The sequence below is a fragment of the Mesobacillus subterraneus genome, from assembly GCF_003937825.1.
GTDB classification, from domain to species: Bacteria; Bacillota; Bacilli; order Bacillales; family Cytobacillaceae; genus Mesobacillus; species Mesobacillus subterraneus.
In genome coordinates this window covers 1-57671 of record NZ_RSFW01000021.1, presented here as the reverse complement: position 1 = coordinate 57671, position 57671 = coordinate 1, and the positions used below count along the sequence as shown (strand labels likewise).

Annotated in this window: 57 protein-coding genes, 2 pseudogenes and 4 riboswitches (1 of these 63 running past the window's edge); of the genes and pseudogenes, 47 read left to right on the top strand and 12 right to left on the bottom strand. The window is 45.0% G+C overall.

Features of this window, described 5'->3' with window-relative positions; translation table 11 throughout:
* The 5 genes and pseudogenes from EJA10_RS18640 to EJA10_RS18620 form a co-directional block, all read left to right on the top strand.
* On the top strand, nucleotides 1-154 hold the 3' end of the coding sequence (locus tag EJA10_RS18640; protein ID WP_125481540.1) for a sulfurtransferase TusA family protein. The gene continues 425 nt to the left of window position 1, outside the view; the window shows 154 of its 579 coding nt (coding positions 426-579); its start codon lies off the left edge, out of view; it ends in the stop codon at nucleotides 152-154.
* 41 nt (nucleotides 155-195) lie between these two features.
* A pseudogene (locus EJA10_RS18635) lies at nucleotides 196-1317 on the top strand (MBL fold metallo-hydrolase).
* A gap of 84 nt (nucleotides 1318-1401) precedes the next feature.
* On the top strand, nucleotides 1402-1629 hold the full coding sequence (locus EJA10_RS18630) for a sulfurtransferase TusA family protein (RefSeq protein ID WP_125481539.1): 228 nt from the start codon (nucleotides 1402-1404) through the stop codon (nucleotides 1627-1629).
* A gap of 111 nt (nucleotides 1630-1740) precedes the next feature.
* Entirely contained in the window at nucleotides 1741-2517 is a 777-nt protein-coding gene (locus EJA10_RS18625; protein WP_125481538.1) for a sulfite exporter TauE/SafE family protein, read from the top strand.
* 203 nt (nucleotides 2518-2720) lie between these two features.
* A complete protein-coding gene (locus tag EJA10_RS18620; RefSeq protein ID WP_125481537.1) occupies nucleotides 2721-4544 on the top strand; it encodes a M6 family metalloprotease domain-containing protein in 1824 nt (607 codons plus the stop codon).
* A gap of 100 nt (nucleotides 4545-4644) precedes the next feature.
* Here EJA10_RS18620 and EJA10_RS18615 read toward each other — a convergent pair whose 3' ends face one another.
* Entirely contained in the window at nucleotides 4645-4947 is a 303-nt protein-coding gene (locus EJA10_RS18615; RefSeq protein WP_125481536.1) for a hypothetical protein, read from the bottom strand.
* Between the two features lie 282 nt (nucleotides 4948-5229).
* On the bottom strand, nucleotides 5230-6108 hold the full coding sequence (locus EJA10_RS18610) for a diacylglycerol/lipid kinase family protein (protein ID WP_125481535.1): 879 nt from the start codon (nucleotides 6106-6108) through the stop codon (nucleotides 5230-5232).
* A gap of 253 nt (nucleotides 6109-6361) precedes the next feature.
* Nucleotides 6362-6503: riboswitch (cyclic di-AMP (ydaO/yuaA leader) on the top strand.
* A 181-nt stretch (nucleotides 6504-6684) separates the two neighbouring features.
* On the opposite strand from EJA10_RS18610, the gene EJA10_RS18605 reads away from it, so the two are divergent.
* The 11 genes from EJA10_RS18605 (at nucleotide 6685) to EJA10_RS18555 (ending at nucleotide 17597) form a co-directional block, all read left to right on the top strand.
* Nucleotides 6685-8025: a TrkH family potassium uptake protein gene (locus EJA10_RS18605; RefSeq protein ID WP_125481534.1), complete on the top strand. Its 1341-nt coding sequence runs from the start codon at nucleotides 6685-6687 to the stop codon at nucleotides 8023-8025.
* 12 nt (nucleotides 8026-8037) lie between these two features.
* On the top strand, nucleotides 8038-8694 hold the full coding sequence (locus EJA10_RS18600; protein ID WP_125481533.1) for a potassium channel family protein: 657 nt from the start codon (nucleotides 8038-8040) through the stop codon (nucleotides 8692-8694).
* 160 nt (nucleotides 8695-8854) lie between these two features.
* Nucleotides 8855-9835: a BMP family lipoprotein gene (locus EJA10_RS18595; protein WP_125481532.1), complete on the top strand. Its 981-nt coding sequence runs from the start codon at nucleotides 8855-8857 to the stop codon at nucleotides 9833-9835.
* A 23-nt stretch (nucleotides 9836-9858) separates the two neighbouring features.
* Nucleotides 9859-11514 (top strand): methyl-accepting chemotaxis protein, encoded by a 1656-nt coding sequence (locus EJA10_RS18590; protein WP_125481531.1) that lies wholly within the window; start codon nucleotides 9859-9861, stop codon nucleotides 11512-11514.
* A 269-nt stretch (nucleotides 11515-11783) separates the two neighbouring features.
* On the top strand, nucleotides 11784-12353 hold the full coding sequence (locus EJA10_RS18585; protein ID WP_125481530.1) for a chromate transporter: 570 nt from the start codon (nucleotides 11784-11786) through the stop codon (nucleotides 12351-12353).
* Entirely contained in the window at nucleotides 12350-12880 is a 531-nt protein-coding gene (locus EJA10_RS18580; protein WP_125481529.1) for a chromate transporter, read from the top strand. Before EJA10_RS18585 ends, EJA10_RS18580 begins: the two co-directional genes overlap by 4 nt.
* Nucleotides 12881-13031: 151 nt before the next feature.
* A riboswitch (SAM riboswitch) is annotated at nucleotides 13032-13136 on the top strand.
* Between the two features lie 80 nt (nucleotides 13137-13216).
* Nucleotides 13217-14230 (top strand): methionine ABC transporter ATP-binding protein, encoded by a 1014-nt coding sequence (locus EJA10_RS18575; protein WP_125481528.1) that lies wholly within the window; start codon nucleotides 13217-13219, stop codon nucleotides 14228-14230.
* Complete coding sequence (locus EJA10_RS18570) at nucleotides 14220-14885, top strand: methionine ABC transporter permease (protein ID WP_125481527.1); 666 nt, start codon at nucleotides 14220-14222, stop codon at nucleotides 14883-14885. The genes EJA10_RS18575 and EJA10_RS18570 overlap by 11 nt, the downstream gene beginning before the upstream one ends.
* A 19-nt stretch (nucleotides 14886-14904) precedes the next feature.
* Nucleotides 14905-15732 carry a MetQ/NlpA family ABC transporter substrate-binding protein gene (locus EJA10_RS18565; protein WP_125481526.1) on the top strand — a complete coding sequence of 276 codons (828 nt, stop codon included), beginning with the start codon at nucleotides 14905-14907 and terminating at the stop codon, nucleotides 15730-15732.
* A gap of 122 nt (nucleotides 15733-15854) precedes the next feature.
* Nucleotides 15855-17114 carry a DUF445 domain-containing protein gene (locus EJA10_RS18560; RefSeq protein ID WP_125481525.1) on the top strand — a complete coding sequence of 420 codons (1260 nt, stop codon included), beginning with the start codon at nucleotides 15855-15857 and terminating at the stop codon, nucleotides 17112-17114.
* A 102-nt stretch (nucleotides 17115-17216) separates the two neighbouring features.
* Nucleotides 17217-17597: a hypothetical protein gene (locus tag EJA10_RS18555; RefSeq protein WP_125481524.1), complete on the top strand. Its 381-nt coding sequence runs from the start codon at nucleotides 17217-17219 to the stop codon at nucleotides 17595-17597.
* Between the two features lie 128 nt (nucleotides 17598-17725).
* Here the strand turns inward: EJA10_RS18555 and EJA10_RS18550 are convergent, their stop codons facing one another.
* Nucleotides 17726-18229: a DoxX family protein gene (locus EJA10_RS18550; RefSeq protein WP_125481523.1), complete on the bottom strand. Its 504-nt coding sequence runs from the start codon at nucleotides 18227-18229 to the stop codon at nucleotides 17726-17728.
* Between the two features lie 228 nt (nucleotides 18230-18457).
* A complete protein-coding gene (locus EJA10_RS18545) occupies nucleotides 18458-18973 on the bottom strand; it encodes a DoxX family protein (RefSeq protein WP_125481522.1) in 516 nt (171 codons plus the stop codon).
* A gap of 207 nt (nucleotides 18974-19180) precedes the next feature.
* Here EJA10_RS18545 and EJA10_RS18540 point away from each other — a divergent pair, with 207 nt between their 5' ends.
* Both EJA10_RS18540 and EJA10_RS18535 read left to right on the top strand, forming a co-directional pair.
* A complete protein-coding gene (locus tag EJA10_RS18540; protein ID WP_125481521.1) occupies nucleotides 19181-20359 on the top strand; it encodes an MFS transporter in 1179 nt (392 codons plus the stop codon).
* Nucleotides 20360-20555: 196 nt separating this feature from the next.
* On the top strand, nucleotides 20556-21941 hold the full coding sequence (locus tag EJA10_RS18535) for an MBL fold metallo-hydrolase (protein ID WP_125481520.1): 1386 nt from the start codon (nucleotides 20556-20558) through the stop codon (nucleotides 21939-21941).
* A 565-nt stretch (nucleotides 21942-22506) separates the two neighbouring features.
* Here EJA10_RS18535 and EJA10_RS18530 read toward each other — a convergent pair.
* The gene (locus tag EJA10_RS18530; protein WP_125481519.1) at nucleotides 22507-22794 is read right to left on the bottom strand and encodes a hypothetical protein; all 288 of its coding nucleotides are present in this window, start codon (nucleotides 22792-22794) and stop codon (nucleotides 22507-22509) included.
* Between the two features lie 943 nt (nucleotides 22795-23737).
* Between EJA10_RS18530 and EJA10_RS18525 the strand changes: the two genes are divergently transcribed.
* From EJA10_RS18525 to EJA10_RS18515, 3 genes are all read left to right on the top strand, one after another.
* The gene (locus EJA10_RS18525; RefSeq protein ID WP_125481518.1) at nucleotides 23738-24436 is read left to right on the top strand and encodes a response regulator transcription factor; all 699 of its coding nucleotides are present in this window, start codon (nucleotides 23738-23740) and stop codon (nucleotides 24434-24436) included.
* Nucleotides 24426-25832, top strand: coding sequence for a sensor histidine kinase (locus EJA10_RS18520; RefSeq protein WP_125481567.1), 1407 nt, complete (start codon nucleotides 24426-24428; stop codon nucleotides 25830-25832). Before EJA10_RS18525 ends, EJA10_RS18520 begins: the two co-directional genes overlap by 11 nt.
* 74 nt (nucleotides 25833-25906) lie before the next feature.
* Entirely contained in the window at nucleotides 25907-26890 is a 984-nt protein-coding gene (locus EJA10_RS18515) for a Gfo/Idh/MocA family protein (RefSeq protein WP_125481517.1), read from the top strand.
* 155 nt (nucleotides 26891-27045) lie between these two features.
* Here the strand turns inward: EJA10_RS18515 and EJA10_RS18510 are convergent, their stop codons facing one another.
* Nucleotides 27046-28092: a lactonase family protein gene (locus tag EJA10_RS18510; protein WP_125481566.1), complete on the bottom strand. Its 1047-nt coding sequence runs from the start codon at nucleotides 28090-28092 to the stop codon at nucleotides 27046-27048.
* A gap of 215 nt (nucleotides 28093-28307) precedes the next feature.
* On the opposite strand from EJA10_RS18510, the gene nadE reads away from it, so the two are divergent.
* Nucleotides 28308-29129 (top strand): ammonia-dependent NAD(+) synthetase, encoded by an 822-nt coding sequence (nadE, locus tag EJA10_RS18505; RefSeq protein WP_125481516.1) that lies wholly within the window; start codon nucleotides 28308-28310, stop codon nucleotides 29127-29129.
* 51 nt (nucleotides 29130-29180) lie between these two features.
* Here the strand turns inward: nadE and EJA10_RS18500 are convergent, their stop codons facing one another.
* Entirely contained in the window at nucleotides 29181-29525 is a 345-nt protein-coding gene (locus EJA10_RS18500; protein WP_125481515.1) for a hypothetical protein, read from the bottom strand.
* 231 nt (nucleotides 29526-29756) lie between these two features.
* Nucleotides 29757-29841: riboswitch (cyclic di-GMP riboswitch) on the top strand.
* A gap of 299 nt (nucleotides 29842-30140) precedes the next feature.
* Between EJA10_RS18500 and EJA10_RS18495 the strand changes: the two genes are divergently transcribed.
* Nucleotides 30141-30365, top strand: coding sequence for a hypothetical protein (locus EJA10_RS18495; protein WP_125481514.1), 225 nt, complete (start codon nucleotides 30141-30143; stop codon nucleotides 30363-30365).
* Between the two features lie 204 nt (nucleotides 30366-30569).
* The gene (locus tag EJA10_RS18490) at nucleotides 30570-30902 is read left to right on the top strand and encodes a nucleoside triphosphate pyrophosphohydrolase (RefSeq protein WP_125481513.1); all 333 of its coding nucleotides are present in this window, start codon (nucleotides 30570-30572) and stop codon (nucleotides 30900-30902) included.
* A gap of 46 nt (nucleotides 30903-30948) precedes the next feature.
* Here the strand turns inward: EJA10_RS18490 and EJA10_RS18485 are convergent, their stop codons facing one another.
* Nucleotides 30949-31464 carry a DoxX family protein gene (locus EJA10_RS18485; RefSeq protein ID WP_125481512.1) on the bottom strand — a complete coding sequence of 172 codons (516 nt, stop codon included), beginning with the start codon at nucleotides 31462-31464 and terminating at the stop codon, nucleotides 30949-30951.
* Between the two features lie 252 nt (nucleotides 31465-31716).
* Between EJA10_RS18485 and EJA10_RS18480 the strand changes: the two genes are divergently transcribed.
* The 6 genes and pseudogenes from EJA10_RS18480 to EJA10_RS18455 all read left to right on the top strand — a co-directional run bounded on the left by EJA10_RS18480 (nucleotide 31717) and on the right by EJA10_RS18455 (nucleotide 38398).
* Nucleotides 31717-32172 carry a DinB family protein gene (locus tag EJA10_RS18480; RefSeq protein ID WP_125481511.1) on the top strand — a complete coding sequence of 152 codons (456 nt, stop codon included), beginning with the start codon at nucleotides 31717-31719 and terminating at the stop codon, nucleotides 32170-32172.
* A gap of 89 nt (nucleotides 32173-32261) precedes the next feature.
* Nucleotides 32262-32489, top strand: a complete 228-nt coding sequence (locus EJA10_RS18475) for a hypothetical protein (RefSeq protein ID WP_125481510.1) — start codon at nucleotides 32262-32264, stop codon at nucleotides 32487-32489.
* Nucleotides 32490-32501: 12 nt separating this feature from the next.
* On the top strand, nucleotides 32502-32897 hold the full coding sequence (locus tag EJA10_RS18470; RefSeq protein WP_125481509.1) for an HIT family protein: 396 nt from the start codon (nucleotides 32502-32504) through the stop codon (nucleotides 32895-32897).
* A gap of 231 nt (nucleotides 32898-33128) precedes the next feature.
* Nucleotides 33129-34824, top strand: a pseudogene (locus EJA10_RS18465) (serine hydrolase domain-containing protein).
* A gap of 54 nt (nucleotides 34825-34878) precedes the next feature.
* Complete coding sequence (locus EJA10_RS18460; protein ID WP_125481508.1) at nucleotides 34879-36996, top strand: glycoside hydrolase family 3 protein; 2118 nt, start codon at nucleotides 34879-34881, stop codon at nucleotides 36994-36996.
* 139 nt (nucleotides 36997-37135) lie between these two features.
* On the top strand, nucleotides 37136-38398 hold the full coding sequence (locus EJA10_RS18455) for an exo-beta-N-acetylmuramidase NamZ family protein (protein ID WP_211340603.1): 1263 nt from the start codon (nucleotides 37136-37138) through the stop codon (nucleotides 38396-38398).
* Nucleotides 38399-38473: 75 nt separating this feature from the next.
* Here EJA10_RS18455 and EJA10_RS18450 read toward each other — a convergent pair whose 3' ends face one another.
* Nucleotides 38474-38686 carry a methionine aminopeptidase gene (locus EJA10_RS18450; protein WP_125481507.1) on the bottom strand — a complete coding sequence of 71 codons (213 nt, stop codon included), beginning with the start codon at nucleotides 38684-38686 and terminating at the stop codon, nucleotides 38474-38476.
* Nucleotides 38687-38891: 205 nt separating this feature from the next.
* Here EJA10_RS18450 and EJA10_RS18445 point away from each other — a divergent pair, with 205 nt between their 5' ends.
* Complete coding sequence (locus EJA10_RS18445; protein WP_125481506.1) at nucleotides 38892-39332, top strand: Dps family protein; 441 nt, start codon at nucleotides 38892-38894, stop codon at nucleotides 39330-39332.
* Between the two features lie 66 nt (nucleotides 39333-39398).
* Here the strand turns inward: EJA10_RS18445 and EJA10_RS18440 are convergent, their stop codons facing one another.
* Entirely contained in the window at nucleotides 39399-39707 is a 309-nt protein-coding gene (locus EJA10_RS18440; RefSeq protein ID WP_125481505.1) for a winged helix-turn-helix transcriptional regulator, read from the bottom strand.
* A gap of 187 nt (nucleotides 39708-39894) precedes the next feature.
* On the opposite strand from EJA10_RS18440, the gene EJA10_RS18435 reads away from it, so the two are divergent.
* From EJA10_RS18435 to EJA10_RS18420, 4 genes are all read left to right on the top strand, one after another.
* Nucleotides 39895-40302, top strand: a complete 408-nt coding sequence (locus EJA10_RS18435) for a DoxX family protein (RefSeq protein ID WP_125481504.1) — start codon at nucleotides 39895-39897, stop codon at nucleotides 40300-40302.
* A gap of 13 nt (nucleotides 40303-40315) precedes the next feature.
* Nucleotides 40316-41170, top strand: a complete 855-nt coding sequence (locus EJA10_RS18430) for a VOC family protein (protein ID WP_125481503.1) — start codon at nucleotides 40316-40318, stop codon at nucleotides 41168-41170.
* 19 nt (nucleotides 41171-41189) lie between these two features.
* Nucleotides 41190-41783, top strand: coding sequence for an NADPH-dependent FMN reductase (locus EJA10_RS18425; RefSeq protein WP_125481502.1), 594 nt, complete (start codon nucleotides 41190-41192; stop codon nucleotides 41781-41783).
* Nucleotides 41784-41908: 125 nt separating this feature from the next.
* On the top strand, nucleotides 41909-42544 hold the full coding sequence (locus EJA10_RS18420) for an FMN-dependent NADH-azoreductase (RefSeq protein WP_125481501.1): 636 nt from the start codon (nucleotides 41909-41911) through the stop codon (nucleotides 42542-42544).
* A gap of 758 nt (nucleotides 42545-43302) precedes the next feature.
* Here the strand turns inward: EJA10_RS18420 and katA are convergent.
* Nucleotides 43303-44763 carry a catalase KatA gene (gene katA / locus EJA10_RS18415; protein ID WP_125481564.1) on the bottom strand — a complete coding sequence of 487 codons (1461 nt, stop codon included), beginning with the start codon at nucleotides 44761-44763 and terminating at the stop codon, nucleotides 43303-43305.
* Nucleotides 44764-45160: 397 nt separating this feature from the next.
* On the opposite strand from katA, the gene EJA10_RS18410 reads away from it, so the two are divergent.
* Nucleotides 45161-45748, top strand: coding sequence for a cell wall hydrolase (locus EJA10_RS18410; protein ID WP_125481563.1), 588 nt, complete (start codon nucleotides 45161-45163; stop codon nucleotides 45746-45748).
* 268 nt (nucleotides 45749-46016) lie between these two features.
* Nucleotides 46017-46154, top strand: a complete 138-nt coding sequence (locus tag EJA10_RS23515; protein ID WP_170169187.1) for a hypothetical protein — start codon at nucleotides 46017-46019, stop codon at nucleotides 46152-46154.
* Here EJA10_RS23515 and dacB read toward each other — a convergent pair.
* A complete protein-coding gene (gene dacB / locus EJA10_RS18405; RefSeq protein WP_125481500.1) occupies nucleotides 46129-47625 on the bottom strand; it encodes a D-alanyl-D-alanine carboxypeptidase/D-alanyl-D-alanine endopeptidase in 1497 nt (498 codons plus the stop codon). The genes EJA10_RS23515 and dacB overlap by 26 nt on opposite strands.
* Nucleotides 47626-47801: 176 nt before the next feature.
* Here dacB and EJA10_RS18400 point away from each other — a divergent pair, with 176 nt between their 5' ends.
* The 10 genes from EJA10_RS18400 to EJA10_RS18355 all read left to right on the top strand — a co-directional run bounded on the left by EJA10_RS18400 (nucleotide 47802) and on the right by EJA10_RS18355 (nucleotide 57203).
* On the top strand, nucleotides 47802-48002 hold the full coding sequence (locus tag EJA10_RS18400; protein WP_125481499.1) for a hypothetical protein: 201 nt from the start codon (nucleotides 47802-47804) through the stop codon (nucleotides 48000-48002).
* Between the two features lie 141 nt (nucleotides 48003-48143).
* The gene (locus EJA10_RS18395) at nucleotides 48144-48476 is read left to right on the top strand and encodes a metal-sensitive transcriptional regulator (RefSeq protein ID WP_125481562.1); all 333 of its coding nucleotides are present in this window, start codon (nucleotides 48144-48146) and stop codon (nucleotides 48474-48476) included.
* Between the two features lie 56 nt (nucleotides 48477-48532).
* A riboswitch (FMN riboswitch) is annotated at nucleotides 48533-48676 on the top strand.
* Nucleotides 48677-48818: 142 nt separating this feature from the next.
* On the top strand, nucleotides 48819-49901 hold the full coding sequence (gene ribD / locus EJA10_RS18390) for a bifunctional diaminohydroxyphosphoribosylaminopyrimidine deaminase/5-amino-6-(5-phosphoribosylamino)uracil reductase RibD (RefSeq protein ID WP_125481498.1): 1083 nt from the start codon (nucleotides 48819-48821) through the stop codon (nucleotides 49899-49901).
* A 10-nt stretch (nucleotides 49902-49911) separates the two neighbouring features.
* Complete coding sequence (ribE, locus tag EJA10_RS18385) at nucleotides 49912-50565, top strand: riboflavin synthase (RefSeq protein WP_125481497.1); 654 nt, start codon at nucleotides 49912-49914, stop codon at nucleotides 50563-50565.
* Nucleotides 50566-50576: 11 nt separating this feature from the next.
* Nucleotides 50577-51770: a bifunctional 3,4-dihydroxy-2-butanone-4-phosphate synthase/GTP cyclohydrolase II gene (locus tag EJA10_RS18380; protein WP_125481496.1), complete on the top strand. Its 1194-nt coding sequence runs from the start codon at nucleotides 50577-50579 to the stop codon at nucleotides 51768-51770.
* A gap of 13 nt (nucleotides 51771-51783) precedes the next feature.
* Nucleotides 51784-52254, top strand: coding sequence for a 6,7-dimethyl-8-ribityllumazine synthase (gene ribH, locus EJA10_RS18375; RefSeq protein WP_125481495.1), 471 nt, complete (start codon nucleotides 51784-51786; stop codon nucleotides 52252-52254).
* A gap of 174 nt (nucleotides 52255-52428) precedes the next feature.
* Complete coding sequence (locus tag EJA10_RS18370) at nucleotides 52429-53634, top strand: S1C family serine protease (protein ID WP_125481494.1); 1206 nt, start codon at nucleotides 52429-52431, stop codon at nucleotides 53632-53634.
* Between the two features lie 11 nt (nucleotides 53635-53645).
* Nucleotides 53646-54524, top strand: coding sequence for a peptidylprolyl isomerase (locus tag EJA10_RS18365; protein ID WP_246017858.1), 879 nt, complete (start codon nucleotides 53646-53648; stop codon nucleotides 54522-54524).
* A gap of 369 nt (nucleotides 54525-54893) precedes the next feature.
* A complete protein-coding gene (gene zupT / locus EJA10_RS18360) occupies nucleotides 54894-55703 on the top strand; it encodes a zinc transporter ZupT (protein ID WP_125481493.1) in 810 nt (269 codons plus the stop codon).
* A 258-nt stretch (nucleotides 55704-55961) separates the two neighbouring features.
* On the top strand, nucleotides 55962-57203 hold the full coding sequence (locus tag EJA10_RS18355; protein ID WP_125481492.1) for a S8 family peptidase: 1242 nt from the start codon (nucleotides 55962-55964) through the stop codon (nucleotides 57201-57203).
* Nucleotides 57204-57671 lie beyond the last annotated feature (468 nt).

The following is a 57671-nucleotide window of genomic DNA, read 5'->3' as shown; positions in this document are numbered from 1 at the left end:
CGATAAGTCTAAAACGATCCTTGTTGTCTGCCGTACAGGCAACAGAAGTGACATGGCTTCACAAACACTTTCAAGCAATGGCTTCGAAAATGTCTGGAACGTCGTACCAGGCATGTCTCAGTGGAATGGACCAACTGATTCAAAAGTAAAATAAAAATTTTAGATAAAAATATACCTATGGAGGTAAATCTCAAAATGAAAGCTATGACGTCTAAAGAAGTAACAAAAAAAGTGTTCAATAAAGAAGCATTATTTATCCTTGATGTCCGTAATGAGACTGACTTCAATGATTGGAAAATCGAAGGCGAAAACTTCGAATACTTGAATGTTCCTTACTTCGATCTACTTGATGGTGTAGAAGAAATTCTTGATCAGGTACCAACTGACAAAGAAGTCCTTGTGGTATGAGCAAAAGAAGGCTCTTCTGTTATGGTTGCCGAAATGCTTGAGGAAGCAGGCCGTGAAGTATCTTACCTTCAAGGCGGAATGAAAGCATGGAGCGAGCACTTGGAGCCAGTTAAGGTTGGCGATCTTAAAGATGGCGGAGCAATGTACCAATTTGTCCGCATCGGCAAAGGCTGCCTTTCTTACGCAGTTGTTTCCAACGGTGAAGCAGCATTGATTGACGCTACAAGAATGACAGACGTTTATCTGGATTTTGCTAAAGAGCTTGGCGTTGAAATTAAGCATGTATTTGATACGCATCTGCACGCAGACCACATTTCAGGCGGCAGAAAAATTGCTGAAGCAACTGGTGCTGCTTACTGGCTGCCTCCAAAAGACGCTGATGAAGTTACATTCAACTACCAGCCTCTTGAAGATGGCAATAATGTGAAAATTGGCGAAACAAACATTGACATCAATGCACTCTATACGCCAGGCCACACAATCGGATCGACTTCATTTGTAGTAGATGGAAAATATCTTCTATCCGGGGATATACTATTCATTGATTCAATTGGACGTCCTGACCTTGCCGGTAAAGCTGAAGACTGGGTAGCAGACCTGAGAAATTCACTTTACACGCGTTACAAACAACTTTCTGATGAGCTAGTTGTTCTTCCTGCACACTTCATGATCATTGAAGAGTTGAATGAAGATGGAAGCGTATCTGAAAAATTAGGTACACTGTTCGCTAAGAACCATGGTTTGAACATCGAAGACGAAGCTGAGTTCCGCAGAATGGTAACAGAGAACCTGCCGCCACAGCCAAATGCTTACCAGGAAATCCGCGAAACAAACATGGGTAAAATCAGCCCAGATGAAGAAAAGCAAAGAGAAATGGAAATTGGACCTAACCGCTGTGCGGTAAGATAAATCTTTCCAGGGGACTTTGCTCCCCGGAAGGCATTTGAGGCATATGAAAAATAAACTTTTTATACAACCAAGGAGGATTTTAACATGAACGTAGCAAAAGTATTAGACGCAAAGGGACTTGCTTGTCCAATGCCAATCGTAAAAACTAAGAAGGCGATCACTGACCTTCAATCTGGAGACGTACTAGAAATTCATACAACTGATAAAGGCGCTGTAAAAGATCTTGCAGCTTGGGCTGATTCCACTGGAAACGAACTTCTGAAGCATGAAGAAGAAAACGGTGTGTTCAAGTTCTGGATGAAGAAGGCGTAATTGAACGAAGGGGGAGCTTGTCTCCCTTTTCTTTTGGTTTTAAAAAGCTTGTTCGGCGAAAAATGCTCTTTGCCGAAAAAAAGCCATTATAGGGATTAAGGAGGAAGCCTGATGGATTTTACTTATTTAGTCGTCATCTTTTTAATTGGTTTTATCGGTTCTTATATATCCGGGATGGTTGGAATTGGCGGTTCAATCATTAAATACCCAATGCTTTTATATATTCCGCCATTGTTTGGGATTGCTGCTTTCAGCGCCCATGAAGTATCAGGTATCAGTGCGGTCCAGGTATTCTTCGCTACGATCGGTGGTGTCTGGGCTTATCGTAAGGGTGGATACTTGAATAAGACATTGATTATTTACATGGGTTCCAGTATCCTGATTGGATCCTTGATCGGAAGCTACGGCTCAAGATTCATGTCTGAGGGCGGAATCAACCTTGTCTACGGTATTCTGGCATTGATTGCTGCAGTCATGATGTTCGTGCCGAAGAAAAATATAGATGATATCCCGCTTGATCAGGTAACATTCAATAAATGGCTTGCCGCATTTTTCGCATTCATCGTCGGTATCGGTGCAGGTATCGTAGGTGCAGCTGGCGCATTCTTGCTGGTTCCGATCATGCTTGTCGTGTTGAAGATCCCTACACGAATGACCATTGCAACATCACTGGCGATTACGTTCATTTCTTCGATTGGATCAACAGTAGGTAAGCTTGCCACTGGCCAGGTAGCATTCTGGCCTGCTCTGATCATGGTCGTAGCGAGTTTGATTGCTTCACCACTGGGAGCCAACGCTGGTAAAAAAGTGAATACCAAAATACTTCAATACATCCTGGCAGGCTTGATTCTTGCTACGGCTATTAAAATTTGGATGGATATACTATAAAAAACTGAGGAGGCTTCGCTTAGGCGGAGTCTTTTTTTTGGGGATTATTATTCCGATATGCCAAATTATTACATAATATCCTGATATTTAAGCCTTTTGTCATAGTGGTAAAACTATCAAACGATACTTTCTCCCTATTTAGAATATACTGAAAATTATATATTATTTAGTAAATAGAAATATTCTAATAGGGAGTGAATGAATTGCTAAAAGTCCTTTCAACTTCAGCTTTGTCTCTTGCTTTAGCGGGCAGTGCCGTTTTCGCAGGAGTCAGTGCAAGTGATCAGACTGCAAAGACACACAGTAAATATGAATTAAGCCTGGCGCACCATGTAGGTGCTGCTCCTGAGCTTGTGGATAGAGCAAAGGAATTAGGTATTGATATATCAAAGGTGGATCCAGCTGAAAAGCTTGCGCAGAATGGGACAAAATTCCACCAGCCTGGCGATAATCATGTCACTTACAAGGAAGCAACAGGAGATGTTCCTGTACTCGTATTATTGGCTAAATATCCAGAAGGCGATGAGCCTATCGGGGACATGCCTGGACAAGTACCTGCCAAATATTATGAGGACTTGATTTTTGGCACTGAGTACAACCCATATGAGCTGGAGCAGTTCAAGAAATTTGATGGTCCAAATGTACCGAAGAATCGTACGATGCAAAATGCTTACAAAGAATCAAGTTACGGAGCAATTAACCTCGTTCGCAAGGAAAATACTGAATTCGTTTGGGTGGAAATGCCACATGGAGCTTCCTACTATTTGGATCAGGAAGGTAAGTACGCGGAAAGTGGAAAATATGTTCTTGGCAATGAAAACGGTGATGCCCATACAGGTGAATTCATCCGTGATTTGTTAAAAGCAGCAGATGACCAGGTTGACTTCTCTCAATACGCTGAAAATGGTGAAGTTCCTAATATCTTCGTTGTCCATGAAGGAACAGGGGCTGAGTTCAGCCGTGACCCGGCACAATTCTGGTCACACAAATGGAGCTTGCTAAGCGCGCTATATTATGGCAAGTACTATGAAACTGGCAAGCCAGCGGATGTTCATGCCGGCATGAAACAATCCGAGTGGATTGCAAAAACAGTCAAGGAAGATATGACGTATGATGGCGTAGTCGTAAACAACTATAACATCCAGCCTGGTATCGGCGGAAACGTTGCAGGTTTTGATGCAGCTACAAATACGTACAGCGATGAAAAGAAAACAGGTCCATTCCCTGCACAGACTGGTGTGTATGCGCATGAATTTGGACATGCTCTGGGACTTCCGGATTTCTATGACACGGTTTATACATCAGAGGGTGTTGGTAACTATTCCATGATGGCAGGCGGATCCTGGATGCGTTATCCAGATGCAGCAGCATATGGCGGAAACTCTCCTACACACTTTGATCCTTTCTCAAAGATTTTCTTAGGCTGGGTGAATCCAATTGAAGTAAAACCAGGCGAAGTACAAGAAATTACATTGCCACCAATCAATAAAGCAACTGCTGACAATGGTATCGTGAAGATGGAAGTTCCAGGATCAAATGGAACTGAATACTTCCTGTTCGAAAATATCCAGCAGGATGGGTTCAACCAGGGCATGATCCGTCAAGGTGAAAACGCGAAAGGTCTGGTTGCATGGCATGTTGATGAAAATGTCATCAATCTTTATCAGACTGCTGGCTTCCGTCCGAATAACGTAGAAAACTGGATGAATAAGCGCTTCCAGTACAATCAGTCCCAGACTGCAAGCAATGGTGAAGTTGTCACGCATTACGGTCTGTCCGTCCTTCAGGCAGATGGTTTGTATGATCTTGAAAAGAACGTGAACCGCGGTGACGCTGGTGACTTCTTCAAGACTGGCAGCAAAATCACTCCTGTTTCCGGAAATGTACACACTGGCTCTTACTACTTCTGGAAGGGCTACAGCGATACTCCAGCTGATTCTGGAATCCATGTGACAAACATCAAAGAGAATAAAGACGGTTCAATCACCGCTAAATTCTTCTATAACTTTAATTCAAGCAAAAAATAACATGGGAAAAAACCTGAGCGGACTCAATCCTGCTCAGGTTTTTTACGTTAAGCTGTTTTCGTATTGATTGCTGCTTTTCGTATAACCTAAGTAATTCCATTCACTTTCTACCGGTCTCTATCGGATTTTGTCCGAAGTCATGCCACCTTCGGACATTTTCACTGCTGCTCCACCGGATTTTGTCCGAAGTCATGTCCCCTTCACGGACATTTTCACGGCTTCTCCACCGGATTTTGTCCGAAGTCATGCCGTCTTCGAACATTTTCACAGCTGCTCCACCGGATTTTGTCCGAAGGTATGCCCCCTTCGGACATTTTCGCTGCTGCTCCACCGGATTTTGTCCGAAGTCATGCCCCCTTCGGACATTTTCACTGCGTCTCCACCGGATTTTGTCCGAAGTCATGCCCCCTTCGGACATTTTCGCTGCTGCTCTACCGGATTTTGTCCGAAGTCCTGCCAACTTCGGACATTTTCACGGCTTCTCCGCCGGATTTTGTCCGAAGTCCTGCTACCTTCGAACATTTTCACGGCTTCTCCACCGGATTTTGTCCGAAGGTATGCCGACTTCGGACATTTTCACGGCTTCTCCACCGGATTTGTCTCCGAATTCTTTTTTTTAGAAAAAAAGAAATCCCCCAATCCCAGCAGGATCGAAGGCAACAAAGTTCAATAAAAGAGCCTTGCGTTATGATACGAACACATTTAAATGGCCATGAAGGACCTTTGCCTGGAAGGGCAGCGGATCGCCTTCCTCACCGTCAATATTCACGACATGCGGCTTGGAGGAAGACACATTCAGGTAGCTGGTACGGATATATTCGACGTCTTCGCTTTCCTCCAGTTCTCCTTTTAGTAGTGAAGGAATGAGTGTTGCCAGTTTTGGGAACGACAATTTTTTAACAATAAATACATGGAGTTTCCCATCGTTCACATTAGCTTCTGGTGCCAGCGCTTCAAAGCCTCCGACGGAATTCGTGAGGGCCGCGAGCAATATAAAAGCATTGCCTTCCCATTTGCCTCTTTCATGTTCAACCGATATTTCGATAGCTTCCCCGCTTAAGACCGATTTAGCACCTTCCATAAAATATGCCAGTGAGCCAAACCTTGTTTTTTGCTCTGGCGTCACTTTATAGGATGCTTCCGCAATGGAGCCGACCGCTAACACATTCATGAAGTAGAAGTTATCCACTTTCCCGATATCAACAGGGCGGAGATGCTGCTCCGCCAGGATGGAAATCGCCTCAAATGGTTCGAGAGGGATGTTGAGTGCCCTTGCGAAATCATTGATCGTCCCCAACGGAACAATGGCAAGGGCGGGGCGATGTGCCTGTTCAGCAAGTCCGTTGATGACTTCATTGACAGTGCCATCGCCTCCCATTGAGATGACGGCATCATAAAGAGCCACACAGGCCTCCGTAGCAAACGCAGCGGCGTCGCCTTCTTTCTCTGTTTTCTTTATATCGATTTCTTCATATGTTTTTTGCAATGCTTCTTCTATTTTTTCTATATAGTCGTTCGCCTTTTCCTTACCTGACGAGGGATTAAGTATGATCATAGCTTTCATCCGCTGCAACCTCCATCTAACTTTATACCAACCCTATTATTTACCTTAAAAAGCTTTTCCATAAACCGGGGGCGTTTGCATAGATAGGTGAGAAAAATGAAGAAATACAGTGATTCTGTGAGATATCAATTGATTTCTTATTGTAATTAAGCAAAATTGGGGAAAAGGGCAATTTTTCGTGCCCTTTTCATGCTTTACAACCCGAACAGGTGAGGAGTATGATTACATCAGTTTCAAAATAAATGAGTTTCATATTTCTAAATCGCTTAATCCTACCAGGAGCGGGGGAACCATGATTGTGGATCGTATCCACTTGGGGTGAGGCCTTTCAAAGGCGGGGCTATTCTCAGTCCTAATCCGACAGCTAACTCCGTAAGCGTTGCAGAAGAGGAAGATGGAGCTTGTGCGACAAGTCTGTTCAAAGTCCACAAGGCTAATATCTATAAGCCTCTGGGGGCTTTTTTGTTTTGCAGAATTTTAAATATGTCGACTATTTTAAAATCCGGTAAAAACAAGTCCCTGCAAAGAAATAGTAAACGCATAATTTCCTCATACTAAGGAAAGAAGGAAACCATCATGCGCAGGAGAATGCTTTCAAAGCTGGATCCGCCGAAGGTTCTTGTACTGGGTTTTGGCATCATCATTCTAATGGGGACAATGCTCCTTGCTCTGCCATCAGCTACAACCGATGGCAAGGGCCTGTCCCTTCTGGACGCTTTTTTCACCGCGACCTCGGCAACTTGTGTCACAGGTCTTGTAGTTGTGGACACCGGTGACACTTTTACCACATTCGGTGAGTTGGTCATTCTGTCAATGATTCAGATTGGCGGACTCGGGTTCATGAGCTTCGCGACCTTGCTGGCGTTTATTCTCGGGAAAAGGATTTCCTTAAAGGAACGGCTGGTCATCCAGGAGTCATTGAATCATGGAACTGTGGATGGGATTGTCAGGCTCGTAAAACGACTATTTGTTTTTACAGCCGCAGCTGAGATTTCCGGGGGGATCCTGCTATCCATTCGATTCGCAGAGGACATGGCGGCGGGCAAAGCGATCTATTTTGGATTCTTTCACGCAGTATCCAATTTTAATAATGCGGGTTTTGACTTAATGGGAAGCTTCCAGGGCCTGACTGCCTATGCAGAAGATCCGGTTGTCACTATTACCATGGTGACCTTGATCAGCCTGGGAGGGATCGGCTTCATTGTTATGAACGAGCTTTTTGAGTATCGAAGCACAAGAAGGCTCTCCCTCCATACCAAAGTGGTTCTGAGCATATCTGCTATTCTTGTTGTTGGTGGAGCATTTCTGATTTTCATTCTGGAATACCATAATCCATCGACCTTAAAGAATTTGACACCATCCGGGAAAATATTAGGGGCGCTATATCAGGCTGTCACCCCCCGGACAGCTGGTTCGAACACATTGAACATCCCGGATTTAAAGCAATCTACATTAATATTGATCATCTTCCTGATGTTTATCGGTGCTTCTCCTGGATCAACAGGGGGAGGGATCAAGACAACGACATTTGCCGTATTGGTTAGTGCAGTGAAATCACAGATTCGCGGCAGGGAAGATGTCACTCTGTTTGGCAGAAGAGTGGATTACAGCATCATTTCAAAGTCTTTGACTGTTACCATGATTTCGATATTTTCGATCATATCCATTACAATGGTGTTGACCATCACGGAACCGGGAAAAGATTTTTTGATGATATTTTTTGAGGCAGTTTCGGCTTTTTCAACTGTTGGTCTGTCAATGGGCCTGACACCAGAGCTGTCCTCATATGGAAAAATATTGATTACAATAACCATGTTCGCAGGACGGATTGGTCCGTTGACACTCGCTTTCGCAATAGCGAAAAGAAGAAAAGAGGATCATTACCGTTATCCTGCTGGAAAAGTGATGATTGGGTAGGAGGATGTTATTATGGCAAAGCAATACGCAGTAATCGGGATGGGACGTTTCGGGTCAAGTGTAGCGACCACCCTCTATCATGAGGGAAACGAAGTATTGGCAATTGACAAGAAGGAACAATATATCGAGGAATACAAAGAACATGTCACCCATGCGGTCATCGGAGATTCCACCGATGAGCAAACATTGAAGGCAGTAGGCATCAGGAACTTCGACACCGTCATCGTCGCGATTGGAGACGACATCCAGGCAAGTATCCTGACCGTCCTGATTTTAAAAGAAATGGGCGTTTCCAATGTCGTTGCAAAAGCCCTTAACAAGCACCATGCCCAGGTATTGTTCAAAGTCGGTGCAGACAAAGTCATTTTCCCTGAACGGGACATGGGGGAACGAGTCGCCCACCAGCTGATGGCATCGCCAAACGTACTCAACTTCATCGAGCTTTCGGACGACTACAGCATCGAAGAAATCAAGCTTCCAATGAGCATGGCAGGCAAAAACCTCATCGAAATCAACCTCCGTGCCAAATACAATATCACTGTTATCGGCATTAAAACAGCAAATAAAGTCGATATCTCTCCAGACCCGGAGAAAACACTCAGGGCGGAGGACATCCTGATTGTCCTTGGCGAAAATGGCGATCTGAACAGGTTCACAAATGTAAAATAGAACAATGACAGCAGGCGGGAGATTATCCGCCTGCTGTTTTTATATGGAAATTATTTAGAAAATTACCAAAAGAAAGACTTTATGTTCATTTATTAACAAACTCCTGCTTCCGTCGATGAAGAATATATGAATCTAATCAAAGAGGGAGCAGAACAACAAGATGAAACGAATGATAAGCATGCTTTTAACGGGATTATTATTAGTCGGAGCCCTGACGGGGTGCAATACAACAGAGATGAAGGCGAAGGAACGGGTGAAAATCGGCATTATGTTGTCTGACGTCGGACTAGGAGATCAATCGTTCAGCGATGCAGCCTTTTCAGGGCTGGCCAAAGCGAGGGACGAGCTGGATATCCTTTTTGACTACCGGGAACTGCACACTGTCGGATCCTATGAAAAAGGCTTCACAGAATTGGTGGAAGGCGGGAATGACATTGTCATCGGGCTGGGATTCATGGTTGTCGAAGACCTTGAAAAGGTCGCAAAAAAATATCCTGAACAACAATTTATCCTGGTTGATTCTGTTTCAGAGTTAGAGAATATCACCTCCATTGTTTTTAAAGAAGAACACGGAAGCTTTCTTGCAGGTGCTGTTGCTGGATTGGCTTCAAAGTCAAACAAAGTTGGTTTCGTCGGAGGTGCCGATGTTCCGTTAATCCGGAAGTTCAAGTCAGGGTTTGAACAAGGCGTGAAAGCTGTCAACCCTGAAGCCGAGGTCAAGGTGGCTTATGCAAATGACTTTGGGAATGCTGAACTCGGAGGAAAACTCGCAAAAGGCATGATTGAAGATGGAGCAGATGTCCTTTATGCCGCTGCCGGTTTTACAGGCGTCGGTGTCCTAAAGGAAGCACAATCGATGAAAAAATACGCCATTGGTGTGGATAGCGACCAGTACTTTTTTGCTGAAAAAGCGATCATCACTTCCATGCTGAAAAACGTCGATGTTGCGCTCTATGAAACGGTCAAAGAATATCTGGAGGGGAAGAAGCTTTCCGGGAAGCAGATCGAACTAGGGATAAATGAACAAGGTGTAGGTCTGGCACCAATCAGGGTGATCAAGCTGACTTCTGAACAGGAAAAAAGATTGAAGGACCTGGAAGAAAAACTATCAAGAAATGAAGTTTCAATTCAGCTGGATTAACAGCTGCAAGTGGGGGAGCCATCATGACTATAAAGAAAAAATTACTGCTTAACTTATTGCTGGCCATCGGATTATCGATTGTCATGATTTCGTTCATCATTTACCGGATGCTGATGGTGCAGGCATCCAACCAGGATTATGTCCAGGTCTTGCTGACGGTGCAGCAGCTTCAGGCTGAAACATCAGCAACGAAGCAATCACTGAATAACTTTTCATTTAACCCTACCGAGGGGAACAGGCAGGAAGCACTGACAAAAATGGAGAAAACCTCTCAGATATTCACACAGGCTCAGGGGCTGATCAAACAGGAAAACAGTAAACAAGTACTGGGTCAGGCATTCGAAAAGTTCACTGCACTTGAATCAGAAGCGGAAAAAGCACTTGAAATAAATATCAGTGCTGAAGTGAAACGTCAGTCACTCCGAAGTGAAGGAGTGCTGAACGACTTGCATCTGCTGAATATCCAGGTGAATGAATACTATGATTTTTTACAGGAAGATCTTAAAAACCAGATTCAGTTCATCATCTGGTCGGCTGTGTTCGGAAGCATTGTACTTCTGGTTGTTGCCGGAGGAATCGGCATCCGGTTGACCAGTTCAATCACCAGGCCGCTTAAACAGATCGCTGTCAATGCCCAGGAAATTGCAAAAGGCAACTTGATCATAGAGAAAGTCTCATACAAACATAAGGACGAGTTAGGAACTTTAAATGAATCATTTGATCAAATGGCGGCGCAATTGACCACCTTGCTGCAAAAAGTAAATAAGGCAAGCAAGGAAGTAGAGGATTTCGCAGAGGAAATTGAGCAGGAAAACGTCTCGTTAACAGAAATCTCCAACCAGGTGGCCGTATCCACTGATGAACTTTCAGCAGGAGCTCAGACGGTTTCCGAGGATTTGCAGCAATCAGTTGAGCTGATTGACGAAATGGACAAGGAAATCATGATGAACCTTGACCACACGCAAGAATCCTCCTTTTATAGCAAAGAAGCAGTTGAAGCGATTGGCGAAGGGCGAAAAGCGATCGAAGGGCAGAAGCAGCTTATTACCGAGAATAAGAAAGCCTCTTTCTCGATCCAGGCAGCGACCGACCAATTCGTGGGCTATGCCGCTAAAATTGAAAACATGGCAGCATCCGTATCTGCAATTGCCGCGCAGACAAATCTGCTCGCCTTGAATGCGGCAATCGAAGCAGCAAGAGCAGGTGAAGCAGGCAAAGGGTTTGCCGTTGTCGCGTCAGAGGTCAGGAAGCTCGCTGAGGAGTCAAATTCAGCCACCACGCAAATCTTTGACATGGTCAACTTGTTAAAAACCGGTCTTGAGGAGATCGGGGAAGCCGTAAACAAGGGAGGAGCCATCGCGGAAGAACAAATGGAATCGATGGATTTAACGATGGCTTCCTTTGAAAATATCGAAACTAAAGTAACCGGTATTTCCGAGAAAATCTCGCAGCTTATGAAAGGGATGGAAGCCTCCAAAGACTTGGGTGCGAAAGTCCTTCATAATGTAGAATCCATCAGTGCCGTCGTCGAGGAAACAGCCGCTGGAAGCGAAGAGATATCCGCTTCCACGACCGAACAATTATCTGCATTTGGTAACCTTTCGAGGAAGGTAACAGACCTCCGGAAGCTGACAAATGAATTGAACGATTCAGTAAAAGTGTTTAAATTCGACCAGTAAAAGGGGATTTGCTGATCTATTTTGAAATGTGGTCGATATATTGAAAAATCCGCTGAGATATTTCGAGATGTGGTCCATGTAGTTAAGATTCATTCAAAATTCTTGATCCACTCATCGCATTATAAATTATGAAATCACAAGAACCAGGCATTTTGCCTGGTTTTTTGTCATGCAGAATAGAATAAATGAGTCTATAATAAGATAAAAGAAAAGAAGATAGATAGATTTAACTCCGAAAACGCTGATAATCAGAAGAGAAGGTGAACTACTTGAAACAAGCGGATTTATTCCTGGCTTTTTTCCGTGTGGGCATCCTCGGGTATGGCGGCGGTCCGTCATCAATCCCACTTGTACATAAGGAAGTCGTCGAAAAATACAAATGGATGGACTCTGATGAATTTGGGGATATCCTCGCGCTCGGTAATGCGCTGCCTGGCCCGATTGCGACAAAAATGGCAGGGTATATCGGCTACCGTGTGGGCGGTGTCCTAGGAATGATCAATGCCCTGGCAGCTACGATCATCCCGACGATTATCATGATGATCGTCCTCCTGACGGTATTGAACTCCTACAAAGAGGAGCCCTGGGTCAAAGGGATGGCAGAAGCAGTGGTTCCGGTCGTTGCCGTCATGCTTGCTGTCCTGACCTGGGATTTTATCAAGAAATCAGGCAAATCGAAGCTCGGCTGGGGTTGGACAGCTGTTGCGCTGATTGGCAGCCTGATTCTTATGCAATTCCTGAACCTGCATCCCGCTATCCTGATTTTTGTGCTCCTGCTCGGTGCATTGCTTAAGAAAGATGCTCCTTCCCGGGAAAAAGAAGGAGGGAATCAGTCATGATCTATTTTCAAATATTCCTGGCATTTTTCATTCCCGGAATTTTAGGATATGGGGGCGGACCCGCCTCCATTCCTTTGATTGAAAACGAAGTCGTTGACCGCTATGAGTGGATGTCCGTGAAGGAATTCAGTGAGGTATTGGCGATGGGAAATGCCCTCCCAGGGCCAATCGCCACCAAGATGGCCGGCTATATCGGGTACGTTGAAGGCGGGGTGCTTGGGGCGGCAGTTGGCATCTTCGCAACAGTCGCTCCATCGCTGATTCTAATGATTGGCTTACTCGGTCTACTGATGAAATTCAAAGATTCATCACGAGTCAAACGGCTGACCATCGTCGTCCGTCCCGTCATTGCTGTTCTGCTCGGGATCATGACATATGATTTCTTTTTTTCCTCCTATGGAGGAGTAGGAATGATGCAAACGATCTTAATCGGCGGAATCAGTTTTGTGTTGATGGAAAAAATGAAAGTCCACCCGGCTTATGTCATCGCCGGAGCACTTGTATATGGAGCCCTTGTTCTCGCGTGAACAGGGGTCTTCTCTTTAGTGTGATGATAAAAAAAATTCCCTTCTCCCCCAACGGTGTAAGCGATTCCAACCGGAAATATCAGAAAAAACTTTGTTGACAAACTACTCAGATGGTTTTAATATTTCAATTATCGAAAAGAATTGAATAAGAAACTTATCAAGAGAGACTGAGGGATTAGGCCCTATGACGTCCGGCAACCTCCAATTTGGAAAGGTGCCACTTCCTACAGAATGTTTTCATTCTGAAAGATAAGTCGTATAGATGTTTACGATGTCTCTTTCCTTGAATGAAAGAGGCATTTTTTATTGTGAAAAAACAGAGCTGGAGGTGTCAGCATGATTGAAGTAAGGAAACTGGTCAAGGTGTATGAAACGAAAAAAGGAAGTGTTACGGGTGTCGAACATGTTTCATTGACTGTGGAAAAAGGAGAGATTTACGGGATCGTCGGGTACAGCGGGGCCGGAAAAAGCTCATTAATCAGATGCCTGAACTTACTTGAGAAACCCACATCAGGTGAGATCATCATCGATGGAGTTGAACTTACCTCATTGAACAAGAGTGAGCTAAGAAAGGCACGTCTGAAAATCGGCATGATTTTTCAGCATTTCCACCTTGTCAGCGCCAAAACCGTCAGTGAAAACATCGCGTTTGCGCTGAAGGCTGCCGGTACGCCGAAAGCAAGGATCAATGAAAGAGTCAACGAGCTTCTGGAAATGGTAGGTCTTTCAGACAAAAAGGATGTCTATCCTGCACAATTGTCAGGCGGCCAAAAGCAGCGTGTCGGAATTGCCAGGGCTTTGGCGAATAATCCTTCCGTTCTTTTATGCGATGAAGCGACCTCAGCTCTTGACCCGAGTACTACCCGGTCGATCCTCGCACTCCTTAAGAAGATTAATAGGGAACTCGGCATCACCATCGTGCTCATCACACATGAAATGGAAGTGGTCAAGACGATTTGTGACCGGATGGCGGTCATGCAGGATGGGAAAATCATAGAAGAAGGCAATGTGTATGAGATTTTCGCAAATCCACAAGAGCCATTGACCAGGGACTTTGTTCAATCCATTCTTCAGTTCGAGCTGCCGGAAAGGCTGCTGGAGGAACGGGATGGGAAGCTGATCAAGATTTATTTCGAGGGAGAGATTGCCGAGCAGAGCGTCATCTCGGATGTGTTCCAGAACTTCAAGGTTCGCGGCAATATCCTTCATGGCAAAATCGAGTACATTCAGGATACTCCACTAGGGATTTTCGTGATGAAGGTGACAGGAGACCCTGACGAGATTGACCGGGCGATTGCCTACATAGCATCAAGAACGAAGAATCTGGAGGTGATCCAATATGCTGCTTGATAACCTGGTCGCCCTGCTGCCGGAACTGAATAAGGCGTTTTTCGAAACGGTTTATATGGTGGGCATCTCCATCCTGGTTGCCATTATTGTCGGACTGCCAACTGGAGTGCTCCTGTTTGTTACCGACAAGGGTTTATTTTTAGAGAATCAGCTTTTTAAAAACATTGCCGGATTCATCGTCAATATGATTCGTTCGGTTCCATTCATCATCCTGTTGATCGCTTTGCTGCCGCTGGCGAATTTAATTGCCGGCACAACGATCGGGCCGACAGCTGCATCTGTTTCATTATCGGTTGCAGCGATTCCGTTTTTTGCGAGAATCGTAGAGCAGAGCCTCCGGGAGATCGATAAGGGGGTAATCGAGGCTGCAGTAGCGACCGGAGCGACTCCGTGGATGATCATCAAAGATGTACTCATTCCTGAAGCAAAGCCCGGAATTGTCCAGGGAATCACCATCACGATCATCAGCCTCGTGGCATACTCGGCAATGGCCGGCATTGTCGGCGGCGGCGGTGTCGGGGACCTGGCGATCCGTTTTGGTTATTACAGGTATGATGATACCGTCATGATCACGACGGTCATTATTTTAATCTGTCTAGTCCAGCTCATTCAATTTGGCGGCGACAAGATTGCAAAAGTAGTAGATAAAAGATAACTAGGGGGCTTTTTTTAAAATGAAAAAATTATTCTTATCAGCAGTTTTGTTATTGTCCATTGGACTGCTTGCAGCATGCGGCAGCGACTCAGCATCAGGCGATGATGCCAAAGCAGACAAGAAAGAGGTTACTTTCGGAGCAACATCCGGACCATACAGCGATATGGTCACAAAGGGCATCAAGCCGCTACTTGAGAAAAAAGGCTATACTGTTAAAGTTGTAGAGTTCAGCGACTATATCCAGCCCAACCTGGCTTTATCAAAAGGTGACCTTGACGCAAACCTTTTCCAGCACAAAGTCTACATGGAAAACTTCGCGAAAGAGCATAAGCTTGAACTTTCAGAGGTAATCGTAGTGCCGACTGCACCAATGGGCATCTATTCAAAGAAGTTCAATTCCCTCGATGAAGTAGCAGACGGATCGGCAATCGCGATTCCTAATGACCCGACGAACGCAGCACGCGCATTCCTGATTCTTGAAGATGCTGGTTTAATCAAACTTGATCCGAATGCTGACCCGCTTACCGTTTCTGAGAAAGATGTGAAAGATAATGTGAAGAACCTCCAGTTCAAGCCAATTGAAGCAGCACAGCTTCCAAGAGCGGTCGAAAGTGTAGACCTTTCAGCGGTGCCAGGAAACTTTGCCCTTGCAGCGAAAATGGATTTGCTTGATGCGCTCCAGCTTGAAAACATGCCTGATCAGTACCGCAATCGTGTCGTCATCAATACGAAGGACCAAGATGCACAGTTTGCAAAGGATATCAAAGAGGTCGTTGAATCAGATGATTTCGAAAAAATCATCGATGAAGGATTCAAGGGCTTCGGAAAACCGGAGTGGATGAATTAATCTTTTATAGAAGTTCCAGGAGAGCGATCTCCTGGAACTTTTCCTTTTTTCTAGCGCTACCCCCTATAAATTGGTTAAAATATGATAAGAGATTGAAAAAGGCTTTTAACAGAGGGAGATTTATGACAAAACGAGATAAACGATCCAGACACTTGGCGGCCATTTCGCTGGCTATTATGGGGACAGGCTTCCTGGCGATGATTCCGTTCCAGAGTTCATTGGCTGGTAAGCTGTTGATGGGCGGATTCGAAGCAGGACTTGTCGGCGGTCTCGCTGACTGGTTTGCAGTAACCGCACTGTTCCGGCATCCGATGGGAATCCCGATTCCTCATACAGCACTCCTGCCGAAAAATCGTGACAGGGTGACCCGCGCTTTGATCAATATGCTTGAAAATGATTGGCTCACGAAAGAGAGCATCATGGACAAATTCAAGCAGATTCACATTCTTGATAAAATTTTCGAGACAGTTGAAAAGGAACTGCATTCCGAATCAGTTAAGAGGAACATTCAGGCATTCAGCCTGGATCTTGTGAAAAAAGTGGATGTCGAAAGATTCGCTCCGACAATCGAACAGGAAATCAAAGGCTTCCTGCTTGCGGCCGACTCCTCGGTATTCCTGCAAAAAGCTTCAAGCCATGTGCTGGCGAAGGAATATGAATCTGCTGCATTCAATTATGTACTGGAAGAGACAGAAAAATGGGCTTCAAAGGATGAAGCAAAAATGGTCCTCGGCAAGCTGGGCAAGCAGGCGATCGATACAACCCAGGCTGATGGACTGTTGAAATTTGCGATCCAATCGTTCAGCAATATGATTACGGAAGAAAAAGTCGGCAATATCCTCCAGTCGTTCATCCTGAAGAGGATGAAAAACCTTAAGCAGGAAGACAATCGTTATCGCCATATGATTCTCGATAAAGTCCGCAAAGAACTGGGAACTATTAACGAGCGGGAAGCTCTTATGCTCGAAATCCAGACTTGGAAAAATAAGATGGTCGAAGAACTGGATTTATCAGGCCCAATCAAGGACGTGCTGGCAAAATCAAAGAATCGCGTCATTGCTTTCATCGAAAAGGAAAGCTTTGTAGATGATACGGTGATCCCGGTTGTAAAGAGATTCATCGATGAAATCAAGGAAGATGAGGGAAAAGTAGAGGGAATCGAAAAATGGCTCCACGCAAAGATTGCAGGGCTGATTGAAAGAAACCACTCGAAAATCGGCAAGCTTGTCAGGGAGAACCTTGATAAGCTGGATACCGAAACACTGATTGACATGATGGAGAACAACATCGGAAAAGACCTCCAGTGGATCAGGGTAAACGGCGCAGTCTGCGGTTTTCTTATCGGAATCGGACTTACCATCTTCAAATTGATCGTTATATAAGGGAAGAGACCAATTCGCACGGGCGGATTGGTCTTTTTCGTTTTAGAACTTGTAATCATATATGAATAATTAAATGGTAAAATGTAGAAAGGGGGAGATGAGATGTCCAGAATTAAAGTTATACTTTCTATAGTACTAATGTTAGTAGTTTTATGCACTTTAACAATTTATTGGGCATATCACCATAAAATCATTTCAGGAAGCTATGATACACTCACAATCAGCGCGATGACGGGTGAAGAAATGGCAATAATTGAAGATGAAAATGAGATTACCAGAATCGTTATGGAAATAAACGAAAGTCCTCGAACGTTCAAGTACAATACCGGCTTAACCTACGATTATCTCCCACATGGCATCCTGACATTCGAAAACGAAAATGAAAAACTGCAAATCAGCATCCTTATGAATAACGGAAATACCATTACGAAATACTTGCAGATTCATACCGACTTTAATTTTGGAAAAGACCCCAACAACTGAATAGCTGCAAGGAAGAATCTGCATTGTCCTGAACGGCAATAATAGCAAAAGCAAAGCTCCTGAGTTTCTGGATTTACTGAGATATAAATAGAAAAAACCCCTGCAGTAAGCGCAGGGGCTAATTGTCGTTATTTTTTTGCTGCGGCATTCCGGAACACTGTCTTGCGGATATAAGGGATCACCCAGCGGTCCAATCCGTATTTACCGGCATTAAAGCCAGCGAAGAGGAGGATGAATCCAAAGAAGATATCGGTTGGATTGTGGGAGACAGTACCTGCAAGGAAGAAGGAGAAGTTCATTACTAGGCCAAAGAAGATAGCGGCGGTTGTCAGGCAACCCAGGATGAGTCCGAGACCAACAAGGAATTCACCGACAGGAACGATGAAGTTAAACAACTCTACATTTGGCAGCGCAACATTTTCCAGGAAGGATACATACCAGCCATAAACCATATTTCCGTCAGGACCCTTTACCGGATTGGCAATTGCGTTTTTCAAATAGCCGGTTGCGTCAAAGCCATCTCCCGTCATTTTATGCCATCCGGCGACCATCCAGTTGTAACCGAGCCATATACGTATAAAAGTCAAAATACCAGCAGCAATATTATTTTCCCTCAACCAATTTGCGAACATCTAAATCGCTTCCCTTCGAAATGAGTTATTATTGATTACACTACAATATATTGATTTCTCAGTTTTAAATGAGGGCTGCAGGGATTTGTTCACATATTTGCTATAACATTATGTCAGGATTTTGAACGTGAAGAGAGAAGGAGCCACGGCAGGAGTTGAATGGACCAAAACTAGTAATTCAAACAAAAAAAGAACCTGGTTTTTCCAGGCTCTTTTCTGCTATTATCGTTAAACTGCTTTATGCGCAGTTTCCGGTTCTCTTTTTAACACAGTCTTGCGGATGAAAGGAACTACCCAGCGGTCAAGGCCGTATTTACCAGCATTGTAGCCGGCAAACAGGATGATGAATCCGAAGAAGATGTCAGTTGGGTTATGAGATACAGTACCAGCAAGGAAGAAGCTGAAGTTCATCACTAAGCCGAAGAACATGGCGGCAGTAGTCAGTGTACCAAGGATCAATCCAAGACCGACAAGGAATTCACCAAGTGGGACGATGAAGTTGAACAGCTCAACGTTCGGCAGTGCAAAGCTTTCAAGGAAGTTTACATACCATCCGTAAACCATGTTTCCGTCAGGACCTTTTACCGGATTTGCAACCGCATTTTTTAAATAGCCGCTAGCATCGAAACCTTCGCCCGTCAATTTTCCCCATCCAGCAGTCATCCAGTTATAACCAAGCCATACCCTAATCACAGTCAACAGGCCAGCAGCAATGTTGTTTTCCCTCAACCAATTTGCGAACATCTAAATCGCTTCCCTTCCAAAATAAGTAATGATTGATTACACTTACAATATATCAGAATCCGAAATAAAAATGAGTTGGATGTGAATTTGTTCACACAAACGCAACAACAAATTGACAGAATTTTGAACTCAAGTAAGAAAAAGAGGCTAAAACATCTGTCAGTGCCTATTTAAAGGATTATTTCACCGATTGAGAGGGTGTTGTAAATGGACCAAGAATCAGGAGCAGCTAATCAAAAATCAGGCACTGAAAAAATTTGGACAAAAGACTTTGTACTGATCTTACTGGCAAATTTCTTCATATTCCTTGGCTTTCAGATGACTCTGCCAACGATTCCTTTGTTTGTAGAGGAATTAGGCGGGAATGACCAATTGATTGGATTTGTTGTCGGGATATTCACGTTTTCAGCGCTGATTGTGCGCCCCTTTGCCGGCAGGTTGCTGGAGACAAGAGGACGAGGTTTCATCTATTTGATTGGCCTGGCTGTTTTCGTTATTTCAGTTGGGTCATTTGGATTTGCCTCTGCGATTGCCATCCTCTTTTTAATGAGGATCGTTCAGGGAGTTGGATGGGGTTTTTCTACAACTGCATCCGGTACGATTGCCACAGATTTGATTCCTCTAAGGCGCAGGGGGGAGGGTATGGGCTATTTTGGCCTGTCAGGGAACTTTTCACTTGCGATTGGACCGTCACTTGGACTGGCACTGGCTGGGGTGATGTCGTTCAAGACCCTGTTTTTAATTTGTGCTGTGATGGGACTGACTGCCTTTCTTTTAGCTTCAAGAATTCAATATAAAAAGGTCGAGAAAAGCGAAGTGAAAATCGAGAGGCGCAAATGGGATCTGTACGAAAAAACAGCCCTGCAGCCTTCGCTGCTGCTATTGTTCATAACGGTTACCTTTGGCGGAATCGCATCTTTTTTGCCTCTTTATACAGCGCAGAAAGGAATTGCCGGTATACAATGGTACTTCCTCATTTTCGCATTGGCTTTGATGGTGTCCAGGTCATTCTCTGGCAGGATTTATGATAAAATGGGACACCGCGCGATTTTTATTCCAGGTGCGGCTCTGATTATGGTTGCCATGGTTTTGCTGGCTTGGCTGCCAAACAGCCTCGTCATGTTCATTGGAGCCGGTTTGTATGGGTTCGGATTTGGATCCGTACAACCCGCACTTCAGGCATGGGCGGTACAGGATGCCCCGATGAACCGGAAAGGCATGGCCAACGCGACATTTTTCTCCTTCTTTGATTTAGGAGTTGGCATTGGCGCCATGGCATTTGGCCAGATTGGCCACTGGCTTGGATATGGAAGCATCTATATCTCATCCGCGCTCTCTGTGCTGATCTCGATTCTGTTATATATATTTATGACTGTGAAAAAATAGATACAAAAACCTGTTCCGAAAGCGGAGCAGGTTTTTACATTTGATGGGTTCCCCATCATGTGGGTAAAAAGGGGTGTAGGTATTTACGAAAAGTGGCATCTCCCGCGATCGGCATCATTTAAGACTTTTAAAAAATATGGTGCGGGGTATAGAAGAGCATAGACCTATAGCGAGTAAAAATGGAGGAGGAATTGTTATGTATTTCAAATCTTTTTTTGATGAACAGCTAGCACACATGTCTTATCTGATTGGATGCCAGAGAACAGGGGAAGCCATTGTCATCGACCCGGCAAGGAATATCCAGCCTTATCTTAATGTCGCGAAGAAAGAAGGCCTCAATATTTCAGCGGCAACGGAAACACATATCCATGCCGATTATCTTTCAGGAGCAAGGGAGCTTGCCCTTCATCATGGCGCGAAGCTGTACGTTTCGGATGAGGGAGACAAAGATTGGAAGTATGAATATGTACACCAGTATGAACACGAAATGCTGACAGAAGGCTCTGTTTTCAACATAGGAAATGTTTATTTTGAAGTAATCCACACACCAGGACACACCCCGGAAAGCATCTCTTTCCTGCTGACGGACAAAGGGGGCGGTGCCAATGAGCCGATGGGCATCTTCACAGGTGACTTCCTGTTCGTAGGCGATGTTGGCCGTCCGGATCTTCTCGAAAAAGCGGCAGGCATTAAGGATACGTCCGAATCGGGTGCTCGCCAGATGTTCGAGTCGCTGCGGAAAGTCGAAAAGCTTTCGGATTTCCTGCAGGTCTGGCCTGCACACGGCGCCGGCAGTGCATGCGGTAAGTCACTTGGTGCAGTGCCGATGTCTACTTTGGGTTATGAGAAAAAATTCAACTGGGCATTCCAGATCAAGGAAGAGGGACAGTTTGTAGAGGAGCTCCTTGCAGGACAGCCTGAACCTCCTAAGTACTTTGCCCAAATGAAAAAGCTTAACAAAGTCGGTCCTGAACTGCTGCGCCGCGAAGAAACACCAAAGGTTTCTCTGGCTGAGGCTGGCAATGCAGCAGTTGCCGATACGCGCCCGGCAAAAGACTTTGCTAAGGGACATGCAGAAGGGGCCATCAACATCCAATACAATAAAACATTTACGAACTGGGCAGGCTGGCTGTTGAGCTACGACCAGGACATTGTGCTGATCGCGGATCCAGAACAACTGGCTGATGTAAAAACATCCCTTCAGTCAATCGGTCTTGACCAGGTTACAGGATACGTCGATCCAAAAGAACTTGGTGCAAGCCTCGAACAATACCAAAACGTCGACGCAAGCAAGGCAAAAGAACTGATGGAGGACGACAACTACTTCGTTATCGACGTCCGCAACCAGAGCGAATGGGACAGCGGCCATATCCCGGGCGCCCATCATATGATGCTGGGGAACCTGACCGACAAACTGGACGAGATTCCAAAAGACAAGAAAATCATCGCCCACTGCCAGTCAGGCGCACGCTCAGCAATCGGCACAAGCCTGCTTCTAAAAAACGGCTTCAAAGATGTATTGAATCTTGATGGCGGCTTCTCCGCATGGGAAGAAGAAGGCCTGCCTGTAAAAAAAGACTAATCGTTTTAGCCAGCTCCGCAGCAGGAGCTGGCTTTCTTGTGCTTTCTAAGGATACAAAAAGAATCAGAGTTTTAATGGCTCTGATCCTCACATTAATCGGTTAACTATCAACAGATAGAAGTGAACTGAACAGCTAGAGATCGTTATCGGAAAAAGTCTGATAGTAAAAGTGTAATGAAACGAAAAAATCTTTGTAGTAGGAATTTAAAAGGATAGTCTTAGTTTCAAAAGTTTGAAAGCTAGAGAATTGAATCCTAAAGATGACTACGAATGACAATAAACAAATAACCAACCTGGTTCCAGGCTGGCTGTTTGTTCTTGGATGCACTTCTATTTTTCACAAAATAATAGGCTATCATTTAGGATTTTTTCTTGGGATAATTGTTTCCAGCAGCAGCATCGTCTCCACAAGATACAGTAGCAAAGTTGGCCTGAGAAACAGATACTGAAGCTGTATTTGACTGTGTAGGACTGATACAACCAATACAGCACCTGCCATTTTGGGGTGCTCCTTTTCCACTCATTTAATTTCTCTCCTTCCAATTTGAAATTTTAATTCATGTCTTTAAGATGTTTTTACATCTTTGTGTTTAAATGCGTACATTTTTACCCCATCTTCGAGATCAGTGGCTTCCATTTTATGCCCATTTATTGTAAGGTCTCCATTTTCGTCAACTGCTAAATTAAATTTATTACCTACAAAATCAAAATTTTGGGGTACAAGTCCACCATCACCACGGACTACCATAACAAGATTGAATTGATTAACATTTATTGTAGCCTCATTTGTCTGTGTAGGATCGATACAACCAATACAGCACTTGCTTTGTTGAGGTGCTCCTTTTCCACTCAAATTAAATCCCCTCCTTTCAAATCGAAGTACATCACACAAATAGTTTATTCTTCATAATTTATTCAGCGTGGACAAGCTCCCTAGAAAAATAGCATATTTTGGAGGTGCGAATATTTTTGTTTTTATGAAAGAAAAGAGAGTGACAAGGATGGTAATACAGATTGCAACTTGATCTCAAATTGCCTGTTTTGACCAAGTGTTAAGTGGCCCTCTCCTGAAAAGTCGAGATGAGCCTACTGCAAACGAAGAAAAAAGTGACACAGTGAGCGCATGAAGGATGGATTCACTAAAACATTAGAGTAAAACTACTTCTTTAAACACGATTCTTCGTTTAGATAGGTATCGGAACCCAATCATTGGCGCCCTGTTTCGATAGAATGAGAGAAAAGAGGTAACCAATAGACGGTATTGGTGACCTGTTTCGGGAGAAAGAGAGAAAAGAGGTAACCAATAGACGGTATTGGTGCCCTGTTTCGGGAGAAAGAGAGAAAAGAGGTAACCAATAGACGGTATTGGTGCCCTGTTTTGGGAGAAAGAGAGAAAAGAGGTAACCAATAGACGGTATTGGTGCCCTGTTTCGGGAGGAAGAGAGAAAAGAGGTAACCAATAGGCGGTATTGATGTCCTGTTTCGGGAGGAAGAGAGAAAAGAGGTAACCAATAGACTCTATGGGTGCCCATTTACAAGAAAGAGAGCTCAGTAAAATGTCCGAAGCAGGTGCCCCTTCGGACAAAAATCGTTGCTTCAGCTCGAGAGAAAATAAGTCACCGATTAAGGAATATAAGAAGCAAGGGCTTCAATCGCTTCAAGCCAGCCGATCCTCAAATCATGAACAAACTATGTCCAAATGTTTAATTAATCTGTAACAATGGCCGAATCAGTTGATTCTCTTCCAGTGGAGCTTTATTTTATATATAACAGATATCGGATTAGAGGGGATTACCGTGAGAATTTTGGTCATTGAGGATAATAAGAGTGTCTGTGCGATGATTGAGATGTTCTTTTTAAAAGAGGGGATTGAAGGGGAGTTCGTCCATGATGGTCTGAAAGGCTACAGTGCTTTTAAGCATGGCAGCTGGGATTTGTTGATTGTCGATTGGATGCTTCCTGGTATGGATGGAGTCACACTGTGCAGGAAGATTCGCCAGGAGGGAAGTGATGTGCCGATCATCATGCTGACGGCGAAGGACAGTGAGTCGGATCAGGTGCTTGGACTGGAAATGGGCGCGGATGATTATGTGACCAAGCCTTTCAGCCCTCTTGCGTTAATGGCCAGGATCAAGGCTGTGGCCCGCCGCTACCAGAAACAGAAGCCGGAGGAGAGCGCGGGTATTGGGACAAGCTTTCTTAAAATCAATAAGGAAACCCGTGAAGTGCTGTTCGATGGAGTGCCTGTCACGAACCTGACGCCGAAGGAATTTGATCTGCTCCTGTTTTTTGCCCAGCACCCTCGGCAGGTTTTTACGAGGGAGCAGCTGCTTGAACGAGTATGGGGATACCAATATTACGGAGATGAGCGGACAGTGGATGTGCATATCAAGCGCTTACGGAAAAAGCTTGGCACGGCTGAGAAGCCATTATTCCATACGGTTTGGGGAGTAGGCTACAAGTTTGATGAATCGGTGGATGGGCATGAAGGTTAAATATATATACCAGCAGTTCATCAGCCATATCAGCATCATCATTGTTGCTTTCCTGGTTCTGAGCCTCATATTCACCCAATATGTAGAGAATCTTGTTTATGAAAACAAGACCGAGGAGCTTATTTCGTATGGAGATAATATCCTTCGGGATCTCGACCGGGGAAGCGAACGACCGGATCAGGTGATCAACCAATATGCGCGTGTCCTGTTTGGCCGTGACATCCAGTTCAGTGTGTTTGATGAAAACATTCAGCTGCTGAATCCAATCCGCTGGAGGGGCCCGGCGATTGAATTTACGGAGAAGGAATGGCGAAAGCTTACGAACGGCGAGCCCATCGTCATGAAGTATGACCTGGAGCGCTATGACAGGGCCGTAACCCTGGTGGCCCTTCCTTATCTTGAGCAGGGCCGCTTTATCGGCGGCATCCTGCTCACTTCGCCAATTGGCGGAGCGCGCGAGATGATTGCTGAAATCAACAAGTATCTGTTTTACACCGTCCTGATTGCGCTTGCTGTTTCGTTCCTGCTGAGCTGGCTGCTGTCCCGCATCCATGTAAACAGGATCAAGAAGCTGCAGGAGGCGACATCAATGGTTTCAGCAGGGGATTACACGGTAAAAGTCCCGTCCTCTGATTTTGATGAAATCGGCGAATTGGCGAACGATTTTAACAGCATGGTTGGCCGGCTGAATGAATCGAAGTCTGAAATTGAAAGGCTTGAGCACCGCCGCCGACAGTTCATGTCCGATGTGTCTCATGAATTGCGCACGCCGCTCACGACGATCAGCGGGATGATTGAAGGCCTGAAGAATGATATGATTCCGGAGGCGGAAAAAGAGCGCGGGATCCAGCTGGTCAGCCAGGAAACAAAGCGCCTGATCAGACTTGTGAATGAGAATCTTGATTATGATAAAATCCGTTCTAATCAGGTTCAACTTTTTAAAGAAGATATTGAACTCATTGAAGTACTGGAGGTCATCCAGGAACAGCTGGAAATGCAGGCTGAAGAGCGAGGGAACACAATCGAGGTAGACGCAGAACCTTCCGCCGTGGTACATGCTGATTATGACCGTCTCGTTCAGATTCTCATCAATATCACGAAGAACAGCATCCAGTTTACCGAGAACGGGACAATACGGCTCCGCGGCAGGATGGACGGAAACATGACTGTCATTGAAATTGAGGATACTGGAATTGGAATTGAACCATCAGAAATCGAGAAAATCTGGGATCGCTTTTACAAAGCCGATCTCTCGAGGACGAGCAATCCATTCGGAGAGTTTGGCTTGGGGCTATCGATTGTCAAACAGCTGGTCCAGATGCATGATGGGAAAATCCAGGTGGAAAGTGAACAGGGACGAGGGACTAAGTTTGTGATTGAGCTGCCATTTCGATAAGATATAAAGACAAGCTGCAGGCATTGCCTCCAGCTTTTCCTATTTGAAGGTTTTTTCACGAAAGGATGGACTTTATGGTACGTTTCGGAGTTGTAGGTACGAACTGGATTACAGAAGCATTTCTAAAAGGTGCCAGCCAGCATGAGGATTTCCAGCTGACGGCAGTATACTCACGCACAGAAGAGCGCGCAGCTGAGTTCGCAGCTAAGTATGGTGCGAATGATGTTTTTACCAGCATGGAAGAGATGGCGGCAAGCGATGTGATTGATGCTGTCTATATCGCGAGCCCGAATTCATTGCATGCTGCCCAGGCGATAACATTTATGGAAAATGGCAAGCATGTGCTGTGCGAAAAGGCGATTGCTTCCAATAGCGATGAGCTTGCGGAAATGGTCAAGATTGCGAAAGAAAATGACGTTGTCTTAATGGAGGCGTTGAAATCGACTTTGATGCCAAATTTCAGGGCGGTTCAGGAAAACATACATAAAATCGGGACAGTCAGAAGGTATTTCGCCAGCTACTGCCAGTATTCCTCCCGCTATGATAAATACAAGGAGGGGACTGTGCTGAATGCGTTCAATCCGGAATATTCAGCAGGTTCATTGATGGATATCGGCATATATTGTATCTATCCCCTTGTGGTCCTGTTCGGAGAGCCGAAATCGGTCCAGGCGAACGGCTATGTACTTGATTCAGGTGTGGACGGGGAAGGAAGCGTGCTGCTGAAATATGATGAGATAGACGCGGTCATTATGTTCTCGAAAATCACCGACTCCACACTGCCGTCTGAAATCCATGGAGAAGAGGGCAACATCCGGATTGATAAGATCAGCACACCTGAAAAAGTGGAAATCATCTACCGTGATGGAAGAATAGAAGATCTTTCACAGGATCAAATCACCGATAATATGTTTTATGAAGCTGAGGAATTTATTGAACTAATTAAGCAAGGCAAAAAGGAATCAGTGAACAACTCGCTGGAAAATTCACGAATTACGATAAAGATCCTGGACGAAGCGAGAAGGCAGATGGGCGTCCGCTTCCCGAGCGATAAATAAAGAGTTTTCGTTAGCCTAATAGTATGCTAAAAAAGGGCAGGTGCACTGGTTGCACCTGCCCTTTCCCTCTATTCAAACCACTCATACAAAAACAAGAGAACCGCCCCTCTGTTTCCAAAAACAGGAGAACCGTCCCTCTGTTTCTACCTCTGTTTCTAGTAATGCAAAAACTTCACGCAAACTGGGTCTGGCACCTTCACGTCACTTTGCAGCAGGGTCAGTTTGCCTGTTTCAGCATCGCGCGAGTAAAGGGCTGCATTGCTGGAGTTCTGGTTTGTCGCGATTAAGTAATTTTCACTTGGATCAAGGACAAAATCTCTCGGCCAGTTTCCTTCTGTTGAAGTATGCTCGACAAAAGTCAGCAGGAAGCTTTCAGGCTCCACTTTGAAAATGGCGATGCTGTCATGTCCGCGATTTGCGGCATAGACAAATTTCCCATTGGAAGAGATATGGATCGCGCTTCCCTGGTTATTTTCCGTGAACTCCGCTGGCAGCGTGGAAACAGCCTGAACCTGTTGGAAGCTTCCATCCTGTGAATTGTATTTCAAGACAAGGACCTCTGAACTGAATTCGGTCATCAAATAAGCAATTTCATTGTTCGGATGGAAGACGAGATGTCTTGGACCGCTTCCAGGAGCGATATGCAATACGCTTTGCTCGATCAGCTGGCCGTTATCTAGTGAATAGGTGATCAGCTGGTCAATGCCCAGGTCGACGACTGCAACGTAATTGCCATCAGGCGTAAACCCTGCATAGTGGGTATGTGCCTTTTCCTGTCTCTCATCTGGGCCAGACCCTTCATGCACAGCGCTGGATAATACAGATTCAATCCTGCCGCTTTCCCGGTCTAGCAGGTAGGAATCTGCAGAGCCTTTATGATAATTTGCCGACAATAGCAGACTGTTTTCGCTGTTCACACTGACATGGCATGGTGAGGCACCAGGAGACAACTCTGAATTGATCCAGGACAAAGCTCCTGAACTAGAAATCGTGAACCCTGCCACACCTCCGGATGCCCCTTCCTTCGCCACTGCATAAAGAAAGCGGTTATCTTCACTGATTGCAAGATAGGTTGGATTTTCGAGTGAGGCAGCGGCTCTCACATCGCTAATCTTTCCGTTCGCAGCATCAAGGGTGAAAGAATAAATCCCCTCGCTGTCGCCTTTTGTATAGGTACCAAAATAACCCTGGAATTTTGTCATCATAAAGCCTCCAATAATGAATGTCTTAACTAGTAACAGTCTAGCAAAAAACTCCACGCTGACAAAATGTTACGAATAACAGGGTATTGGGTAAAACTATTACATGAGTGTTATAGCATAAAGGAATGTCATATTTTCTGACCAAAATCTGGACTTTGGTCTATAGAAGGGATATGCTCATTTATTATAGGTTACAGTGAAATAGGAGGTATAGTATGAGCTTGCAAAAACAGATTATTGAAGCGCTGAATGTCCGTCCTGAGATTAATGCCCAGGAGGAAGTCCGCAAGCGCATTGATTTTTTAAAGGAATACTTAAAGACTTCACATGCGAAAGGGTTCGTGCTGGGAATCAGCGGCGGGCAGGATTCGACTCTTGCTGGCAGGCTCGCGCAGCTTGCGGCAGAAGAATTGCGTGCGGAAGGCACTGAAGCGAAATTCGTGGCAGTGAGGCTTCCTTATGCGGTGCAAAAGGATGAAGACGATGCGCAGCTCGCGCTTAAGTTCATCAAGCCTGATAAAACCATCACCTTCAACATCCAACCAGCAGTCGATACGTTCAATACGCAATTTGAAGATGCAATTGGCGATAAGATGACAGATTTTAATAAAGGAAATGCGAAGGCAAGGATGAGGATGATCACACAGTATGCAATCGCAGGCCAGGAAGGATTGCTGGTAATCGGAACGGACCATGCCGCAGAAGCGGTTACTGGATTCTTTACAAAATTCGGTGACGGAGGTGCCGATTTATTGCCGTTATCAGGACTGAACAAGCGGCAGGGAAGAGAACTGCTCAAGGCCTTGAACGCTGAAGAAAGATTGTATCTTAAAGAGCCGACAGCCGACCTGCTGGATGAAAAACCGCTACAGGCTGATGAAACCGAACTTGGCGTAAGCTACGAGGCGATTGATGATTATCTTGAAGGTAAGCAAATCGGCGAGGAAGATGCAGCCATGATCGAAAAACGCTACCTTGTCTCCGAACACAAACGCCATGTACCAGCATCGATGTTTGATTCATGGTGGAAAAAATAATAAAGGCACAGATAAAAGCCTGGCTGAATCAGATTCAGCCAGGCTTTTCATTTATTCAGATTGTGCGACTGCCAGTTGGGGAGGCTCTTCCTTTTCTGTGACCTTGTCTATTTTATCAGTGAACATTTGGAAGACTCGCTTCTTCTCTTCCAGCTCCTTGATATACTCTTTCAGGTCATTGAACTTTTCTTCAAAAGGCTGATGGTACAATTCACGGATCTTTCTGTTCAGATCAGGATTAACTGTCGATTGGACAACCTGCTTCGTAATATTGAATTTATATGTATAGACCTTCAGCTCGTTTTTTACCTCTTCATATTCCGCGTCAATCTCATGCAAAATTTCTTCAATCTCTGCTTTCCACTTATCTAGCGACACTTTAACATGCTGTTCCATACGGATCCTCCTGCCATTTCGCCTGTAATAAAGCTTCTTCTTTTTATTCTAGCAAGTGAATTTTACATGAAGATTGCTAGGATATTACATTGTTAAAACAATCCGTAAATCAAAATTTTTGAAAGACCACTTTATAGCCACCCTATTAGATATAGGAGAATAGACTTATATTTGTAACTATTTGGCGAATTTTGTTGAAATGATAGTCCTAAAGTTTTATATTGGAAATAGAACTGAAAAAGGCAAACTTATCGAAAGGTAAGGACGCAAAGCCGCGAGTCTAAGGCAAATATGCTATGATTGTCGGGTTGCCAAAAAGATCGGATTGAAAAAGAAGAAGTAGGCAATTAGTTCAGGCTGCAGCTTGGTAAATCCGCCATCTTTTTTTAGGAGGATTTTTTTATTTGAGCCATAGCAGGAACCAGGATTCGCAAAAAGCCTTTTCATCGTAAACTCTAACTTTCTAGTATAATAGCCCAATTTGACGTTTGCGCAGGATGTGAGAGGTTAAATAATACATAAGAATCTTGACAGGACAGATAAAAACAGACCTTTTGGCAGGCTTGTTCTTTTTACAGGGGGAATACCATATATAGACGAAAGGTGGAGGAAGCGTTGACTGTATTATTTGGAACGATCGAATATTTTGAACGGGAAATCGAGTTTCATTTAGCAGAGGTGGAAAAAAGAGAGCGGCTCCGGGAAGAAATCCAGCAAATCCAGATGAAGCTCGAAGAGGAGCTTCGCAATGATTTCATCTGTGACGAAAGGTTAAGAGCAGAATGCCTGCAGAACCTCACCGATGCCTGCAGCAGATTGACAGAAGATTATGTAGTGTGAAACTACTAAAACAGGAAAGCCTGTGGTCCCGGGACCACAGGCTTTTACTATAATTATTATTGTTATTATACATTCTAAAATGTGGCGCTCTCCTTGTTTCGTTCATCCTAAAAAGACCTGATACATCGTCTGGAAAAACTAACGTGTTTGAACTCATACAATAAAGGATATGTTTATCATAGGACAGCAAAAGGAGAAATCGACATGGAGAACAAAGAGTATAACAAGCTTGTAAGAGATTACTTTCCCGAGTTGATGAAGGAAAAGGGAAAAGCTGTGGATTATGAAGTATTGGATGGAAGTGAATATAGCAAAAAATTGATGGAGAAGTTCGATGAGGAAGTGAACAAGTTCCGCAATGCCGGGACTGACCGACTGCTTAGTGAAATTGTCGATTTGCTTGAAGTGGTCTACGCGATTGCTGAGCACCGCGGAATCACAGAAGCAGAAGTGGAATTTATGCGTCAGCTGAAAAGGAACCGAAGCGGCGGTTTTAAAAAACGAATCATGCTGAAAAACATTTCCGGAACTAAATGAAAAAAATCCCCTGCGCTGCTATAGCTCAGGGGATTTTCATTATTTATCAGACAGCCTTATGTGCAGCTTCTGGTGTTTGCTTGAATACAGTCTTGCGGATGAAAGGTATCACCCAGCGGTCTAAACCGTATTTGCCAGCGTTGTAGCCAGCGAACAGGATGATGAAGCCGAAGAAGATGTCAGTAGGGTTATGAGATACAGTTCCGGCAAGGAAGAAGCTGAAGTTCATCACTAAGCCGAAGAACATAGCAGCAGTTGTTAAAGTACCAAGGATCAACCCAAGACCGACAAGGAATTCACCAAGTGGAACGATGAAGTTGAACAGTTCGACATTCGGGATCGCGAAGCTTTCTAGGAAGTTTACATACCATCCGTAAACCATGTTTCCGTCAGGACCTTTTACCGGATTCGCAACCGCATTCTTCAAATAACCGCTCGCGTCAAATCCTTCTCCAGTCAACTTGCCCCAACCAGCAGTCATCCAGTTATAACCAAGCCAAACCCTAATCACAGTCAACAGGCCAGCAGCAATGTTGTTTTCTCTCAACCAATTTGCGAACATCTAAATCGCTTCCCTTCAAAAATAGTTATTTATTAGTACACTTATAAAATATCAAAGGAAAATCTGGAAATCTGTGAAAAAAATGTGAAGACACATATCAGCCATAATGTTTTGAACAATTTTTGTCAAAGAATTTCCTTTTATGTTATTTAATACAACGTGGGGTATTTTTGTTCTAGATCCTTGCGACATAGAATGGATAAATTTAGAATAAGAATTATATGAAGACAAGCTTGAAAGGGGAAGAGAAAATTGAGCGAGCTATTGTTCAAGCAATTTGAGTTAACCAGGAATTATTTTCTGAGAAACATTGATGGACTTACGGCAGAAGAAGCGGATGTCCAGCCTGAAGGATTCAACAACACGATTCACTGGCATATTGGACATATATTGACGGTGACGGAGCAATTTATGATGGGTTACCCAAAGAAATCCAGTCATCTTCCGTCAAACTACCTGGACCTTTTTGGCAAGGATACACGACCGGCTGACTGGGTTGGGGATATTCCTTCAATTGAGGTGCTGGCTGTGCAGCTGAAGGAACAGCTTGGAAGAATCAAGGAAGTGCCCCCGCATATGCTTGATGAGAAATTGAAACAGCCTTTCCTGGGTCTGGAGACTTTCGGAGAGCTGGCAAACATGGCGTTATTCCATGAATCGTATCATCTAGGACAGATTCATGCGATGAAGAGATTGCTAAATTCATAGTTTACTGGAGAGCAGGGTCCAAAATGGGCGCTGCTTTTTGAAACTTATTCCTTTCTTATCCGTATAAACGAAAAAGGAAGGTGTTGGAAATGAGCAGAGATAAAGATTCTAAGGAATTACGCCGTTGGATGATCTTAATCATTTCCTCTGTGGCGGCGGGAGCTTTATGGATTTTAGTCGATGTTGTCTGGATAAAAAAGGCTGCTTTGGTGATCTTGCTGATAATAGGCTTCATTGGGTCAGGGTTATTGTACCAATTTTATGAAAGGCTATTAGATCGAGCAGTTAAAAAGAAAAAGAATCAAGATTTAAAATAATGGAGGAAAGAAATGGACCAGGAAAATTGTCCATATTGCCATGTGCATGAAGATACTGAGCAGCAGATCGTTTTAGAGAATGAAACGTGTTATTTTATTCAAAAGGAATCTGAACAGCTAGTCCTGGAGGGAAGCGGGCTGATTATCCCTAAAAAACATAAGCGGGATGTATTCGAGCTTTCAGAACAGGAATGGAAGGATTCTGGAGAGCTGCTTCAGAAGGCGAAAGACTTGCTTGATAAAAGGTATTTGCCTGATGGGTACAGTGTGGGCTGGAACACAGGAAGAGCTGGGGGACAGTCCATCTTTCATGCCCATTTGCATGTCATTCCGCGGTTTAATGATGAGCCTTTTGCCGGACGGGGAATCAGGTATTGGATTAAACAGAAGGATAACTTGAGAAAATAATCAAGCGAAGAGAAGTTGGGAAAATTTCAAACGAATTGTTTGAATATTTTTACAAAAATGAATCGAAAATCCCGGGATAGCAGTCCCGGGATTCTTTTATTTTAGAGGTGTGTTGGGTCTATAGTGGTATAGACATCTATACTGTTGCTTAGATAGTCTAAAGATACATCATGAAAGCCTTTTCAAAGATTAATAGATTAAATAGAGCCTTTGCTCAGAAGAGGAGGAAACATGAAAAAGAAACCATTAACGATTGCCTTAGCAGCAGTACTTGGTGCAGGAGTGTTGATTCCGGTGTCGTTCGCAGAAGGAAGTAACGTGCCAGGCGCATCGATCGAACAAAAGGCGACCAAGGGCGGCCCGCAGGAGTTGCATCCGGTATTTTCGTGGGATGAGCCTGGACCTCTATCCCCCTGTGCTGCACAAAGGATCGGTAAGAGGAGCAGGCATGGTGCAGCAGCCGCTGGATGATATTGATGGCCATATGGAAAAAATGATTGCTGACGGGGTTATGCCAGGCGCGGTTGCTTTCGTTGCCCGCCGCGGTCATATCGTGAAGCAAGAAGCCTATGGATTTGCTTACAAATATGAAGATGATCAATTCACTGAATCTAGCAATCCAATCAGGATGCAGGAGGACACGATTTTTGACCTGGCCTCCATCAGTAAAATTTTCACGACCACTGCCGCCATGATTCTTTATGACCAGGGACGGTTTGACCTTGATGACAAGGTTGCTGAGCATATTCCTGAATTCGCAGCCAATGGAAAGGAAGAGGTCACAATCCGGCAGCTCCTTACCCACACATCAGGTTTTACCGCATGGGTTCCTCTTTATACACAAGGAAGCAGCCGGGATGACAGGATCGGCCTGGTATTGAACCACCCGTTAAGCAATCAGCCGGGCACCAAGTATACATACAGCGATCTCAACATGATCACGCTCGGAGTTTTGATTGAACGCCTATCAGGGCAGCGCCAGGATGAGTTCGTAAAGGAGCATATTACGGAACCGCTTGGAATGACGGATACGATGTACAATCCGCCAGCTGTCTTGAAAAATCGGATTGCCGCTGCAGAATACCAGCCATGGACAAATAGAGGCGTCGTCTGGGGAGAGGTTCATGATGAAAACGCCTGGTCTCTGGATGGTGTTGCCGGACATGCAGGAGTATTCTCGACAGCTGAGGATCTTGCGAAGCTTGCCCATATGTATTTGAATGACGGCCGCTACGGCAGTGCCCGGATCCTTAAGCCGGAAACCGTGAAGATGATCGTGGAGAACCATGTGCCTGAGTTTCCGGGCAATGACCATGGTTTAGGCTGGGAGCTTGCTCAGGGATGGTTCATGGATGCTTTGTCTGAAGGGTCTTCACTTGGCCATACTGGTTATACGGGGACGTCGATTGTCGTGAATCGGAATAATGGCACGGTCGCCATCCTGCTGACAAACAGAGTCCATCCGAGCCGCAACACGGTTTCTACTAATGTCGCCCGCAGGCAGCTGGCAAGGCAGGTAGCGGATGCCATCCGTGTGAAAATTCCGGATGGATCAGCCTGGTTTTCAGGTTATGGTGACCAGCTTGGGCGCAAGCTGACAGCTGAAATAGACCTTGATCAACCTGCGAAACTATCTTTTGAAACGTGGCATCGAATTGAGGCGGAAGCCGATTATGGATATCTCGAACTGTCAAAAGACGGCGAGAACTGGGAGCGGGCTGCAGTGTATACAGGCAGCAGTATCGACTGGGATGCAGTGGAAGTGGATGTGCCTGCAGATACAAAGTATATCCGTTTCCATTATAAAACCGACAGCTATACGAATGGCCGCGGCTGGTATGTGGATCATATCAAGCTGACAAACCCTGATGGAGAAGAGATTGTACCTGAGTTTTCAGGCGAGGGCTGGATGCAACGGGATTATTGAAATCAGTAATTTTCGTTCATTTGGATAAAATATGCAAAATGGAGGAGATATTGTATGAGTAAATTGAGCAAGCTGATGCTTTATTCATTGGTGTTCGTTCTGGCTTTTTCACAAATGCTGCCAGGCTTATCGATGAAGACGGCCAGTGCCGAGGAAACAGGACAGGTGAAGGACCTTGTGATTTACCAGAACATACCCGAAGCCGGAGCAGCCATTGAGGGTGGAAGCATTCAATTAAAGGCACTGCATGTATATTCCGAGGGGCAATTTTTACTCGCCTCGAAAAACCTTGTATGGGAATCTGCCAATAAAAATGTCGCAGTGGTGGATGAAAACGGAAAGGTCCACTTCACGGGACAGAACGGACGCACGTTCATTACCGTAACAGATGGAACTTTTAAGGACAAAATTGCACTTGATTATAAAGTGAACCAAGCTTCAAAAGGAGAAGCAGGTAAGCCTGCGAGCGAGGCTGCGGTCATCAAGCAGGAAGGCCAGAGATACGACCTGATCGGCAACGCAATCAGCAAAATGACCCTGGAAGAAAAAGTGGGCCAGATGCTGATGCCCGATTTCAGGACGTGGAAGGGTTCTAATGTAACGGAGATGCTGCCGGAAATTGAGCAGCTCGTGAAAAAATATCATTTGGGCGGAGTCATTCTTTTCCGTGAGAATGTCGTGACAACTGAACAAACTGCACGCCTCGTATCCGACTATCAGGATGCGGCTGAAAAATACGGCCTGCTGCTGACGATTGACCAGGAAGGCGGGATTGTCACCAGGCTCCAATCCGGTACAGATATGCCGGGAAATATGGCTTTGGGAGCGGCACGCTCAAAGGGAATTTCTTATAACGTCGGGAACGCGATCGGCGAAGAACTGGCTGCGTTAGGGATTAATATGAACTTTGCGCCAGTAATGGACGTCAACAATAATCCAGACAACCCGGTCATCGGTGTCCGTTCATTCGGTGAAGATCCGCAGCTGGTCGCTGACATGGGAGTTGCCTATACAAAAGGCCTTCAGGATGCAGGTGTCGCGGCGACGGCCAAGCACTTCCCGGGACACGGAGATACAGCGGTCGACTCCCACCTTGGCTTGCCTGAGGTGCCACACGACAAGGACCGTTTGAAGGAAGTCGAACTCTATCCGTTCCAAAAAGGGATGGAAGCAGGAATCGATGCGATCATGACTGCGCATGTTACCTTCCCTAAAATCGATGGAACAAAAGCGGTCTCCCAGCTGACTGGGGAAGAAATTGCGATTCCGGCTACACTATCCTACAAGGTATTGACTGAATTGATGCGTGAAGAGATGGACTATGACGGTGTGATCACAACCGACGCGATGAACATGAAAGCCATCTCTGATCACTTCGGACCTGTGGACGCGGCCATCCGCGCTGTAAAAGCGGGAACGGATATCGTGCTGATGCCTGTTGGACTGGAGGCAGTCGCTCAGGGCCTTCTGAAAGCAGTGAAGGCTGGCGAAATCACAGAAGAACGCGTGGAAGCATCTGTGAAACGAATCCTGACTTTGAAGGTGAAACGCGGAGTCATCAAGGAAGAACATCCAGCATCTGTTGAAGAGAAAATCGCCAACGCCCTTCAGGTTGTCGGTTCACCAGAGCATAAACAAATCGAACAAGAAGCAGCAGAAAAGTCCATTACGCTTGTGAAAAATGACGCAGCACTGCCGCTGAAGCTCGATGGCAATGACAAGGTTGTTGTAGTTGGCAACAGCTTCATCAATGATTTGGGCGCAGCAATCAAAAAACGCCATGACAACACAACGGTAATATCTAACGCTTCCTACAAACTGACTGAAGCGCAGCTCGAACAAATTCGAAATGCAAGCGCGGTTGTAATCGGAACCTATACATTCAATGTTTCCGGTCGTTCGCCATCCAACGCTCAAATGCAGATGGTCAACCAGATCATCGGCCTGACGGATGCTCCGGTGATTGGTGTTGGCATCCGTAACCCGTACGATATCATGGCCTTTCCGGAAATTGACGCTTACATGACGCAGTACGGATTCCGCCCGGCGAGCTTCGAAGCCACAGCAGGAGCATTGTTCGGCGATTTCGCGCCAACCGGCAAACTGCCAATCACGATTCCGGATTTGGCTGGCGGCATTTTATATGAATACGGGCATGGCCTCACGTATTAGAAAGTGAATAGGCGGGCACCGATCGGTTGGTGTCCTGCCTTAAGTGGAAGGCATTTGTGATGTATTGGTCGCATTTAGATTTGCCATATTAATAGAGTTCCAGAATGTCTGCAACCAACTAAAAACAGGGGTGATTGCTTTGAAGAAATGGCTGACAGCAGTCCTGGCGACGGTATTGATTCTCTCGACATTGACGATTGCGATGGCGAACCATGACAGCGGGAATGGAAAGAGCCAGGAGCTAAAAAAGTTCAGGGTTGGAGCTGAAGCGCTCCTGGAACAGCATAAGGATCTGATCGAAGGGAAGAGAGTCGGTCTAATTACGAACCCTACCGGAGTCGATAGGGACCTGAACAGTGTGGTCGACCTGCTGTTCAATGATCCTGATGTAGAGCTGACCGCGCTTTATGGACCAGAGCACGGCGTGCGGGGAAGCGCACAGGCTGGAGCTTATGTGGAGTATTATATCGATGAGAAAACAAACCTGCCTGTGTACAGCCTGTACGGACAAACGAAAAAACCGACACCAGAGATGCTTGAGAATGTAGATGTACTCCTGTTTGATATCCAGGATGTCGGAACAAGGTTCTATACGTATATTTACACGATGGCCTATGCCATGGAAGCAGCTAAGGAAAACGAAATTCCGTTCATCGTCCTGGATCGCCCGAATCCGCTTGGCGGCCATAAGGTGGAAGGCCCTGTACTTGAGACAAAATACAAATCATTTGTTGGGAACTATGAAATTCCTCTGCGCCATGGAATGACCGTAGGGGAGCTTGCTCAATTGTTCAATGAAGAATTCGGAATTGGCGCAGACTTGACCGTAGTCGAAATGAACGGCTGGAAGCGCACGATGCATTATGACGATACGCCGCTGGAATTCGTGATGCCTTCGCCTAACATGCCAACACTGGATACAGCCCTGGTCTACCCTGGTGCTGCATTGATCGAAGGCACAAATGTTTCTGAAGGAAGAGGGACAACAAAACCATTCGAGCTGATCGGAGCACCGTTCATCAACTCCGATCACCTGGCAGCAGAATTAAACTCTTTGAAACTGCCAGGCGTAAAGTTCAGGGCTGCATCGTTCATCCCGACGTTCTCAAAGCATTCCGGTAAGCTTTCACACGGAATCCAGATTCATATCACCGACTATGATTCCTTCAAGCCAGTCGAAACAGGGCTTCATATCGTCAAAACAATCCACGATATGTATCCAGAGGATTTCGAGTTCCGTGCTGAAGACAGCAAGGGAATTTCATTCTTTGACCTTCTGACAGGAAACGGCTGGATCAGGGAAGCAATCGAAAATGGCCAGTCAGTCGAGGAAATCAAAGCACAGTGGCAAGATGAGCTGGACCAATTCAAGCAGGTGAGGGAAAAATATCTTTTGTATTAACGTTGTAAGGAATTTTATGAAAATAGCTTTATGAATCCATAAGAAATGGCCTCTGCAAATAGCAGGGGCCATTTTTTAGTTCATGCTATTGTCCCAGTCACTGTACAGTCCGCTGCCATTGCATCCAGGGCATTCATAAGGAGCTGCGTAATAAACAAACTCGTTAGCGGAAAAAGCGTAATAACCTCTTCCATGGCAGTCCGGGCATTTATTTTGATCCTTCATATTGGCAAGGTGATTTTCATATCTTGCATTTCTCCACTGGTTGATCGCATTGAACAAACCCATTTCCGTCCACCTCCACTATTATGCATAGTTTGGAGAAATTTATTTGTTTTTATGTATAGTTTATGGAGAATTCTGATTTTTGACCCGGTACTAGCACAGAACTTGTCTAAAAAGTTGACAGTACTGTGAACAATCTTCAGAACAGGCCATTGCTGGATAAACTTGGACTATAATGAGTTCATATAAAAGTATTGGAGGGAAAAGAATGAAGAATGAACTGACGCAAGCAGTCAACAAACAAATCGCAAACTGGACCGTACTCTATATCAAGCTTCATAACTATCACTGGTATGTCACAGGTCCGGAATTTTTCACGCTGCACGCTAAATTTGAAGAGCTGTACAACGAAGCAGCCTTACATATCGATGAACTGGCAGAACGATTGCTGGCAATGGGAGACAAGCCTGTCGCAACGATGGCTGGAGCGCTTGAACTGTCTTCGGTAAAAGAAGCATCAGGAAATGAAAATGCTCAGGACATGGTTGCGAGCATTGTTGAGGATTATTCAACTATGATTCAGGAACTGAAGCAAGGCATGGAATTGGCTGAGCAGGTGCAGGATGAAACGACAGGTGACCTGCTATTGTCCATCCATTCTGGCTTGGAAAAGCATGTATGGATGCTCAATTCATTTTTGGGCAGGTAGATGGAACAGGAAAGGACGTATGCAGTCGCATACGTCCTTTTTCTATGACTATTTATAGGAAACTGTTCAGCGCTCCAGCCAGCTTTGTGACCAGTTTTCAATTTCCTTCATGATCGGCTCTAGTGCCTTACCTTTTTCAGAAAGCGAATACTCGATTCTGACTGGAGTCTCCGGATAGACTATTCTATTGACAATCCCCTCGTTCTCCAAATCTTTTAAGCGCTCTGAAAGCACCCTTCCGCTGATTCCAATGCCAGATTCTATCGTGCAAAAACGCTGAGGACCAGACAGCAGCTGATAAATGATCAGACCTGTCCATCTCTGACTCAGGATTGTCATGGCTTTTTCAAATCTGGGGCAAATCGACTTATCCATTTCAATCACTCCTTACCTATATTATAAACAGATTAAAAGAAAAATAAATTACTTTTTATAAAATTGTTACTTGACGATATTAATTTACTAAAATATAATTACTTACATAAAGTAACCAAGTAACAAAATATAGATTCGAATCGTTGTTACTGTTATGAAACACACTATAAAGGAGAGTAAAACAGAAATGATCAGAACATACGAAACAGGAGCAACCATTTTACGAGTAGTTTTGGGGGCGACATTTTTCATTCATGGAGCAGCCAAGTTCCAGGGAGACATCGCAAATACAGTAGGGTTCTTTGAGAGCCTCGGGTTGCCAGGTTTCACTGCATACTTGGTCGCATTGATTGAATTAATCGGTGGCCTGGCAATGGTATTGGGAGTGGGAACAAGAGTCGTTTCGATTTTGTTTGCCATTATTCTCGCCGTGGCCATTTTAAAAGTAAAGCTTGCAGGCGGATTTCTAGGCAATGGCCAAATGGCGGGTTACGAACTTGATATAGCTTTACTGGCGATGTCCATTTATCTTGCTTTAGCGAACAAATCACTTTTCGCTTTGGAGAATGTATTATTTCAATCTAAAAATGCATAAGGAGGCAAATAAAATGAGTTTCCACCAAAAGCCAGTCACTTTTGTCAGCCAGGTTAATCTGAAGGTCCAGAACCTGGAACGTTCCCTCGCCTTTTATCAAGAGGTAATCGGTTTAAAAGTGTATGAGCAAACAGAAAGAACAGCGAAACTGACCGCAGAAGCAAAGACGGTCCTACTGTCGCTTGAACAGCCTGCTAACGCAGTACGGAAACCAGGAAGGACGACCGGATTGTATCATTTCGCCCTGTTATTGCCTGATCGTATTGAGCTGGCAAAAATATTAAAGCATTTGGTTCAAGTCGGCTATCCTTTGCAGGGAGCGTCCGATCATCTTGTAAGTGAAGCTCTATATTTGGGAGATCCAGATGGAAATGGGATCGAAATCTATACAGACAGGCCAGCATCGGAATGGGAGTGGAATGGCGATCAAGTCGTAATGGCTACACAGGCATTGGATGCGGAAGGCTTGCTTGCTTTGGGAAATGACGAAACGTGGAACGGACTTCCGGCTGGAACCGTGATGGGGCATATCCATTTGCATGTGTCTGAACTGGCGGACACGGAAAAATTTTATACTAAAGGACTCGGATTCAAAGTGGTCAGCCGTTACGGACCGCAAGCACTATTCATTTCTTCAGGGAAATACCATCACCATATTGGACTGAATACCTGGAATGGCGCAGGTGCACCACAACCGCCAGCAAACAGTGCCGGGCTGGAATCCTATACTTTGGTATTCCCGGATCAAGAGTCGGTTAAAGCAACCATTGGCCGGTTAAAAGATATCGGAGCATCCGTAACCGAAGAAATGGGGGCGTTTGTAACTGCCGATCCGTCTGGCAATCGCATCAAATTGGTAACAGAATAATTTTGCAGAGGTGAAAGTTTTGGGACTGTTCAATAAACTATTCGGAAGTAAAAAGAAGGAGGAAAAAAAGATGGAGAAATTGAATATTGGTATTATTTTGGGAAGCACAAGACAAGGCCGTGTAAGCCCTCAAGTGGGAGAATGGGTGAAAAGCATCGCTGACAAACGCGGAGATGCAAATTATGAGATCGTGGATATAGCTGATTTTGAATTGCCTTTCCTCGGAACAACAGATGGCACTGAGCCAGGAATCGCAGCGTGGAATGAAAAGCTTGCCAGCCTGGATGGATTTGTATTCATCGTACAGGAATATAACCACAGTATTACGGGAGCCTTGAAAAATGCGCTTGATTTCGCACGCGAGGCATGGAATAACAAAGCGGCTGGAATCGTTAGTTACGGTTCTACTGGCGGCGCAAGGGCTGCTGAACATCTGAGAGGGATTTGCGGGGAATTAAAAATTGCTGATGTCCGCACGCATCCAACTTTGTCATTGTTTACAGACTTCGAAAATGGCACGACATTTAAACCACAGGATCTTCATACAGACAATGTAACAGCCATGCTGGATGAGGTAGTCGCCTGGAGCGGCGCGCTAAAGACGTTAAGATAATAGCTGAGCATTTATATTGACCAGTGCTTAATTACGGAGTATTATCTCGAAGTGAACTATTTTTACTTCGAGATTTGTTTTCATCGAAATAGTTTCAAACAATAAAGAATAGGTGGTAAGACATCATGGCAAAAGTTTTATACATCACAGCACATCCGCTGAATGAAGAGCAGTCCTTCAGTCTGGCTGCAGGAAAAGCATTCATCGAAACATACAAAGCACAGAACCAGGAAGATGAAGTCATTCATCTTGATCTGTTCAAAGAAAATATCCCGCATATCGATGCAGACGTATTGGGCGGATGGGGCAAGCTGCAAAAAGGAACTGAATTTGCTGACCTTACTGCAGACGAGCAGGCAAAAATCGGCCGTCTTGCAGAACTGGTTGACCAGTTCACATCAGCAGACAAATTCGTTTTCGTTACACCGCTTTGGAACTTCTCTTTCCCTCCAGTCATGAAGGCATATCTTGATGCAGTAGCGGTGGCTGGCAAGACATTCAGATACACACAAGAAGGCCCAGTCGGTTTAATGACCGATAAAAAAGCCCTTCACATCCAGGCACGCGGCGGTTATTACTCAGAAGGCCCTGCAGCAGCGATGGAAATGGGCAATCGCTACATCGAAACGATAATGAACTTCTTCGGTGTACCTTCTATGGAATGCCTGTTCCTTGAAGGCCACAATGCGAACCCTGAAAAAGCACAGGAAATCAAAGAAAACGGAATCGCCCGTGCCAAAGATCTTGCGCATACATTCTAATGATTCGGTAAAAACAGGTCAGCAACTTTTGCTGACCTGTTTTTTGTGGGGCTAAGTGCTGAAAAATGGTATGTTTTAGGAAAAAGTAGTAACTAATTGGGCTTATAAGTGATGAAGTAAATAGTATCGTTTGGGAGGAAACAGTAACCAATAGCGCTTATAAGTGCTGCGAAGAAATGGTATATTTTAGGATAAATTGGTAGCCAATAAGGCTTATAAGTGCAGGGAAATGGTATTATTTAGGATAAAGTAGTGACCAATAGATCGGGTTGGAATAAAAAATTGGTGTAATTTAGAAGAATGTAGTACCAAGAGCCCTCATTGGTGCCCTTTTTTAAGAGATTTCGAAAATGGAGGTCACCCATAGCCCTTATTAGTGCCCTGTTTCAACAGATTTTGAAAATGGAGGTCACTCATCAGCCTCATTAGTGCCCTGTTTTAGCAGATTTCGAAAAAGAAGGTCACCTATCGCCCTTATTAGTGCCCTGTTTTAGCGAATTTCGAAAAAGAAGGTCACCCATCGCCCTTATTAGTGACCTGTTTTAGCAGATTTCGAAAACGGAGGTCACTCATCAGCCTCATTAGTGACCTGTTTTAGCAGTTTTCGAAAATGGAGGTCACCCATCACCCTTATTAGTGCCCTGTTTCAACAGATTTCGAAAATGGAGGTCACCCATCCCCCCCCATTGGTGACCTTTTCCACTCTCAGATCAAAAAACAGGTCACCAAGTATGCCTTGGCGACCTGTAACCATTCTATTAAACTTCCTGGGGCACCTGCAGGCCCAATCCCTGTGCGATGCGAGTTCCATATTCAGGATCTGCCTTATAGAAATGACCGATCTGGCGAAGTTTGATATCATCACGCTGTACTGGTTTCATCGCGGCAACGATGTTCGCGACGAGGCGTTCGCGCTCTTCTTCATTCATCAAGCGGTATAAGTCACCGGCCTGAGTATAGTGGTCGTTGTGGTCATAGGCCACGTTTTCGGCCACACCGCTGACAGGGAAGCTTGCCTGCTTGTGTTCTTGCACTTCAGTAGGTCCCCCGAAACTATTAGGCTCGTAATTTACTGCTTTTCCGCCATTGCCGTCGAAGCGCATTTGGCCGTCGCGCTGGTAGGAGTTCATTTCTAATTTCGGCCTGTTGATCGGCAGGTGATTGTGGTTCGCTCCAACACGGTAGCGATGTGCGTCGGAGTATGCAAACAGGCGGCCCTGAAGCATTTTATCAGGAGAGACATCGACACCAGGAACTAGATTTCCAGGAGAGAATGTAGCCTGCTCGACTTCCGCGAAATAGTTTTCCGGATTGCGATCCAATACCATGCGGCCGACTTCAATCAATGGATAATCTTTTTGTGACCAAACCTTTGTGACATCGAATGGATCGAAACGATACGTGTTAGCATCCTCTAGTGGCATGATTTGCACATATAGCTTCCACGCAGGGAAGTCGTCAGCTTCAATCGCGTTGAACAAATCTTCTGTATGATAGTCAGGATTTTCGCCGGCAATTTTTGCTGCTACATCTGGTGCAAGGTTTTTCACACCCTGCTCTGTCTTGAAGTGGTATTTGATCCAAACGCCATCGCCATCTTCATTTGTCCACTTGAACGTATGGCTGCCGAATCCATGCATGTGGCGCAAAGTAGCCGGGATACCGCGATCAGACATCAAGATTGTAACCTGATGCAGCGATTCAGGTGAAAGAGACCAGAAATCCCAGACCGCATTTGGATCCTTCAAGTGTGTCTGCGGGTTTCTTTTTTGTGTATGGATGAAGTCTGGGAACTTAATCGCGTCGCGGATGAAGAATACTGGCGTATTGTTTCCGACGATATCATAGTTTCCTTCCTCTGTATAAAACTTCACAGCAAAGCCTCGTGGGTCACGAACTGTATCTGCAGAGCCAAGCTCCCCGGCAACTGTTGAGAAACGGATGAAAAGAGGTGTCTTCTTGCCAACCTCGGATAGGAAAGCCGCTTTCGTGTACCTCGTTACATCATTCGTTACTTCGAAATATCCATGAGCACCGGCACCTTTTGCATGTACAACACGCTCAGGCACACGCTCACGGTTAAAGTGCGCCAATTTCTCCAATAGATGTACATCCTGGATTAAAGTAGGACCTCTTTGGCCCGCAGTCATGGAGTTCTGGTTGTCCCCAACCGGCGCACCCCAGCTTGTAGTAAGATGGTTCTTTTGATAATTGCTCATCATGATCACGCCTTTATCTTAAATTTGTTTATAGCTAAATGATAACACCTTTCAATTAAAAATCAATACTAAATTATAATTATTTTAATTAAATAACTAATATAACAACCAGTAGAACGGTTCTCCTGGTTTCCAAAAACAGGAGAACCGTCCCTGTGTGCAGTTACAATTCTGTAACACTATGTAAAAATTGAACCGGAAACTTACAGGGTTGGTCATATTAGGAAGGGAAGGTGGGATGGAATAATCTACTAGGTTTAAAGAGAATCTAGAGGTTTCAGTGAATGTAGCGGCCTTCTCCTAAATGGCACTTATTGGACGATGATAAACTATGTTACAACTGCTAGCCTTGTTAGTAGTGAGAGAGCACTACTGGGAGGTATGGAAAATGAGAAAAATGAAAAAAACATTGGCAGCGCTGACAGCGGTAGTATCCCTATCTTTATTTTCGCTGCACGGAGCGGCTGAGGCTGCGACGTACCAGGTGAAAAAAGGTGATACACTTTGGGGAATTGCCAGCAATTATGGTGTGCCATTGGCCGAGCTGAAAAAAGCAAACAATCGAACTAGCAATCTACTATATCCAGGACAAAAGTTGACCATCCCGGCAGCGAATGTGTCTGCAGCGGACCAGGACCTTTTGGCGCGTCTTGTACACGCTGAGGCGAAAGGCGAGCCATACGCGGGAAAAGTAGCAGTAGCAACTGTTGTCTTGAATAGAGTAGCAAGCCCTGATTTCCCTAATACAATCAAGGGTGTAATCTACCAGAAATCAAATGGCTACCATGCCTTCACTCCTGTGAAAAATGGAGCGATCAACAAGCCTGCTGATGCAGAAGCGAAGAAAGCAGTAAAAGAAGCTCTTGCATTTAGAGGACAGGGCAAAGGTTCTTTGTTCTTCTTTAACCCAAAAACGGCAGTGAGCAAATGGGTATTCTCAAGAGAAACAACTGTAACGATCGGCAACCACCGATTTGCGAAGTAATAAGAAAAGCGCAAGCGCCTTGGTCAGCCCCGACAAGCGCTGGAGGGCCGACCGGTGAAGTCGCTCTTTGACTTCATTGGGCGGACCGAAATAGAAATGTTTAGCCGACTGTCCAGAAACGCAGAAACTGGAGACTCCGACAAAGAAGCGCTTTTTGCTTCTGCCGGCGGAGTTGAAGTTTCGGAGTTTCTAGGAGGCGACACTGAACAAGCGACTCGAGCTGCTCAAAGCTAACACTTATCGCAAGATACTCGAGGAGGCACTCTCAGTGATGAAAACTGGCCAGGCGCTGGAGCTGGACAATTCTCAAAGAGAAATTTATACTTTCTTATTTTGTAAAAAAGCTGTGCAGATTCTCAGTCTGCGCAGCTTTTTCTCATTTAGGGCTGGGATAAAAGGATTTTAGCCAATTCATTTTCTAATTTTCGACCTTGTGTGTCGTCGATTAGGTTATTCAGTAAAATTGCAAAAATCAATGTTTCACCGCTTGATGTTTCAACATATCCTGACAGGGTGCTTACACCGGTTAGAGAGCCAGTTTTCGCTATAACCCTATCCTTTAAGTCTTCCTCCTTCAGCCGGTTGCGCATCGTTCCTCCGACCATCCTGTCACGATCCCCGGCAACGGGAAGAGAATGCTTGAAAGCAGGAAACCATTTTTCCTTGCGAACATGGAAGAGGAAACTGGTGATTTCGTTGGCCGGTACGAGGTTTGCATGGGATATGCCCGAACCATCTCGCAATACCAGTCTGGCTGGGTCAACACCGAACTTTGCCAATTCGGCATTCATGACTTCAAGTCCTTTTTCCCAGCTGCCTTCTTTGTGGATTGCCTTCCCCATTTCCTTCACGAGCACTTCTGCATGGCCGTTATTGCTTAGCTTCATAAACGGCACAAGCAGATCCTTCAGCGGCATTGATTTATGGGAAATCAATCCAGCCATACCCTCAGTGGCGGTGCCTGTCCTGATTTTCCCAACCACCTCAACCCCCTGATCTTCAAGCGCTCTTTTAAAAAGATCACCCGCATACCCGGAAGGCTCCCATACAGAAACCCATTTACGGTTGTTCTTAGCACCCGCAGGTATGGTTCCTTTTACAAAAATCGTATTCGAGCCGTGTTCACGATCGACCTTTAAGTTATAGGCACCCTTGGGTCCTACTGTTTTCGTCTGATTGACCACCGTTACATAATCGTTTTCTGGCGAAATGGTAATGTTAGCTGATTGACCCTTTTCACCAGGCTGTATGTTAACGATTACCGTGCCGGCATCATAATCCTCATTCGGGGAGGCAGTCAGGGCTGATACTTGCGAGCCATAATACTGGTGTTCATCATTCCAAGTTAAGTCCCCTGAATAGCGGATATCGTCATACCAGCTGTCATCAACGACTACATCTCCTTCGATTCTATTAATTCCTTTATTACTAATTTCCCTAGCGAATTCAGCAAAATCAGCTGGTAACAGCGTTGGATCCCCTCTACCCACTAAGTAGAGGTCTCCATCGAGAGCACCGTCAGAGACTTTTCCATCTGCCGAAACCTCTGTCGTAAATCGGTAATCTTCTCCGAGTACGGAAAGGGCAGCTCCGGCGGTGAAAAGTTTCAGGAGTGATGCAGGCTGAAGGCGAGTGTTTCCCATATGCTCATACAACAGCTCTCCGTCATCAGCCGATCTGATACTCACGCCAGCAAGAGATCCTTCAAGTACCGGGTCACTGGCGAGAAGTTTGTTGATTTCTGCTGAAAGGCTCCGTGCAGGCTCAATCGCCTGGGCAGGAGGATCTTCAGTATGAAAAAGCGGGAAAATGGCCAAGATGGAGATAAGCATTGCAAACATGATTGCTGTATTTTTATGTTTCAAATTCTCCTTCATCCTTTCAAGACTCTATGGAATTCGACAGGAAATTTCCCAATAAACAACCTGCTGAGTCTATGATAATGTTGAAATAAGACAACCCCTTGCTTTTACCATTCTATGTCACGGAGAGCGTAAATTTGTCAGGATCATTTGGAAAACAAATTGTTAATATAAAGTTCAGGAGGGAAAAAATGTACCGTTATTTCATGAATACCTTACTCATTGTAGCCATCGGAGCAGGATTTTACTTCTATTCGGAACTCATTTTTTCAAAGGTGACAGACCCTCTTTACGGAACACTGGCGATTTTGCTGGGATGTCTATTTGCAGCCGGGGTGTCTTGGGAACTTTTTTCATATGGACAATCAGCACGCGAAAAACAGGAAATATAACAAAATCATCGATCAGCACTCCGCTATAAGCAGGGGTGCTTTATTTAATTGAATCTTGAATCATCATTTTATGATAAGTACTGCATAGGGGTATGATAAAATATAGATATATGGAAAAAGGGGGTTTTTGGATTGGATCTTTTGGAACCCGGCACGAACCCGTCTGAATGTGCAGACAGCTGCTGTTCATCAGAGCGTAAGAGCCACCACTCGGAAAAAACAAAGAAAAATCTCGTTACGAGGTTGAATCGGATAGAAGGACAGATTCGCGGCATTAAAGGTTTGATTGAAAAAGATACGTATTGTGATGATGTCATCACACAAATTTCAGCTACCCAGGCAGCCTTGAACTCAGTAGCCAAACTGCTGCTAGAGGGCCATATGAAATCCTGTATCGTCGAACGCATCCAGGAAGGCGACAATGAAGTCGTCGATGAATTGCTGACGACGATAGAAAAGCTGATGAAAAAATAACCAGCACGATTTATTCGTAATTTTCATTTATGTTCTGTATAATGACAATAATTTAATATTTCCTTCGGGGTCGGGTGAAATTCCCAACCGGCGGTGATGAAGCGATGCTTCTTAGTCCGTGACCCGGTTAACTTTTGTTAAACGGTGGATCTGGTGAAACTCCAGGGCCGACAGTATAGTCTGGATGGGAGAAGGAAAAAAGCGGGTTTGAAATCACAGGGATCAGTATGCCCTTTTTTAAACCTCTAGTTTGCTATTGTCTTTCTGGGACCCCGACCATTTTGGTTCGGGGTCTTTTTTCGTCTTAAATGTTTATACGTCAAAAAGAAAGGAGGTTTTAAAATGAATGATCGTGACTATATGGCTCTTGCCATCACCCTTGCAAAGGCCACGGAAGCTCAGACATCCCCAAATCCCCATGTCGGTGCTGTCGTGGTCAGGGACAATCAAATCGTTGGTATGGGTGCACACTTAAAAGCTGGCGAGCCGCATGCCGAGGTACATGCCATTCGGATGGCAGGCGAAAAGGCAGCAGGTTCCACTCTCTATGTCACACTTGAACCATGCAGCCATTACGGCAAAACTCCGCCGTGTTCAGATTTAGTCATTGAATCCGGCATCAAAAAGGTTTTTGTCGCTTCGGTTGATCCAAATCCGCTTGTAGGCGGCGCGGGAACCAAAAAGATGAGGGAGGCAGGCATTGAGGTTGAGGTCGGCTTGCTGCAGGAAAAAGCTGCATTGCTAAATAAAGTATTTTTTCATTACATAAATACTGGGATGCCGTATGTGACCTTGAAATCTGCTGTCAGCCTTGACGGCAAGATTGCGACGGTCACAGGAGAAAGCCGGTGGATCACCGGTGAGGATGCCAGAAAGGATGTCCATCAGTTCCGCCATACACATGACGCCATCCTGGTTGGAGTCAATACTGTTATCAAGGATAATCCAAGTCTTACGACCAGACTTGAAGCTGGAGGGAAAAGTCCGGTCAGGGTCATACTGGATACAGCTTTGCGGACACCGTTGGATGCGCAAGCAGTGAATGATCAGGCTGCTAGAACCATTATCGTGACTGGAGTGGAAGTGGATCCTGACAAAGTCGCACACTTTACAGATCGAGGCATTGAATTGATCACCTTAAAAACTCCCAAAATCGGCATAACAGACATGCTGAAGGAATTAGGAGAACGCGGTATTACTTCGGTTTATGTCGAAGGCGGTGCCGAGGTACATGGCAGCTTTTTAAAAGAAAAAGCTTTCCAGCAAGTAATTACTTATATTGCGCCAAAATTAATCGGCGGTAGACTAGCACCCGTTTCTTATGGCGGGGAAGGCTTCGCGTCTATGGACGATGCTGTTCAATTGGTGATCAATGATGTAAAACAGATTGGGCAGGATGTTCGGATCATCGCGGAGCCGGTTTAAGGAGGTTCATATGTTTACAGGAATCATTGAAGAAATAGGGACCATAGCGAATGTCCAGCAAAATGGAGTGTCTTTTGTCCTGACCATCGATGCTAAAAAAGTCCTGACAGATGTAAAACTCGGTGACAGCATTGCTGTGAACGGGGTATGCCTGACAGTCACCTCTTTCACAGAAAATCGCTTCACTGTTGATGTCATGCCTGAAACGGTGAAAGCTTCCAGTTTAAAGGTGATTAAAAGAGGCTCTAAGGTGAATCTGGAGAGAGCCATGGCTGCCGGGGGCAGATTTGGCGGCCACTTTGTCGCAGGCCATGTCGATGGGGTCGGTGTCATCAAAGGGAAAAAGCAGATTGAAAACGCCATATACTATGAGATTCAAGTAGAGCCTGAACTGCTGAAGTACGTGATTATGAAAGGGTCTGTCGCTGTTGATGGCACGAGCCTGACTGTTTTTGGAATATCAGATGACAGTTTCACTTTGTCCCTTATTCCGCTTACCCTTTCTGAAACGGTGCTGGGGTTGAAGGGTTCAGGTGATATCGTGAATATTGAATGCGACATGATTGGGAAGTATGTCGGCCATTTTTTGAATAACCAGTTTCCTGCTGCTAAGCGCGGCAGTGATATTACAGCTCAATTTTTAAAAGAAAATGGGTTTATGTGAGGGGGATGACCATGTTTGATCCGATTGAAGAAGCCATTTATGAACTCATGCAAGGCAAACCAGTGATCGTATGTGACGATGAGGATCGTGAGAACGAAGGTGATTTTGTCGCGTTGGCGGAAAAAGCGACACCAGATGTCATCAATTTCATGGCAACACACGGGCGCGGCCTGATTTGTGTTCCAATTGAAACGGAGTTAGCACAAAAGCTTGACCTTATGCCGATGGTATCCCGCAATACCGATCCCCATGGAACAGCTTTTACCATCAGCATTGATCATAAGTATTCAACAACAGGAATTTCTGCCTTTGAACGCTCGGCCACTGTACTAAGCATGTTGGATCCTGAGTCAAAGGCTGCGGATTTTAAAAGGCCTGGACATATCTTCCCGCTTGTAGCGAAAAAAGGCGGGGTGTTAAGAAGGGCTGGACATACGGAGGCGGCAGTGGACCTGGCTAAGTTATGCGGTGCAGAGCCTGCAGGTGTTATCTGCGAAATCATGAATGAAGATGGTACGATGGCGCGTGTCCCGCAGCTGCGCAAGATTGCTGATCAGTTTGAACTGAAAATGATCACGATTAAAGACTTGATACAATATCGCAATCGAAAGGACAAGCTGATCAAGAGAGAGGTTGAGATCAACCTTCCAACAGAATTTGGCATTTTCAAGGCGGTCGGTTATTCAAACCTGGTGGATGACAAGGAGCATGTTGCCCTTGTGAAAGGGGAAATCGATCCCGAAGAACCCGTCCTTGTCAGAGTCCATTCTGAATGTCTGACCGGTGATGTCTTCGGCTCTTATCGATGTGATTGCGGCCCGCAGCTGCACGCCGCATTAAGCCAGATTGAAAAAGAAGGCAGAGGTGTCCTTCTGTACATGCGCCAGGAGGGAAGAGGCATTGGCCTGATGAACAAGCTCCGAGCCTATAAGCTTCAGGAAGAAGGCTATGATACGGTGGAAGCCAATGAAAAGCTTGGTTTCGGAGCGGACTTGAGGGAGTATGGCATCGGTGCACAAATCCTCAGGGACCTTGGTATTAAGCAAATTAAACTTTTGACGAATAACCCCAGAAAAATAAGGGGGTTAAAAGGGTATGACCTTGAGGTGGTTGATCGGGTTGCGATCCAGATGCCGACAAGGGAAGAGAACGAAAACTATTTAAAGACAAAGCACAGCAAGCTAGGTCATTTATTAAACTTTTAATGGAGGAATCGACATGAACAGAACGTATGAAGGTAATTTAGTAGGAACAGGTCTTAAAGTTGGAATCGTTGTAGGGCGTTTCAATGAATTTATCACAAGCAAACTTTTGGGTGGTGCGCAGGACGCCCTGAAAAGACACGGTGTGGAAGAAAGTGATGTGGATGTTGCCTGGGTTCCAGGAGCATTTGAAATCCCAATGGTTGCCCAGAAGCTGGCGAAAAGCAATAAATATGATGCTGTGATCACATTAGGTACAGTCATCCGAGGAGCGACACCGCATTTTGATTATGTTTCCAACGAAACAGCAAAAGGCGTTTCATCCGCTGCACTGAACACAGGTGTACCAGTCATTTTCGGGGTGCTGACAACAGATACGATTGAACAGGCAATCGAACGTGCCGGTACGAAAGCCGGCAATAAAGGCTGGGATGCAGCAGTCTCGGCGATCGAAATGGCCAATTTGATGAAAAGTATTGAAATGTAAATAGAATTGTTATTGCTGCAGGCGAATTGCCTGCAGTTTTTTATTGTCTTTTTGCACCTTTTGTATTTGTTAAAAATCTTCCCCGATTTTTAAATTCCTCGCCTCAGTTTGTTAATAATTTGTTCATAATTACTGGATAAGATGATGACAAGTTAGATTTGAGGAGGAGTTACCATGAATGAGTTCGAGCAGCATACCCGGTTTCAGGATGGGGAGCCGGTGAAGAAAACCAATAAATTAAAAAGCGTTTTTTCAACAGTGATGGCTGGAGTGGTCGGCTCGGCGATCACACTGGCAGCAGTGAATTATACAGATTCGGGAAGCGGCGCCGTGGTCCAGCCTCCTGCGCAAACTGCAACTGAGAGTGGCAATTCGGGCATCGTGGCTACCCAGACTTCCTCGAAAAATCCAAGTTCCATTGCAGATATCATCGAGTCTTCTTCCAGGTCGATTGTCGGCATCACCAATATTCAGCAGGAAAACAATCCATTTTCCAGAAGTCAGGGTTCCGTGGAAAGCGGATCAGGATCCGGAGTGATTTTTAAAAAGGAAGGAAACCAGGCCTACATCATCACAAACAATCATGTGATCGAAGGGGCTTCCAAGGTTGAAGTCTCCCTGTACAACGGGGATAAGGTGGACGCTGAGGTAGTCGGGGCAGATGCCTTGACGGACCTTGCGGTTGTTAAAATCTCTGCCAGTGAGGCAGTCGATGTGATTGATTTTGGTGACTCAGATGTGCTCCGGGCAGGCGATCAGGTTCTGGCCATCGGTAACCCGCTTGGACTGGATTTATCACGGACTGTCACCCAGGGAATCGTGAGCGCGGTCGATCGTTCGATTTCTTTCCCGACATCTGCTGGTGAATGGGAGATGAACGTCATCCAGACAGATGCAGCGATCAATCCGGGCAACAGTGGCGGCGCGCTGATCAATACCGACGGAAAGGTGATTGGGATCAACAGCCTGAAAATTTCGCAGAACGGTGTCGAAGGCCTTGGCTTCGCGATTCCAAGCAATGATGTTCTGCCAATCGTCAACCAGTTGATCGAAAAAGGAAAAGTTGAGCGCCCATATCTGGGTGTCAGCCTGGCTGATTTGGCGCAGATTCCACACGATTATTTAGAAAACCTTCCTGATGAGGTGGATTCGGGCACAATGGTTACTTATATTGCACCAAATTCCGCCGCATCTGAAGCAGGCCTCCAGGAACAGGATGTCATCGTAGCCATTAATGGGGAGAAAGTAGAGAACGCAGGCGATTTAAGAAGATTCATGTATACAAAGCTAAATACAGGTGACAGTGCCGAATTGACAATTTACCGCGATGGCAAGAAGCAGACCTTCCAGGTTAAGCTGACTGCCGCTAATGCAGATTAATGGGGGAAAGAATGATTAATTCAATGAAAAAAAATAAAGTGATGATGATTTTAGCTGTAGTGGTTCTTGGGTTGATCCTGACTATGACGATGGCTTTTTCAAAAAAAGAGACAGCAGCAAGTATCAATGGCGAGAAAATAACGAAGGACGATCTCAATGGAAAACTGACAGAAATGTACGGTGCCGATGTGCTCGATTCGCTGATCACAAACAAAGTGATTGAAATGGAAGCGGAAAAACAAAAGGTGAAGGTGACAGGCAGCGAGATCGATGAGGAACTGACCAGGCTGCAGGAGTCCTATGGCGGGGAAGCAGCATTCTCCGCAGCACTGGAGCAAAACAATGTCTCAATAGACAGGATTAGGGAAGATATTGAGATCTATCTTCTGGCTGAAAAAATGATAAAACCGGATCTTTCGATTTCGGATGAGGAAATTACAACATATTTTGAGGAGAATAAAGATTCCTTTGGGCAAAAGGAGCAGGTACAGGCAAGCCATATCCTCGTTGAAGATGAGGAGACGGCCAAGAAAGTGAAGGAAGACCTGGAAAACGGAAAGGATTTCGCGGAACTGGCCAAGGAATACTCCACCGACACCAGCAATGCTGCAGATGGCGGTGAGCTCGGGTATTTCGGAAAAGGCGAAATGACGGAGGAATTCGAAAAGGAAGCCTTTGCTCTTGAAATCAATGCCATCAGCGAACCTGTCAAAACGGATTTCGGTTACCATATCATCAAGGTGACCGATAAAAAGGCTGCAAAAGAAGCTGCACTTGAAGAACATAAAAAAGAAATCGAAGAATTATTATTTGATGAAAAAATCCAGGCGCAATATCCAGTCTGGCTGGAAGAAAAGAAAGCAGATTATGAGATCAAGAATTACCTATAGCAAGGTGAGGACCCCTGCAGAAATGCGGGGGTTCTTTTGCTTATATCCAAATGTGGTTTTTAAGATATTTTGAAATTAAAAAATTAATTTGTTGCAGGCCAAGTTTCCTTTGCGATAAAATGTTTACCAAAGGAAACTTTTTAAGGGATGCGCATATATTGTTTAAACAAAAGGGGCTCCTGCACGATAAAAGTTTACCGAGGGAAACATTCTAGTGTTTGTCCACACTTCGAGAAAAAAACTACGCAAAGTTTTCCTTGGTGCAAGCTTCTAGTGTTCGACAATGAATAGGCATTTCAATCCAAAATTCCCTGGTACAACTTTTCGTGTCGAGTCAGTAAAAATCATGTAAAACAAAGGAGAATGAAAATGGCACAAGAAATTTTATTTGCATTTGGTTTGACCTTATTTGCAGGCCTTGCCACCGGGATTGGCAGTATACTTGCCTTTTTCACCTCACGTACGAATACGAAATTCCTTTCCATCGCTCTCGGCTTCTCTGCAGGGGTGATGATCTACGTGTCGATGATTGAAATTTTCGTCAAAGCGAAGGACTCTCTCGTTTCTGCCTTGGGCGTCCAATCTGGGAACTGGGCCACTGTCGGAGGATTTTTCGCAGGAGTCCTGCTCATTGCCTTGATCGATAAGTTCATTCCAAAGCAAAGCAATCCACATGAACTAAAAAAGGTCGAAGATATGAATCCATCCTCGAAACCAGCACAGGATGCGGCCTTGTTAAAAATGGGCACATTCACAGCACTCGCCATCGGGATTCATAACTTCCCTGAAGGCATTGCCACCTTCACTTCCGCAATCCAGGATCCGGCTCTGGGAGTAGCGATTGCCATCGCGATCGCCATCCACAACATTCCTGAAGGGATCGCCGTGTCGGTACCGGTCTATTTTGCTACAGGTGATAAAAAGAAAGCTTTCAAACTATCATTTTTGTCCGGATTGTCTGAACCGATTGGCGCACTGGCAGCTTACTTATTCTTAATGCCATTTTTGAATGACATCATGTTCGGCGTCATCTTTGCAGCAGTAGCCGGGATCATGGTTTTCATCTCACTGGATGAACTTTTGCCGGCTGCGAAAAAATACGACGAATCTCATCTTGCCATCTATGGATTGATTGCCGGAATGGCCGTAATGGCGGTCAGTTTGCTGTTATTCATATAAATCTAGTGAAAACAAGAGATCATTTTACTATTATTTCCATGACAAAAAGAGTGACCTGTAAAAAAATGGTCACTCTTTTTGGTTCTTTCGTTATTGGGAAAATTCGAAAATGGTTCGAATGACTTGTGAATTTTTCTTAAACGTGTATTTTTACCTGATTCTAAAGACTCAAAAATGAATAGATTAGCATATTGTCATTATCAGAATATTTTAAATACAATAGAGTCTGTAACACCATAAATGCAGAGGAGTGGTTGAATGAAAAAGAGGAAAGTACTAGGAACCGCACTATTAAGCATGACAATGGGTTTATCTATGTTCGCGGCTGGGGCATTTGGCCAGGCGCCAGAGACACAGGATTCCTACCGGGTACTGGTTCAGGGACCTGCGGCTGAAAAATCAAAGGCAAAGGATCAGTATGGTGCCAGATGGGATTTTGGAACGAATGGTTTTACGACTACCGTTAATGCAAAGCAATATCAGGCATTATTGAAAAACAAAAATTTAAATGTTGAAACAGTATCCACTGTACAATTGGAAGCAAAGCCAGGCTCAGGAGCACAGGCAGGACCATCTGACCGCACTCCTTGGGGAATGGAAGCAATCTATAATGACAAGAACCTTCAGGCAACATCCGGAGGGAATGGAATTAAGGTTGCGGTACTGGATACCGGTGTTAACATCAACCATAACGATTTAGCTGGCAGTGCCGAGCAATGTAAAGATTTCACGAACAGAAGATCTCCTCTTGTGGATGGCACTTGTAATGATAAGAATGGCCATGGTACGCATGTAGCCGGGACGGTATTGGCTCATGGCGGAAATGGAACTGGAATTTACGGCGTTGCCCCTGAGTCAGATTTGTGGGCTTATAAGGTGCTGAACGACCAGGGATCAGGATATTCTGATGACATCGCTGGGGCAATCCAGCATGCTGCCGACGAAGCAGTGCGCACAGGCTCCAAAGTGGTAATTTCAATGTCACTTGGGTCAAGCAGCAAGAGTACATTGATTGCTGACGCAGTTGACTATGCATATGGAAAAGGCGTCCTGGTTGTAGCAGCTGCCGGAAACAGCGGACCGAACGCCAATACAATCGGTTATCCAGGTGCCCTAGTGAATGCAGTAGCAGTTGCCGCATTGGAAAATGTTCAGGAAAACGGTACATACCGTGTCGCTGACTTCTCATCCCGCGGAAACCCTTCAACAGATGGCGATTATATCATCCACGAGCGTGACGTAGAACTTTCTGCACCAGGAAGAGCAATCGAATCAACCTGGTTTGATGGGTCTTACAACACAATCAGCGGTACTTCCATGGCAACACCGCACGTTTCCGGACTCGCAGCGAAAATTTGGGCTTCCAATCCAAATATGAGCCATACCCAGCTTCGCGCAGAACTGCAGAACCGTGCGAAAGCAAATGACATCCTAGGCGGATCAGGAGCAGCAGCGGGTGACGACTACGCATCCGGCTTCGGCTTCCCGAAAGTAAAATAATATAATAGACATGATAAAAGGCGTCTGATCAAGTGATCAGGCGTCTTTTTTGAGAATAGTATATAAATTTCGAAACAGATTTAAGAGGAAAAAAATTTTTTTAGCGGAAAAATGAGGATTAATAGCAAAATTTAACTTTATATAGGTAATAAATCAGTCTTAATAGTGAAATATAGCTGCGAAATCAAAATTTTTGCAGCGGAAAAGATGTGCATGATTGCGAAATGGAGCGTTTATAGCGTCCGAAGTCCTATTAACTTTGGACATTTTCACTGATTCACCACCGGATTTTGTCCGAAGTCCTATCAACTTCGGACATTTTCACTGCTCCTGCACCGGATTTTGTCCGAAGTCCTATCAACTTCGGACATTTTCACTGCTCCTCCACCGGATTTTGTCCGAAGTCCTATCAACTTCGGACATTTTCACTGCTCCACCACCGGATTTTGTCCGAAGTCCTATCAACTT

Excerpts from the sequence above, each read along its gene's own strand:
- EJA10_RS18630 (WP_125481539.1), top strand. The coding sequence starts at position 1,402 with ATGAACGTAGCAAAAGTATTAGACGCAAAGGGACTTGCTTGTCCAATG.
- EJA10_RS18625 (WP_125481538.1), top strand. The coding sequence starts at position 1,741 with ATGGATTTTACTTATTTAGTCGTCATCTTTTTAATTGGTTTTATCGGT.
- EJA10_RS18615 (WP_125481536.1), bottom strand. The coding sequence starts at position 4,947 with ATGACTTCGGACAAAATCCGGTGGAGACGCAGTGAAAATGTCCGAAGG.
- EJA10_RS18610 (WP_125481535.1), bottom strand. The coding sequence starts at position 6,108 with ATGAAAGCTATGATCATACTTAATCCCTCGTCAGGTAAGGAAAAGGCG.
- EJA10_RS18605 (WP_125481534.1), top strand. The coding sequence starts at position 6,685 with ATGCGCAGGAGAATGCTTTCAAAGCTGGATCCGCCGAAGGTTCTTGTA.
- EJA10_RS18600 (WP_125481533.1), top strand. The coding sequence starts at position 8,038 with ATGGCAAAGCAATACGCAGTAATCGGGATGGGACGTTTCGGGTCAAGT.
- EJA10_RS18595 (WP_125481532.1), top strand. The coding sequence starts at position 8,855 with ATGAAACGAATGATAAGCATGCTTTTAACGGGATTATTATTAGTCGGA.
- EJA10_RS18590 (WP_125481531.1), top strand. The coding sequence starts at position 9,859 with ATGACTATAAAGAAAAAATTACTGCTTAACTTATTGCTGGCCATCGGA.
- EJA10_RS18580 (WP_125481529.1), top strand. The coding sequence starts at position 12,350 with ATGATCTATTTTCAAATATTCCTGGCATTTTTCATTCCCGGAATTTTA.
- EJA10_RS18575 (WP_125481528.1), top strand. The coding sequence starts at position 13,217 with ATGATTGAAGTAAGGAAACTGGTCAAGGTGTATGAAACGAAAAAAGGA.
- EJA10_RS18570 (WP_125481527.1), top strand. The coding sequence starts at position 14,220 with ATGCTGCTTGATAACCTGGTCGCCCTGCTGCCGGAACTGAATAAGGCG.
- EJA10_RS18565 (WP_125481526.1), top strand. The coding sequence starts at position 14,905 with ATGAAAAAATTATTCTTATCAGCAGTTTTGTTATTGTCCATTGGACTG.
- EJA10_RS18560 (WP_125481525.1), top strand. The coding sequence starts at position 15,855 with ATGACAAAACGAGATAAACGATCCAGACACTTGGCGGCCATTTCGCTG.
- EJA10_RS18555 (WP_125481524.1), top strand. The coding sequence starts at position 17,217 with ATGTCCAGAATTAAAGTTATACTTTCTATAGTACTAATGTTAGTAGTT.
- EJA10_RS18550 (WP_125481523.1), bottom strand. The coding sequence starts at position 18,229 with ATGTTCGCAAATTGGTTGAGGGAAAATAATATTGCTGCTGGTATTTTG.
- EJA10_RS18545 (WP_125481522.1), bottom strand. The coding sequence starts at position 18,973 with ATGTTCGCAAATTGGTTGAGGGAAAACAACATTGCTGCTGGCCTGTTG.
- EJA10_RS18540 (WP_125481521.1), top strand. The coding sequence starts at position 19,181 with ATGGACCAAGAATCAGGAGCAGCTAATCAAAAATCAGGCACTGAAAAA.
- EJA10_RS18535 (WP_125481520.1), top strand. The coding sequence starts at position 20,556 with ATGTATTTCAAATCTTTTTTTGATGAACAGCTAGCACACATGTCTTAT.
- EJA10_RS18520 (WP_125481567.1), top strand. The coding sequence starts at position 24,426 with ATGAAGGTTAAATATATATACCAGCAGTTCATCAGCCATATCAGCATC.
- EJA10_RS18515 (WP_125481517.1), top strand. The coding sequence starts at position 25,907 with ATGGTACGTTTCGGAGTTGTAGGTACGAACTGGATTACAGAAGCATTT.
- EJA10_RS18510 (WP_125481566.1), bottom strand. The coding sequence starts at position 28,092 with ATGACAAAATTCCAGGGTTATTTTGGTACCTATACAAAAGGCGACAGC.
- nadE (WP_125481516.1), top strand. The coding sequence starts at position 28,308 with ATGAGCTTGCAAAAACAGATTATTGAAGCGCTGAATGTCCGTCCTGAG.
- EJA10_RS18500 (WP_125481515.1), bottom strand. The coding sequence starts at position 29,525 with ATGGAACAGCATGTTAAAGTGTCGCTAGATAAGTGGAAAGCAGAGATT.
- EJA10_RS18490 (WP_125481513.1), top strand. The coding sequence starts at position 30,570 with ATGGAGAACAAAGAGTATAACAAGCTTGTAAGAGATTACTTTCCCGAG.
- EJA10_RS18485 (WP_125481512.1), bottom strand. The coding sequence starts at position 31,464 with ATGTTCGCAAATTGGTTGAGAGAAAACAACATTGCTGCTGGCCTGTTG.
- EJA10_RS18475 (WP_125481510.1), top strand. The coding sequence starts at position 32,262 with ATGAGCAGAGATAAAGATTCTAAGGAATTACGCCGTTGGATGATCTTA.
- EJA10_RS18470 (WP_125481509.1), top strand. The coding sequence starts at position 32,502 with ATGGACCAGGAAAATTGTCCATATTGCCATGTGCATGAAGATACTGAG.
- EJA10_RS18460 (WP_125481508.1), top strand. The coding sequence starts at position 34,879 with ATGAGTAAATTGAGCAAGCTGATGCTTTATTCATTGGTGTTCGTTCTG.
- EJA10_RS18450 (WP_125481507.1), bottom strand. The coding sequence starts at position 38,686 with ATGGGTTTGTTCAATGCGATCAACCAGTGGAGAAATGCAAGATATGAA.
- EJA10_RS18445 (WP_125481506.1), top strand. The coding sequence starts at position 38,892 with ATGAAGAATGAACTGACGCAAGCAGTCAACAAACAAATCGCAAACTGG.
- EJA10_RS18440 (WP_125481505.1), bottom strand. The coding sequence starts at position 39,707 with ATGGATAAGTCGATTTGCCCCAGATTTGAAAAAGCCATGACAATCCTG.
- EJA10_RS18435 (WP_125481504.1), top strand. The coding sequence starts at position 39,895 with ATGATCAGAACATACGAAACAGGAGCAACCATTTTACGAGTAGTTTTG.
- EJA10_RS18430 (WP_125481503.1), top strand. The coding sequence starts at position 40,316 with ATGAGTTTCCACCAAAAGCCAGTCACTTTTGTCAGCCAGGTTAATCTG.
- EJA10_RS18420 (WP_125481501.1), top strand. The coding sequence starts at position 41,909 with ATGGCAAAAGTTTTATACATCACAGCACATCCGCTGAATGAAGAGCAG.
- katA (WP_125481564.1), bottom strand. The coding sequence starts at position 44,763 with ATGAGCAATTATCAAAAGAACCATCTTACTACAAGCTGGGGTGCGCCG.
- EJA10_RS18410 (WP_125481563.1), top strand. The coding sequence starts at position 45,161 with ATGAAAAAAACATTGGCAGCGCTGACAGCGGTAGTATCCCTATCTTTA.
- dacB (WP_125481500.1), bottom strand. The coding sequence starts at position 47,625 with ATGAAGGAGAATTTGAAACATAAAAATACAGCAATCATGTTTGCAATG.
- EJA10_RS18400 (WP_125481499.1), top strand. The coding sequence starts at position 47,802 with ATGTACCGTTATTTCATGAATACCTTACTCATTGTAGCCATCGGAGCA.
- ribD (WP_125481498.1), top strand. The coding sequence starts at position 48,819 with ATGAATGATCGTGACTATATGGCTCTTGCCATCACCCTTGCAAAGGCC.
- ribE (WP_125481497.1), top strand. The coding sequence starts at position 49,912 with ATGTTTACAGGAATCATTGAAGAAATAGGGACCATAGCGAATGTCCAG.
- EJA10_RS18380 (WP_125481496.1), top strand. The coding sequence starts at position 50,577 with ATGTTTGATCCGATTGAAGAAGCCATTTATGAACTCATGCAAGGCAAA.
- ribH (WP_125481495.1), top strand. The coding sequence starts at position 51,784 with ATGAACAGAACGTATGAAGGTAATTTAGTAGGAACAGGTCTTAAAGTT.
- EJA10_RS18370 (WP_125481494.1), top strand. The coding sequence starts at position 52,429 with ATGAATGAGTTCGAGCAGCATACCCGGTTTCAGGATGGGGAGCCGGTG.
- EJA10_RS18365 (WP_246017858.1), top strand. The coding sequence starts at position 53,646 with ATGATTAATTCAATGAAAAAAAATAAAGTGATGATGATTTTAGCTGTA.
- zupT (WP_125481493.1), top strand. The coding sequence starts at position 54,894 with ATGGCACAAGAAATTTTATTTGCATTTGGTTTGACCTTATTTGCAGGC.
- EJA10_RS18355 (WP_125481492.1), top strand. The coding sequence starts at position 55,962 with ATGAAAAAGAGGAAAGTACTAGGAACCGCACTATTAAGCATGACAATG.